Source organism: Bartonella sp. TT119HLJHH (assembly GCF_042193385.1).
Taxonomy (GTDB): Bacteria; Pseudomonadota; Alphaproteobacteria; order Rhizobiales; family Rhizobiaceae; genus Bartonella.
This window is the reverse complement of sequence record NZ_JBHILS010000002.1, coordinates 230687-282066: the sequence shown is the minus strand read 5'-3', so window position 1 is coordinate 282066 and position 51380 is coordinate 230687. Positions and strand designations below refer to the sequence as shown.

The following is a 51380-nucleotide window of genomic DNA, read 5'->3' as shown; positions in this document are numbered from 1 at the left end:
GAAGCGCGTATAAACGCAAAGATTGATGCGCAGTTTGCTGACTTTAGAGACCACACCATTGATGTTGCACGGGCTGCGGGGGGCGTTGCTGCCGCCATTGCCGGTGGCAATGTTGATGCCGGCGCTGATGCCGCTGGTAATGCCGCTGCAAATAACTTTTTGGGGAGTGCACAACGCGCTCAGATGAAGAAAGAGTTAGAAGAGTGCCCTGATGATCAGTGTCGAAGAGATGTTAACGAAAAATGGTTCGAGATTAGTGAAGAGCAAGATAGGATTTTTGAGATAGGTCTTGCGGAGGGTACGATTGTTGGTGCCGTAAAAGCAATAGGAAACGGAATATCTGAGACAGCTCATGACGTTAAAGAATTAGGTCTGGCAATAGGAAACAGTTCAGTTGATGAGATCTCTCAAAATATTCTTCAAGGCATTGGAACAGCAACATCTTGGGCCACGAGTGGGCATATGTTGGATGATGTCTGGGAAGGAGCTGGTCAATTCTGGGGAGGAGTTAAGGATTCCTTTTGGGGGCATATAGATCACATACATGAAACAATGGAGAAAGGAGGGGATGGCGCATTCAGTGCGGGTTTTGAATCTGGTGAAATGCTAGGTAAACCATTAGGAGATGTGGCTTATATAGTGGGTTCTACAGTGCTTACTGACGGTGCTGTTTCAGCAGCCAAGGGAGGCGTAAAGCTTGCGAACAAGCTTGTAGAAAAAGATATCATCAAATTTGCATCTAAAGCTGAAGAAGCGGCTATAACAGGAGCAACTAGTTCTGAAGTAAATACTGCGCATGTGGGGAAAGAAATTGCACAATCGCTAGAAAAAATGAGCGATGAAGCTATTGCAACTCAATATTTTGGACAGGAAAAAAAATTCTGGTCAAAACCTATTGAGGTTGGGCTTGAAATAACGAACAATGGAGAAAAAATCACTCAGACAAACAAAGTTTATCAGAGCGAAAAACTGTTTGATCCTAACCAGATTGTTAGTTGGACAGTCAACAAGAAAAAAGTGACAGGTACAAATATTGAAAGAATGAAAACAGGAAGAGAACCTATAGGTTTCGATAACGAGCCTATTGAATTACACCATATGCTACAAACACATGATGGTCCCATAGCAGAAGTTACAAATGCGTTTCATAATAAACATCATTCTGCTATTCACATTAATCCTAACACAATGGGATCAGCTATTGATAGGGATGCATTTGCTTTGTGGAGACAGAAATACTGGAAAGAACGTGCTAAAGGTTATGAAAATAAAGATATAGCAACTAGAAAATAACAATTTATGGAGAACAAATTATGAAAACTTATACTTTAGATGATGTTGTCATACTGGTTGATAAATATAGTGATAGTGTTGATTTTGGCTCTACAGATGAAGCCGTTGATGATGTACTAATTGAAAAAGCAGAGGGGATTCTTAAATTGCAATTCACAACCTCCTACAAAAGTTTTTTAAAAAACTATGGAAGAGCGGAGATCTGTGGTGAGGAAATATTAAGTGTTTATAATACAAATTTTGAAATTGCTCGTAGTGATGATATTGTTTATTATCATATAACGGATGTAGAAAATGGTTTAGCAAAACCACAGCAGCTTGTTGTGAGTAGAACTGATTTTGGTGAGACATTTTATTTTGATTACTCTCAGTTTCAGGATGGTGAATGTCCGCTCTATCTTAAGTTTCCACCTAGCGATCCCCAGTATTACGCAAGTAATTTTTATGAATTTCTCTGTAAAAGAATTAAAGAGCACGCAGGGGAAGATTTATGAAAACCTATACCTTAGATGATGTTGCAGTATTAATTGATAAAGTGAATAAATATGATGATGAGATTATTAATTTTGGTAGTGAAGATGATGAAGAGAATGAAACGGATGATCTACAGATTGAAAAGGCGGAGAAAACTCTCGGCGTACAATTCACATCCTCTTACAAAGTTTTTTTAAAAAAATATGGAGGAGGAGAAATTGGTGGTGAAGAAATTTATAGCCTTTATGGAGATTGTGGGGAAGGTATTCCTGCTGGTGATATTGTTTACCAAAACTTACTCGATAGAAAACATGGTTTTGCGACACCAGAACAGCTCGTTGTGAGTTATGATCTTGATGAAACCTTTTACTTTGATTATACGCAGTTTCGGGATGGTGAATGCCCACTCTATGTCATGTTTGCGGATGAGGAGTCCGAATATTACGCAAGTAATTTTTATGAATTCCTTTGCAAAAGAATTAAAGTACACGCGGGAGTTGAGATACCTGATGGTGACCAACCGATTGAAAAGACTGAGAACACTCCCACTCCGCAACCTATCCCTTTTTACAAGAGTTTTTGGAAAAAACTATGGAAGAGGTGAAATTGATAGTGATGAAATATATAGTCTTTCTAGAGAGCCTAAGTATTACACAAGTAATTTTTATGTAAAAGAATTACAGAGCATGCTGGGGGAATGATGATGCAAACCAAAGATGTCACAGAGATTTTAAAAAGACTGGGCTGGGAGCCTTATCGTGATAACGTGGGGGATATTTTTGCGCATTATCATCTTCCCGATCGCATTGTCGGTATTGGCTATGGTGTAAAAAATTATGGAGAGAGTGGCAAAGAGTTTTTGCTTTCGGCTGATCTCACCACCGCTGCTTATTGTCTTGCTCGGGAATATTCTAGAGGTGAAAAATCACAGCGTAAATATGGAGATGTGCTGTTTTACGCGAAGGAGGATTTTAATGTTAAAGCTCCGGATCTTTCCGAAAGCCATATCACAACCGCTTTAAACAAAGTGATTGCATGGGCGCAAGCACAGGATATTGAAAAAGAGTTGTGCGAGGAAGCTACTAATCATTCTGCCGTTGCACAAGCATTACTTGGTGATATGGAGGCTTTAAGGAGTGATAGATCTACTCCAAAACTATCTGTACCAGAATTTGCAGATTATAAAACAATGACATCGGATGATCGCCTGCTTTTTTTTGCGCAAGCCTATAAAAATGGGGAGTTGGATGATATTCTAACGCGCAAAAAAACCAAACAGCGCTCGATAAGCCTCACAGCAGCAATGCGCGTTCTCAAAACACAAGGGTGGTTTGCTACGGAGCCTGGAAAAATGTGGTTGATTTTGCCCGACCGCTTCATTCAATTTGATTTTGGTTTTATACGTCTCCATGACAATTACAATGTCCGTATTGAAGCTGAAATATCTAATGAAATGATTTCTGTCGCTTGCAATTGTATTCACTATAGTAAGGAATATTGGTGTGTTTCTCCTAAAAATATTTATAATTCTTTTAATACGATTGGGGGGGGGATTTTTAGTGGTTTTGGTAAAGGCATTGATATTTGTGTAGAGACATTAGATGAGCAAGAGCTTATCAAAATCTCTGAGCGGATAATACAGTGGGCACGTGCCCAAGATTTACAAGCATCAATAGAAAGCAAAACGCTTATCCAAAAATATAGCTACAATATAGATATAGTCTGGCATTTAGCTTGTTTAGCATTAACAGGTCAAATTGATGTCCTGAAATCTTATCAAAATTTTTTAGAAGCAGGTACGATTTCTGAAATTTTGGATGACCGTGAAGTAGAGAGATATATTAACCAGGCCGTTCAATTTGCTGAAGAATATCTGAAAATCCTTAATGAGCGAAAAGCTATAGATGATCGTCTTAGTTTACAAGATTTGTCTTTTCTTAATACAGTTTCTGAAGACTTAAAAAGGATGGACTGGACAGTCTATCGTGATAAAAATTACAATTGCAATGCTTATTTTATAAAGAAAGATCGTATCATTAATATAGTGTACGACCTTGATAAAAACGGAGAGACACCGCTTGTTACCTTCAAGGTTTCTCTTTCAACACTTGGTTTTTCTACAGCTTATCGATCTATTTTTATCGATACTCCCCAATATACCGTTCTTAAAGAATCAGAAGAAGTTTATGCAGTTTCTAGTACTGAATTGGATGAAGGTAAACTGAAGAAGATCTGTGCGGATATTTTGTGCTGGGCTGATCGACAAAATGTGAATCAAATCATCTATGATTATGCGGCTTTGTCCCCAGACAGTGAATATGATTTTGCGAAATTGCACCTTATTGCACTTATTCTTATTGGGGATGTTGAAAAACTCAAATTTTATAAGGAAAGTTTGAAGGATAAAAACTTTTCAGCTTTGATAAGGGAAAACATAGCACATATTATTGATAACGTCCTTACTCTTGCACGCCGTTATCGGACTGGTTTTCCTAAAAATGCTCCGATTTTAAGCTTGGATGCGCAAACAGCATCTGTTGCTTCTAAAACAACTTCTGTTGAAGTGGCAGAGGAAGTGGATGAAGCGGATGACACTGATGATCGTCTCACCATGGAAAGTGCTCATGCACTTTTAAAAAGCCTAGGCTGGTCAACCGAGAAAATCAATGAGAATGATTATATGGCAAGCTATCAATTGGCTGATCGTGAAGTAGGCATTCTTTATAACGACGAAATTGCCAAAGATTGTCCGCAATTTGATAGCGCTTTTATGATTAGTACTGGCATTCTTTCCACCGCTTGTAAATTCATTGATCCTACCTACACGGAAGATATTCCAGATTTACAGCTTAATTTTGAAGCAAAGGGTTTAGAAATCTTTGAACCAGAAGTTACTGCGGATCGCTTAAAGCAAGCACTTGATGATGCTTTAGAGTGGTCAGTCAAAGAGATTGACCTTTCTAAAAGACTTCGCAGTGATTATGGCACTGCTCCTTGGCAACGGGATGCAACGTCTAAAGCAGATGATACGGATTATGCTTTGCTTCATCTTGGCGCTCTTGCTTTATTGGGCAATATTGAGACCTTACAATCTTATCAGCAAAGCTTTACGGCAGGTGATCACCTAGGCTTTGACGAGAGCATCAACAAAACCCACCTTGAACGTGCATTAGCTTTAGCCAAAGAAGTAGCAATGGTGAAGCAAGTGAGTTACGCTTTGATTGAACGGGTAGCAAAAGATTTTGATGATCAACAAGAGGTTATCAGCAAGGAGCAATCCCGCTCGTGGAAAGAGAAAATAGTCAATTTTATCGGAAAAAAAGACAAGAAATAGCACCTAAAAAATATCAAAAAGATTTCAGAAATTTAGAAAATAAGACGCGCTCCAAAGCCTTGATCACTAGTTGAGAAACTCAACAGTGGTATGGCTCTGATCATGGTTTTGGTGCAAGATTTTAAGGAAATAACCTATAAAAAAAGATCTATAAAATTATTCCATAGATGATCAAAATCCCTTTTAATGGATTATTGTCTATTTTATCGGTTATGTCAGTTTATTTAACAGACGAATCTTATGATTTTAGTGAGTGATTAAAATGTGCTTTATGAAAAAAGCATGTGATCCTTTAAAGCCTTTCAAAAGAAAGGGATTATAATCATAAGAAATGCTATCAAGACCATTATGGTTATGAGTTTTGGGGGGGGGTGGAGGTGCTTTTTACACCCCCCCTTTACATATTTTTCAATAAAAAATAAAAGTCATTATATTTCAATATATTATTTTTTATCAATTTTTCAAAAAACAACCTATATCAATAATACAACCTATAAATTCAGCTAATGATGTATGTTTTGTAAGGGTTTTGGGGGGGGGTAGAAACCTTCAAAACCTATAAGTAATATAAGAAAATAAATATACATAACCCTCTTTAAACAAAGCTTTTGATAACAATAAAGCTATCATTTTAGATTACGGTATAACCTCTTAAAGGCAATGTAAAAGAAGCGTATTCATTTTAGATAGGGTTTCTTAAAGTCTTAAAGCAATCCAAATAAGAGTATTTAAAAGTGCAAATGATTTCTTTTTAGAATAACGCATACAAACACTCCTTTTAAAGATTGTATGTAATCAACTTAACAAGAGAGGTATAGATTATGGTTATAAGACTCTATACCCCTTGTGAGTTTAGCAAGCCAAGTCTATTCAATTTCTTTAATTTCTAGTTTTGGTAGGTTCTTAACGATTTTCATTGTCTCTAAACTTACGGTAATAACCCTCTGAAATAACTCTAGAGGGTAGGCAGGGTTACCAACGGTTTCAACAGCATAGCGATTGGCATCATTATTCAAGCGGGTGGCACTTTAAATAAGGCTGCATCCATGGTGTTGGAGCCGATATTATTGCCGGTACAAACCCGATGCAAAGCAATGATGAACAGAGCGGGAATATCACCTTGGGAGCAGGTAAAGATATCATTTTTGAAAGTGTACAAAACCAGCTCGTGGGTGTTGCTACAGCCCTTGGCTCTTAAGACTCTTCATAAGAATCATTTTTACTCCTTTCTTCTATAGTTTTTACCCACACATCAGCCCCGCTTATGATGTGCAAGCAAGTGATTTTGATTGATTCAAGATAAACAGATTTGAAATGAGAGAATTCTACGTTATTCGGGAGGCTAATTCAATATAAATAACGCTAGATTATTATTATAAATCAATATCTTGTTATATAAAAAACCTAATCCGTAGGAGATTGTTGGAAATGTTGGAACTATCCTTGGTATTTTTGCTGGGCTTAGCAACATCAGAGCGAAAGAAAATATCGTACGAGTAGGGCAGCGAGATGGATACAAACTCTATGAGTATAACTACAGGGGCTATCCAGAGCGTTATCGCGGGGTGATGGCACAAGATGTTTTGAAGTCAAAACCTGAAGCTGTTTTCTTGCATAAGGCGATAGGTTTTTTGCATGTAGATTATAGCAAGCGTGGCTGTGAGATGGACAGGATGCAGTGATGGAACAAGAAAACACAAATTCTCTTTTAAAGTTGTTTGATCCAAAATTTTTGCGTCCTTTAATGTATCAGGTTATACCGCAGTTACCTAGATATTTATTGCAACAACGCTCGATGCCTCCAAGCACGCCGTTGGAAGGACGATACAAGCCAAGTTTTTTAGAACGGGCTGCTTGTCGCACAGACCCTTTTGATGCGAGCAATGGGGATAATACTCCGCAAAAATTGAGTCCTACAGAGCTTATTCGCGGTTCTCAAGCAGGGACAGAACAAGCTGGGAAAAAACGCCAGCAGAATTGATTATGTCTATGGATGATTTAAAACGCCAAATGCCTCCATTGCCGGATGTTTCAAAGAATACTGTTAAGATACAAGAGGTGCCAGAGCAACAAAAACATGACTTCTCAGAGCAGGGAGGTGTTGCATCAATGATTCCTCAAGCTCCACTTGTTGGGAACATTGATCAGTCTAGTGGGGATGAAGCTGGGCGACAGCAAAAAGATGTGATGGATTATATTGCTCAACTTAATGAGAAATCTATAGCGGCAAACTCTTTGAAAAACGATTCTGGAAATGATGAGGAAAAGCTTTTTGATGCACCTATAGGAGAAGAAAAACATTTGAATGCACACTTACCAGAAGAGGAACATTTAAAAGCAAATGATATGCCAGAACAGGCAACAAATTATGTAAACGCCGTTGGGAACTTTATTCATAAAGACGCAAATCCAAGCAGCTTATGGGAGCGTTTTAGAAAATCAGAATTTTCCGAGCATTTAATGGATTTTTTTGCAGGGCTTGCGTTAGGAAAGACACCACAAGAAAGTTTTTCAAATGCATCTATCCTTATGCGGTAACAAGGGACGCGCACAACATAAACAAACTTTGCAATTTTTACGCTCTAAAGGATATAGCGATGAAGATGCGCAAACACTCACGCAATATCCAAATCTTGTCATGAAAATCATAGGCAGTACGTTAAGCCCTCAAGAAGGCTATAGAACACTACTTAAAAGGCTTAATCGGGGGATTATGAATCTGTACCAACCGAATTGCAGAAATGGACCAAAGCGGGAGGCAAACGTTTATAAGGTCTCGTACACCGGCGTGTAGCAGAGGCAGGGCTATGGGCGAAAGGGGCTTATGTTTCTTCCAATTATCAAACAGTAGAAACGCAAGCACCAACGGGGGTTTTCAAAGCAGAAGCATTGGCACCGATTATTGGTTCTTTCTCAGGTCTTGGTGGATTTTTAGTGGGCAATGGACCCATTCAATGGGCTTTAGCCGCCATTATGGTTTTAGCCGCATGTACTGGTATTTTCTTTGTTGCTAAACGCTTTCAGGAGCACCGCCTATGATCTTATGGATGAAAAGAAACTTGATGGTAACAGGTGCGGCTTTAGCCGCTTTTTTTATTGCCTTAGCAAGAGCTTTTACTATTGGGAAAAAAGCAGAGCAACAAAAGCAAACAGAAAAAGCTTTAAAAGCAGCCACAACACGTTTGGAGGTGGAAAGTGAAGTTAATCAAAAAAGTGATGCTGATGTGCGTGATGCTCTCTGATTGGTTGCGCAACAAATAAATATGCTTCTTCTTGTGTTTGTTGGTTACCTATTTATTTAAGCTGGCAAGATTTGAACACCATTAGCTCAAACTTAGTAAGAGAGATCTTAAAGCATAACAAGCAGGGTGAACGCTTGTGTGGGTGGAAACATGGTTAGAAAAAAACACAAGACGATATAGAGCTTACAGAAGCAGAAAAAGAAATCCTTCAAGAAATCATCATGACCTATCAACGCGTGAAAATGATGTCTCGCTTGATGAAGTGGATAGCATTTTTTCTTTTTTTGCTTATTCTTGATTTTGCACGCCTCATGGATGCGATAGACAACATCTTCGCTCATTTGAAGCAGTGGTTCTCAAAGAATTAGAAAAACTGTTATACAAGCAAAAACTTCGAAAAATTCTTTTTACTATAAATTGGAGATCCAATCATAAGCGTAGTTCAGAATGCAAACCAAGTCGTAAGAGCTTTAGTGTTTTAGTATTTGGCTTTCGATAGATCAAAACTAAATCTGGCTTGATATGACAATCACGACAATTGTGCCATTTATCTGTTAGTGCATGATTTCTCCAATGCACCTTTAGCGGTTCATTCTTCGCTAACGCTTGACCACAAGCAGCAAATCCTTCTCTAGTGTATTAGCATACCTATCTTTGCTTTCACTTTTAAGATTATGCCGGAATGAACGCGTATAAACAATTTCTAGCATAGCAAGCTTAGGTTTGCTTTTCAGATTTACGCATTTCGGTTCTATCTTCGCGTATCATGGTCCTTAAGCTGTCTAATGATGTATGTTCGACGCATCCCATTTCGGCATCCTCGAGAGCTCGTAATGTTTCCGGATTTGGTTGAAATAGATCCAAGTGGTAATGTTCGATCTCTAGCAATGCGGGTCATAAACATACGTACTGCATCTGATACAGTTAAACCCATAGACTTAATAACTGCACTTGCAATTTCTTGAACTTGATCAGGTATGGGGGCTTGAATTTTTCCCATTGCTAAATCCCCTATTCAATTGTGGTACAATGTACCGCACGTTAAGTTTATATCAAGAGTTTCAACAATAGCTTTTCACAAGAGAACTTAGCAAAATTCAAAAAACTATTAGAGAAAGTTAGCAGAATAAGATATGTTTTGTAGAAGAATATTGGAAAATCCTATTCACTAACCTTTATTTATGAACCCCATACTTAAAAAAATATATAAAATCAATGTGATATATGAACAAAGAAGAGCATAATATCACTAAAAGAGTGTTATAGAAATGATGTGTCATGACGATTCTACCACTCAATAGTGCTTCGATAAGAGAGGCAATAGCGCTTCTTGAACAAGGGAAGTTAGTAGCGTTACCAACGGAAACTGTTTATGGATTAGCGGGCGATGCAACCAATGGAAGGGCAATTTCTTCTATTTATTCTACAAAGGGTCGTCCGCAAATTAATCCTCTTATTGCGCATGTCAGCGGCATCGAAATGGCACAACGTTATGTTAAAATTGACTTTCTTTCACGCCAATTAATGGAGGAATTTTGGCCAGGGCCTTTGACATTGGTTTTGCCTTTAAAGGAACAGCATAATATCCATCCTTTAACAACCTCTGGTTTGAATACCTTGGCTGTTCGTTTTCCAGACAGTCGTTTTGCAGAAGTGGTACAACATTTTGGCCGCCCACTTGCTGCTCCTAGTGCAAATCAATCGGGGCGTCTTAGCCCTACTTCAGCTGAGGCTGTTTTTGCATCTTTGGGGGAATCTGTTCCTTTGATATTGGACGGAGGACCTGCTAAAATAGGTCTGGAATCAACGATTATTAAAATTTGTGGTGAAAATATTTATCTTTTGCGTCCAGGGGGGCTTGCGGCTGATGAAATTGAAGAAGTTGTGGGGAAGCCTTTAAAACGGATAGATCAAAGGGCGGCGATTGAAGCTCCTGGAATGTTAAAGTCGCATTATGCTCCCAATGCCACGGTTCGTTTGAATGTAGAAAAGGTGGAAAATGGTGAAGCGCTTTTAGCATTTGGTTCAAAGCGTGTTATGGGGGCTGAAAATGCCGTGTCTATTTTAAACCTTAGCGAAGATGGAAAGTTAGAAGAGGCAGCCTCTCATTTATTTCAATATATGAAGGAATTAGATTCATTTAAAGTGAGATGTATCGCAGTAGAACCTATTCCATTATACGGATTAGGGGAGGCTATCAATGATCGTCTTATACGGGCTGCAGCTCCAAAGGAGAAATGAACATGGAGCAGGAATTAATTGAGGGGTTTAGGGAAATTGTTGGTGTTAAGCATGCTATAACAGATCAAGCGTTGATTGCACCGTATTTGCTTGAAGAGCGTGGGCTTTTTCATGGAAAAACACCTTTACTTTTACGTCCATCTTCTTGCGCAGAGGTCTCATTGATTATGCAGTTAGCGAGCAAAACGCGCACACCGATTGTGCCACAGGGTGGAAATACAGGGCTTGTGGGGGGGCAACAACCAGATGAAAGAGGAGGGGGCGTTCTTTTATCCATGGAGCGATTAAATAAGATTAGAGCTATAAATCTTGAGGGAAACTTTGTTGTTGTAGAGGCTGGTGTTATTTTACAGGATTTACAGAAAAAAGTGGATGAATCAGGTCGTTTTTTCCCTCTTTCTTTGGCATCTGAAGGTTCTTGCCAAGTAGGAGGAAATCTTTCGTCGAATGCTGGAGGGACAGCTGTTTTAGCTTATGGCAATATGCGTGATCTTTGTCTTGGTTTAGAAGTTGTTTTACCGGATGGGCGTATTTTAGATGATTTGCGTTTTGTTAAAAAAGACAATAGCGGTTACGATTTAAAAGATCTTTTTATTGGTGCAGAAGGCACATTGGGTGTTATAACCGCAGCCGTTTTGAAGATGTTTCCAAAAATAAAAGGAAAAGCTGTTGCTTTGGTGGGATTATATAGTCCGGCGAAGGCTTTAGAGTTTTTATCTCTGGCTCAAGAATATGGAGGAGGGATGTTGACAGGTTTTGAGCTCATGGGAAATCTCAGTTTGCAAATGGCTTTAGATTATAAGATGTGTGAGAAGCTTCCTCTTCAGCGGAAACATGAATGGTATGTATTAATGAACATTTCATCGTTGCAAGGCAATGATGAGGCGTTATCGGTATTGAGTACTATTTTAGAAGAAGCTTTAAAGAATGCGGTGATAGAAGATGCAGTTGTTGCGCAATCTTTAAAACAGCAAGATTTTTTTTGGCAATTACGAGAAAGTATATCATCAGCACAAAAGTTAGCAGGAGGGTCCATTAAGCATGATATTGCTATCCCACTTGCTTCTATTCCTGATTTTATTGCTGAGGCAGCGCTTATTGTTGAAGATATTGCTCCAGGAGCACGGGTGATTTGTTTTGGACATATGGGCGATGGAAATTTACATTATAATATTACACAACCTGTAGGAGCTGATACGGCAGTGTTCTTGCAGTTATGGTCAACAATGAATCATCGCATTCATAGTTTAGTGGTGGACTATAGAGGTGCATTTTCTGCTGAGCATGGAATTGGTCAGCTTAAGCGCGAAGAACTTCGTTCTTTTAAATCGCCTGTCGCATTGGATATTATGCAAGGGATTAAAAAAACGCTCGATCCTTTAGGGATAATGAATCCTGGAAAAGTATTATAATTCAAGAATGGTGATCATGTATTTTTGTTTAGATTTTAATAACCAAAAAAGAAACCAGTTGTTTTTTATTCAAACTTTTAATAATCCAATGAGAAAAAGCTGCTAAAGGGTGTATGTTATTTAAGATAAATTGGGATAATGTATATGGCTAATCAATGCTTTAATCAGGCAAAAGCGGTGCTTGAATTTCGGTTAGATCCGTGCCATTTGCCACAAACGACGACATATTTTTCATCCAAAACGGGTAATCAGGTTATTTGTTCGTTAAATGAGCGTGGTGTTTCTTTTAAAACGGATATGCCTTCAAGTTTATCGCATTTAATACCCCCTTATCATTTCCAAGGAATTGCAGCACGTACCGTAAAAACGCGTTCAGGAGAAAGAGCTGTTGCATTAGAATTACTTCATGCCGATGAGGAAGCTTGTATACCGCTTTTGGTTTCCAGAGATTTGAATAATGTTCTTCTGGATTGGCGGTTATGGGCGGATACTTATGGCCTTCCCATGCTTATGATCAATGAAGATAATCGCATTCTGGTTGTAAAAGATCGTTCTGATTTACATCGATTTTTTGGTACAACAGCACATTCTAAACAAAAGCGTTTTTTACTTCGTTATAGCAATCCGTTAGGCTTGCGTTTGGTGATTGCGAATCGAATTGCACTCCAGTAATATTAACATGTATTCATTTTTGTACTACCGTCAGCATTTATCTTGTTGTGCTGTAAAACATCGTTGTTTGGAGCGGTAATATAAGGCGTGTAAACTTCACACATGAAGTGTTTTAGAAGATATGGCAAATATTCTTAAGTTTGCTTGTAGGTATTTGTGTAAGTGCAGCATATGAGTGGGAAGCAAGAGGAATCCGCTCAATGAAAATCCAGACCTTTACAGACGGAATTTGGTGTGACTTTTGGTTCTTGAAGACAAAGAGGAAGTCAATGATTGTAAATGAAGAGTTTTTTAACACCATACATTTGCAGCAGGAATCAATTACGTTAAACGCTTTTTTCGGAGAGGTAAAAACGGTTTTCATAACAATAGAAACTGTTTTTTTGCGGTATAATTTTGGGTTTTTGTCACATCATTAAAACACCAGAAGATTACTGGAAGTGTTTTTGAATTTTTTTCAGATTCAGAAAATTTTCCTATTTTATCATGAGTAGATATTCTATTTATAATATTTGATTGTTCAAAGGAAAGCACACTCATTTTTTCAAAATTATGGTCAACGTAAAACAGTGAGAAAATTTGTGTGTCATGCTCTTATATAAAATAATAAAATCGTAAATAAAGAATATTCAAAGGATTTTATTTTCTCGCGCAACGGCTCTCCATCCGATATCACGACGAACAAAACCTTCTGGCCAATCAATACAATCAACAGCTTCATAGGCACGTTTTTGTGCATGCGTAATCGTTTTTCCTGTTGCAGTTATATTGAGTACACGTCCACCATTTGCAATGAGTTCTCCATCACGCAACACTGTACCAGCTTGAAAAACTCTCACATCGGGAAGAGAGTTTACTTGATCAACGTTACGGATAACAGTACCTTTTTGGGGAGAGTCTGGATAACCATTAGCAGCCATAACAACGGTGAGAGCAGCTTTTTCAGACCACTGAAGAGGCTTATTTTCAAGTTTTCCTTGAGCAGCAGCAAGAAAAATTGGCAAAATGTCATCTTTGAGGCGCATCATTAAAACTTGACATTCAGGATCACCGAATCGTACGTTAAATTCAATTAATTCGGGTCCTTTTTGCGTTATCATTAATCCGACAAAGAGAATGCCTTTAAAGGGGGTTCCCATTTCGTTCATGCTTTTTAAAGCTGGTTCAACAATTTCTTTGAGAGTACGATTCACTATTTCTTTGGTCATGATGGGCGCTGGTGAATAAGCACCCATACCACCGGTGTTTGCTCCAATATCCCCATCACCTACACGTTTATGATCTTGAGCAGATCCAAAAGGAAGAGCAACTTTACCATCACAAAGGCAGAAGAAGCTTGCTTCTTCACCTTCAAGAAAAGATTCTACAACAATTTTGTTTCCTGCATCTCCAAATGTACTTTTGAAGCAGGCATCAACTGCGTTAAATGCTTCTTCCATAGTTGTTGCAACCACGACACCTTTACCGGCGGCTAAGCCATCAGCTTTAATGACAATAGGAACACCTTGTTGATGAATGTAAGCTTTGGCTTTAGCGGCATCATCAAAGCATTGGTAACTTGCTGTAGGAATGTTATTCTTATGACATAAATCTTTAGTAAAAGCTTTTGAACCTTCTAGTTGAGCAGCTTTTTGAGTAGGACCAAATACACAAATGTTAGCACTATTAAGAGAATCTGTTATACCCGCTACCAATGGTGCTTCTGGTCCTACAATTACAAGATCAATAGAATGTGCTTTACAAAAATCAATAACAAGGGGGTGATCATCAATGTTCAAATTAATATTTTCACCAAATTCTGTTGTTGCAGGATTTCCAGGAGCACAATATAACTTTGTTAGCAGTGGTGATGCTGCTATTTTCCATGCTAAAGCGTGTTCTCGTCCACCTGAGCCAATAAGAAGAATATTCATTGCTTGCTCCTCTCATAAAAGATGATTAATCTCATCCCCTTCTCATAAGAATGAAATGTCTCTATCGCAAGACCAAAGGTAAATCATTTGATGAAAAAAAATAAAAATATCGCGCATGTTCAGTCCTATGATAGCCAAGGACGGGTTATGGATGCATCTTCCAAACAATGGGTCTACAGCTTTCTTCCCCGTTCTTTATGGTTTTATGCGCAATTGGCGCGTTGGGATCGGCCTATTGGATGGCAATTGTTGATGTGGCCTTGTTTTTGGTCAACAACAATGGCTTTTTTCTCTTATAACATGCATTACGATACTCTTTTATCAATGTTTCTTCATTGGGTTTGGTATCTTTTTCTTTTTTTTCTGGGATCTATTGCTATGCGAGGGGCAGGATGTACTTGGAATGATCTTATTGACCATAAAATTGATGCTCAGGTAGAAAGAACACGTTCTCGCCCATTGCCGACAGGTCATGTGAGTCGGTTTCAAGCAAGAGTTTTTATACTTGTGCAATGTTTGGTTGGTTTAGTTGTTTTATCACAATTTAATAGGTTTAGTTTTTTTCTAGGTATTTCGTCATTGATAGCTGTTGCATTTTATCCTTTTATGAAACGCGTAACATATTGGCCGCAGTTTTTTTTAGGCGTTGCATTTAATTGGGGGGCATTAATGGGGTGGGCTGTTGTCTTTGGAAGTTTAAGCTGGGCACCAATCTTGCTTTATGTGGGATCAATCTTGTGGACCATAGGATACGATACAATCTACGCACATCAAGATAAAGAAGATGACGTTACTGTTGGTGTCCGTTCTACGGCGCTTCTCTTTGGTAAAGCAACCAAGCGTGCTTTAGTATTTTTGTATGGTGGTTTTGTGGTGTTCGTTAGTCTAGCATTTTATTTAGCTGGAGTCCCTGTTCTTAGTTTTTTGGGGATTTTTGTGGCAAGTATCCATATGTTTATTCAAATTAAAGTCATTGATATAGATGACAGTTCACAATGTCTCAGGCTTTTTAAATCTAATTCGCTTATTGGTTTTGTGATTTTTGCTGGTTTAGTATGTGGGGGTATATGGACGATATTTTATTCTGCGGTCTAAAAATAAGTTAGCTAAAATCATAGTATTCTACTGCATACAGTATGTCTTTTTTAATAAGCTTGTTGCTAAGCTATTTTTAAGCAATACAGTAGAAAATATTACCAATTAACCTTTACAGTGAAAATGAAATTCTTCTATTTAAATAAAATAAATCATCTTCTTTTAGAATTTTTCGAATAAAAAATATTTGTTTAATTGTTGGGAAGAAAAAATCTTCATAACGATGAAGTTTGAAGGATTAGGGATAAAGTTTTTGTCTTTTCCAATCGCTGTGTTCAACACAATCTCGTGTAAAAAGCAGACGATCATGTAAACGAAATGGGCGATCGCACCAGAACTCTATAGAAAGGGGTTTAACACGAAACCCAGACCAATAAGGTGGTCGTGGAATATTACCTAGAGCATAACGCGCAGTATATTGAGCAATTGCTTTTTCGAGCACAAAACGATTGTCTAAAGGTTGAGATTGTTTAGATGCCCATGCACCAATTCGACTACCACGTGGTCGCGATTGGAAATAGGCATCGGCTTCCTGTTGACTTACTTTTTCAACGATTCCTCTAATTCTGACTTGACGACGGAGCGATTTCCAATGAAAACCTAAGGATGCTTTCATTGATTTTAAAATTTCTTGTCCTTTACAGCTTTCATAATTGGTATAGAAGACGAATCCTTGGGGACTGTAGTCTTTGAGAAGAACTATACGAACATTAGGGAGTCCTGTTTCGTCAACTGTTGCTAATGCCATAGCATTCGGATCATTTATTTCACTTATCTTTGCCTCTTCAAACCACTTTGCGAAAAGTTCAAAAGGTTTTTGCATTTTCATAAAATGATCATCTGTTGGTATTTTGGTGCTCATAGTTTCTCCAAATATCAGTGAGCATGGGTGAGGCATTTTCTCATTTACTTTATCATCAAGAAGTTACAGTACCATTTTTTCTTATTTTCAAAAAGCCAATGCTATCATGTATTTTTATGGTAGTTTAATTATTTTTACTTTAGCATAGACTACAAGGAGCTATATTAAATAAATGTCTTATTTTATCTGGTATTTTAGTTTGTTGATAGACATATAAAGAGAAAAGAAGAAATTATTCTCTAGAATAGACTGATGAAGCTATAAGGGATATTGAACAACGTATCAGTTGATATTTTGAAAACGAAGAAATTGAAAAGAGGGCAATATGCGTGATCCCTACACGATTCTGGGTGTGGCACGTACCGCAAAATCGCAAGAGATTAAATCGGCATTTAGAAGATTAGCAAAGAAGTATCATCCAGACCACAATAAAGATGATACAAAGGCTAAAGAAAAGTTTGCTGAAATTAATCAAGCTTATGAAATTATAGGTGATAAAGATAAAAAAGCACAATTTGACCGCGGTGAAATTGATATGGAAGGAAAACCGCTTTATCAAGCCTATGGTGCTGGTGAAAATTTTAGCAATAAACAAAATCCCTTTTCAGGAAGAGCAAAGGGATTTGATTTTTCCTCTTCAAGTGGTGCAGGTTTTGATGCGAGTGATATTTTTCGCGATCTGTTTGGAGGAGGTGGTAGCTTTTCGAATTCCACACACTATAACCGTTCCCAACAAGGAGCACATGTTCGTGCTAATCTTATCATAACATTAGAGCAGATGGTTGGTGCAGAAAAGGTGGAGGCTGTTTTTCCAAATGGAAAAAAGTTAAAAATTAAACTTCCAGATTATATTGAAGACGGACAGATTATTCGTTTAAAAGGTCAGGGAGAAGCGATGCCTCACGGGCAAGCAGGAGATGCGTTAATAACCATTCAGATTCAAAAACATCCTCGTTTTCGGGTTGAAGGAAGAGCACTCCATCTTGATTTACCAGTTTCTCTTAAACATGCTGTTTTGGGAGCAAAAGAAGAAGTTGAGACGTTGGAGGGACGTGTGGTTTTAACGATTCCTGCGTGGTCAAGTTCTGATCGCGTGTTACGGTTGAAAGGGAAAGGGCTTCGTTTAAAAAATGGTACAAGGGATGATCTTTATGTGCATGTTCGTATTATGTTGCCGGGAAATGAAAATGCCGCGCTAGAACAGTTTTTGCAAATGCAACAAGATTAATTTTAAAATTATATATATATTAAGCGTAGTTTTTGTTTGATTTTAAACCAATTGCTTGAAGAAAAAGTTGACCTGTGTCATAGGCAGGTGAATAATATCAATTTTAAGTAACAATGGGGCAGAGCTGATGGCTAAGGGTAATGGTTTATTGTACGGTAAGCGTGGTTTAATTTTGGGGTTGGCCAATAATCGCTCCATCGCTTGGGGAATCGCTAAAGCGGCAAGTAACGCAGGGGCAGAGCTTGCTTTTACCTATCAGGGTGAAGCAATGAAAAAGCGTGTTGAGCCTTTGGCTGAAGAATTAAAGGGATTTGTTTGTGGACATTGTGATGTTTCTGACAGTGTCTCTATTGATACGGTTTTTAGAGAAATAGAGAAGAAATGGGGAAAACTCGATTTTTTAGTTCATGCTATTGGTTTTTCTGATAAAGATGAATTAAGCGGTCGTTATATTGATATCAGCGAATCAAATTTTATGATGACCATGAATATTTCCGTTTATTCCCTAACAGCTCTAACAAAGCGTGCAGAGAAATTAATGTCAGATGGTGGTTCAATCTTGACACTAACCTATTATGGTGCAGAAAAAGTTGTTCCCAATTATAATGTAATGGGGGTTGCCAAAGCAGCTCTTGAAGCGAGCGTGAAATATTTAGCGGTAGATTTAGGTCCCCAAAATATTCGTGTTAATGCTATATCTGCTGGACCAATTAAAACGTTAGCGGCTTCTGGTATTGGTGATTTTCGTTATATTTTAAAATGGAATGAATATAATGCTCCATTACGTCGTACGGTAACAATTGAAGAGGTTGGTGATTCTGCACTTTATTTTCTTTCAGATTTGTCTCGTTCTGTTACCGGTGAAGTCCATCATGTCGATTCGGGTTATAATATCATAGGTATGAAAGCAGTTGATGCACCAGACATTTCTGTCGTTAAAGAATAAAGTTTGGTTTATAAGATTTTATTAGACAGCAATAGTTTGACCAAATTTAAGGTGTCCAAGAGTATTTGGGAGAAAAGAGTTGTCTTGTGTATAGCACACAACATACGTTATCGTTGTATATATTTGACAGAGAAATGGATCTTTTTTCATGTCGCATAATACATTTGGTCATTTGTTTCGTGTAACAACATGGGGTGAAAGTCATGGTGCTGCTCTTGGTTGTGTCATTGATGGTTGTCCACCTGGAATTATTTTTACTCTTGCAGAAGTTCAAGCTTATCTTGATAAACGCAAACCAGGACAATCAAAATACACAACGCAGCGCCGAGAACCAGATAAAGTAGAGGTCCTTTCAGGAGTTGTTGTTCAAGACGATGGAACGACATTGGTGACAACAGGTACACCAATTTCTCTGTTGATTCGAAACACAGATCAGCGTTCGAAGGATTATAGCTCGATTGCCCATCAGTATCGTCCAGGACATGCGGATTATACTTATGATATTAAATATGGCATTCGTGATTTTCGAGGTGGGGGACGTGCTTCGGCACGAGAGACAGCAGCGCGTGTTGCAGCTGGTGCATTTGCTCGTAAAATCGTTCCTGGTTTGATTGTCCGAGGAGCAGTGATAGCAATTGGTCCTCATAATATTAATCGTGATCGTTGGGATTGGTCAGAGGTTAATAATAATCCTTTTTTTACAGCTGATGCAGAGATGGTTCACATTTTTAGTGATTATATCAGTGAACTCCGTAAAGAGGGAACATCTGTTGGTGCGGTTGTTGAGATCGTTGCAGAAAATGTTCCGGCAGGTTTAGGAGCCCCTATTTACGCAAAGCTTGATCAAGATATTGCCTCGTTACTTATGTCGATTAATGCGGTAAAAGGTGTGGAAATTGGTGATGGTTTTGCGGCAGCCCGCTTGAGGGGAGAAGAAAATGCCGATGAAATGCGAATGGGAAATGATGGAAAACCGCTTTTTTTATCCAATCATGCGGGAGGTATTTTAGGGGGAATATCGAGTGGACAGCCAATTGTTGCGCGTTTTGCTGTAAAGCCTACTTCATCAATTTTAACACCTCGTCGTTCCATTGATGTTGATGGTCATGATATAGACGTTATAACAAAGGGACGTCATGATCCATGTGTTGGGATTCGTGCTGTTCCTGTTGGTGAAGCGATGGTTGCTTGTGCTATTGCTGACCATTATCTAAGACATCGCGGTCAAGTTGGGTGAGTGAGAAGGTGAACAATGGCATATGATGAAAAAAAAATTGTTTCTGCACTTAAAGCTTTTGAACGCGGTGAAATTGTTGTGGTGACAGATGATGGTGACCGTGAAAATGAGGGAGATTTAACTGTTGCTGCAGCGCATTGTACAGAAGAAAAGATGGCGTTTATTCTTCGTCATACAACAGGTATTGTGTGTACACCTATGCCAAAAAAAGAAGCACAACGGTTTAATCTTTCTCCTATGGTACCAGATAATAACTCTGCACATGGGACGCAGTTTACAGTTACTGTTGATTTTAAACACGGCATAACAACAGGGATTTCAGCGCACGATCGTACATTAGCGGTGCGTAATCTTGCCAATTCAAATGCAAGTGCGGATGATTTTGTTCGTCCAGGGCATGTTTTTCCTTTGATTGCGCATGAAGGGGGAGTGCTCATGCGTTCAGGTCACACGGAGGCTGCTGTTGATTTATGTAAATTAGCTAATTTGCCGCCGGTTGGTGTTATCGGTGAGTTAGTTAATGATGATGGAAGCGTTAAACATGGTGATCAGATTATGAAATTTGCGCAAGAACATCGGTTGCATATTATAACGGTTGCAGATTTGATTGCTTATCGCCAACGTAAGGAAATATTGATCAAGCATGTTGGAGAAATGCCTATTGAAACATCTATAGGTTCCGCTATTGTTAAAAGTTACCAACTCCCTTGGGAATCCGTTCAGCATATTGCAATTATTTTTGGTGATATTTGTAAGGGTGAGGATATTCCCGTGCATTTACATCATGAAAACATTATAAGTGATGTTTTTTGTCAATCTTCAGATATTATGGTGATGATGCAGAGAATGATGAAAAAAGAGAAACGTGGCGTATTTATTTATTTGCGTGAAGGATCTGTTATACAATCAACTATTGGTATTCAAAACATGGCAAAAGACAGTTCAGAAAACCATGTGCAGGCGATTGAACGCGAAGCAGAATGGCGCAAAATTGGTTTAGGATCACAAATTTTAAAATATTTAGGAATAGGCTCTGTTATTGTTTATGCTTCTAAAGAGCATCATTATGTAGGTTTAGAAAATTTTGGAATTCGTATATCCAGAACAGATATTTTTTGAGGTTCATATGAAAAAAGAGATACAAGAGGGGGATATTACGACCTTAAGCTTCGAGCAAGCGCTTAAGCAACTTGAAGTTATTGTCGAAAATTTGGAACGTGGCGATGTGCCTTTGGAACAATCCATTGATATTTATGAACGCGGTGAAGCGCTTAAAAAGCATTGTGAAAAACTCTTAAGAGTTGCTGAAGCTAAAGTTGAAAAAATCCAGTTTTCAGAAGGAGGTTCTCCAGAAGGAGTAGAACCACTTGATGCTCAATAATATTAAATCTTTTTGGATATTTGTTGCTGGATTAAGCAGTGCAATAACCTTATTGTGTAGAATAACAAATTTTATTGATTTCTTTTTTATAAAATAAGTTACAAATGGGAAAAATCATAAATTATCTCGAATAGAGAAGAGTCTTTTTTAGTAAAAAAGATGCAAAGCTGTCAATAAAAGAGTAGAGAAGATGTATTTTTACCGTTGCGTTCTCTTGAGTTAAGGTAACAGGAGGGAGTTTTTTTGTCTCATGTTTTAACACCAGTGCTTGACCGTGTTTGTTTTCCGCAAGATTTGCGGGCATTGCCTGAGTCTGATTTGGTACAGTTGGCTGATGAGTTGCGGGCAGAAACAATTGATGCGGTTTCTGTAACAGGTGGTCATCTTGGGGCAGGACTTGGCGTTGTTGAGCTCACTGTTGCATTACATTATGTTTTTAATACACCAGAGGATAGGATTATTTGGGATGTTGGTCATCAAACCTATCCGCACAAGATTTTAACGGGGCGTAGAGAAAAAATTCGCACATTACGTCAAGAGGGCGGATTATCTGGTTTTACAAAACGTTCAGAAAGTGTGTATGATCCATTTGGAGCGGGGCATTCATCTACTTCTATTTCAGCGGGGCTTGGCATGGCGGTGGCAAGTGCTTTGAAAGCAGAGACAAGGCGCAATATCATAACTGTCATTGGTGATGGTGCAATGTCTGCGGGTATGGCTTATGAAGCCATGAACAACGCTGGTGCTTTGAATGCACGCTTGATTGTTGTTCTTAATGATAACGATATGTCTATAGCACCACCTACAGGTGCTATGAGTGCACATCTTGCACGGTTAGTATCTCGTCCTTCTTATCGTCATTTGCGTGAACGCGTAAAGATGTTAAGCGAAAAATTGCCAAAGTTTTTTGGGGATAAGGCCCGTCGTTCAGAGGAATTTGCGCGTGGACTTTTGGTTGGGGGAACTTTATTTGATGAGCTTGGCTTTTATTATGTTGGCCCCATAGATGGGCACAATTTGGGGCATTTATTACCTGTTTTTAAAAATGTTCGTGAATATCCTAATGGTCCTGTTTTGGTGCATGTTGTAACCCATAAGGGAAAAGGATATCCCCCTGCAGAAGCCTCGTCTGATAAATATCATGGTGTTAATCGTTTTGATGTCACGACAGGAAAACAGGTTAAAGCATCAAGCGATATTCTACCCTACACCAAGGTATTTTCTAAAGCTTTATCAGAAGAAGCGCGCCATGATGATAAGATTGTGGGCATAACAGCAGCGATGCCAACAGGGACAGGTCTTGATTCTTTTGCGGAAAAATTTCCAGAAAAAATGTTTGATGTTGGTATTGCAGAGCAACATGCCGTAACTTTTGCGGCAGGACTTGCTTGTGAAGGGTATAAGCCTTTTGTTGCAATTTATTCTACTTTTTTACAGCGTGCTTATGATCAAATTATTCATGATGTATCAATTCAAAAATTACCGGTACGTTTTGCTATTGACCGCGCAGGCTTTGTGGGGGCAGATGGTGCAACACATGCTGGAAGTTTTGATATTGTTTTTTTGTCCACTCTTCCTGACTTTGTTGTTATGGCACCTTCAGATGAACTTGAACTGATGCATATGGTGCGTACAGCTGCAGCCTATGATCAGGGTCCCATTTCTTTTCGTTATCCACGTGGTGAGGGGATTGGTATAGATTTACCGCAACGTGGTGAGTTATTAGAAATTGGAAAAGGGCGTGTTCTGCGTGAAGGAAATAGAATCGCTTTGGTTTGTTTTGGAACGCGGATGTCAGAAGTGTTGCAAGCTGCTGATGCGTTGGAGGCTGAAGGATTGTCTACAACGGTTGCAGATGCACGGTTTGCAAAACCTTTAGATAAAGATTTGATGCGTCGTTTGGCACGTGAGCATGAGGTATTGGTGACAATTGAAGAAGGTGCAATCGGTGGATTTGGAGCGCACATATTACAATTTTTAGCGCAAGAAGGGCTCTTAGAGCATGGTTTGAAAGTTCGTACACTAAAATTTCCTGATGAATATTTGAATCATGGTTCACCAGAAAAAGTTCTCTCAACTATCGGGCTTGACGCTATGGGCATTGTCAACACGGTTTTTGCTGTTTTGGGACGCGAGATTCGAACAGGATAGAAAATTCGAGTATGAGATGGCTTCCAGAAAAAGACTCGATATTCTTTTAGTTGAAAAAAACTTTTTTACGACACGTTCACGCGCACGTGATGCAATTATGCGCCAAACTGTTAAAGTTAACGGAGAAATCGTTTTTAAAGCTGGGCAAATCGTTTTTGATGATGCAGAGATTACCGTTTGTGATCCAGCGCAGAATTATGTTTCTCGGGCAGCGTTAAAATTGATTGCTGCACTTGATGCATTTCCAATTGTAACGGACAAAGTGACAGCCATTGATGTTGGTGCATCAACAGGTGGTTTTACGCAAGTTCTCTTAGAGCGTGGAGCAGATCATGTCATTGCGGTTGATGTTGGGCATCATCAATTTGATAAACGTTTATTGGGCAACAGTGCTATAACGTTATTAGAAGGCTTGAATGTTAGAGATTTTCAACAGGAACATTTAGGTGGGCGAGAAATTGATCTTATTGTTTCAGATGTTAGCTTTATTTCTCTCAAACTTGCATTGCCTCCCGTTTTGTCTTTAGCCAAGAAGGGCGCCCAAGCTGTTTTACTGGTAAAGCCTCAGTTTGAGGTTGGTCGTAAACACTTTAGTAAGGGAGGAATATTAAATCCATCAAGTGCTAAAGAAACTGCTGAGGAACTTTTTGTTTGGTTAAATACACAAACAGGGTGGAGTGCAAAAGGTTTAATTTCTTCCCCTATTACAGGTGGTGATGGCAACGTGGAATATTTACTATTCGGAGAAAAACAAGAGTGAATGACAATGTCATAATCGATCATATTGGAGCAAATGGTTATGGTATTGCTAAGACGTCTCACGGCTTCGTTTATGTTCCTTTTACTTTACCAGGAGAGTGTGCTAAAATTACGGTTCATGGAAAATATGCAACATATATAGCATTAAAAGAAAAATCATCAGAACGCATTGATGCTCTTTGTCAGCATTTTGGAGAATGTGGAGGATGTACTCTTCAGCATTGGCATATGGATGCTTATCGCGTATGGAAACAACAATTGGTTGTTGATGCGCTTAAAAAGTATGGACTTAATGATGTTGTTTCGCCTTTAATAGAATGTAAACCTTATAGCCGACGGCGGATTACTCTAACAGCATCCATGACCCCACAGGGGCAAAAAGTTGGTTTTAACCGTTATCTCTCTCATGAGATTGTGGCTTTTGAGGAATGTCCAATAAGCCATCCAGAGCTTATTTCTCAGTTGCATAATATCAGAGAGCTCTGTGCTTTTTTAAAGAGCTCTGTCAAACGGTTTCATATTACGATAACACGCGTTCAAAATGGTTTAGATGTTGCTTTAAATGGTTGCGTTATACACCATGAAACACTTCGTCAGAAAATGATTAGTGCAGCGCTTTCATATGGAATTACACGTTTATCTGTTGACGGTGAAGTTTTGGTTGAACGAGAAAAACCAGTGATTTACTTTGGAGATGTTCGTGTTGAATTTCCTTCTGGTGGTTTTCTTCAAGCAACCAGTGAAGCTGAAAATATAATGGGTAATATTATTTTAACGCATTTAAAAAAAGCAAAGAATGCTGTTGATTTGTTTTCAGGGGTAGGAACATTTACCTTGCGTATGGCAAAAAAGATGAATGTTCATGCAGTAGAAAATAATGAAGATGCATTAAGAAATCTAAATACAGCAGCACGTTTTGCGATTGGTTTAAAAACGGTCACTTGTGAAAAACGTGATCTTTTCCGACATCCCCTTTCTGTAAAGGAACTTGAGTGTTTTGAGAGTGTTGTTTTTGACCCTCCCCGTGCTGGAGCAGAGGAACAAGTACATGAATTGGCAAAGGCAACAATATCACGTGTTGTGGCAATTTCGTGTAATCCTACTACATTTGCTCGTGATTTATCTTTTCTTGTTGCAGGGGGATATACAGTAGAAAAAATCATACCAATTGATCAATTTTTATGGTCACCACATGTCGAAGTTGTTGCTGTTTTGAGCAAAAATAAAAAGAAGAAAGGTTGGAAGCTTTAGCCTGAAAGTTTTTTGACATAGTTCATTTGAGTATTATTATAAAATCTCTCTAAGATTTATCTACAATAATAATCTTTTTCTTTTCTTATTGAATGAAAGCACTGAATACAGGAAGTTTTTTTATTTTAAACTTTATTATGAAACATACAAGACAGTTACTCCACACAAAAAACGAATGTATCATGAAGAAGGTATGTCTAAGTCTGCCGGCACCATCGTAATATTCGCCAACTCCCAATGTTGTTACAGCCCTTGGCACTTAAGATGGTTCATTATGGCGTTTTTATCTTTTTTTGTACAGTTTCACTCCACACGGTTCTCCCTGCTTGTAACGTACAAACGAATAATTTTGATTAATTTAACAGACACAAATTTAAAATGAGAAAATCTTACGGTATTCAAGGTTTTAATTTAAATATGAATAACGCTCAATTATCTTTATAAATTAATGTTTGTAGCAAAAGCTCACTCTTCACAAGGACATCTTGATAAACGAGAAGGGGAAAATATTGAATATTGGGAAGGAATAAGCAAGCTTACTCCAGCGCAGTTCCACCGATTGTCATATTATTGATTCGAAGATGAGGTTGACCAACACCAACAGGGACATTTTGGCCAGCTTTTCCACACATACCGATACCATTATCAAGTTTACTATCATTACCAATCATTGTAATACGTTTCATAGCATCCGGTCCATTTCCAATAAGAGTTGCACCTTTGATTGGTGCACAAATTTTACCATTTTCTACTCGGTATGCTTCAGTACATTCAAAGACGAATTTTCCAGAAGTGATATCAACTTGTCCTCCACCGAATGAAACAGCATAGATACCACTTTTAAGTGAAGAAAGAATTTCTTCAGGTGTTTTATCTCCTCCTAGCATGATTGTATTGGTCATTCGTGGCATTGGGGCATAAGCATAGGATTCACGCCGTCCATTTCCAGTTGATTTACCTCCCATAAGCCGTGCATTAAGTCTGTCTTGCATAAAACCAACGAGTTTTCCATCTTCAATGAGAACGTTATATCCTGAAGGAGTCCCCTCATCATCGACAGTGAGAGAACCACGGCGTTGTGGAATTGTTCCATCATCAACAATTGTAACACCTTTTGCCGCAACTTGTTGTCCTAAAAGTCCAGCAAAAGCGGATGTTTTTTTACGGTTAAAGTCACCTTCTAAACCATGACCTACGGCTTCATGGAGCATAACACCAGGCCATCCGTTAGCTAAGACAACATCAAAAGATCCAGCAGGTGCTGCTTCTGCTTCTAAATTTGTTAAAGCCATACGTAAGGCTTCATCCGCAGCTTTTTTCCAATTGTCTTCATGAATAAATTGGTTAAATGTTTGTCGCCCTCCACACCCATAAAAACCATTTTCACGTCGATTGCCTTCAGCTACGACCACAGATATAGAAAGTCGCACAAGCGGACGAATATCACGAACCAAATAACCATCTGCACGTAAAATTTCAACATGTTGTAGCGAGCCAGAAAGAGAAACAGTCACTTGATGCAATTTATTATTTTTAGCACGTAAATAGGCATCAATTTTTTGCAAAAGAGCACTTTTTTCTTCAAATGATGGAGCATCAAGGGGATTATGCGGTAGATAAAGTCTTTTGTTTGTTTGTTGAGGTGCTATACTATAAGTTCCTGCATGATTATTATAGGTAACAGCTTTAGCAGCTTCACTGGCACGCTTGAGTGCTGCTGCTGATAATTCACTAGAATGTGCATATCCGGTAGCTTCTCCAGCAACGACACGCAGGCCAAACCCCATATCTTGATGAAATGAGCCGTTTTTAAGCTGTCCATTATCAAATAAAAGAGCTTCGCTTTCTGTATACTCGAGGTAAAGTTCTCCATCATCAGCATGATGAAGCGTTTCCTGTACAAGTGATTGCACTTTAGAAGAAGCAATATCAAAATGATCAATCAGCGATTTCATAAGAATTATCCTATTGCTATGGGGGCTTAGAAGATTTTTATTGATTTAAATTAAGAAGCTCTCAAAATATACGATGAGATTTTAATCATTCAATATGTATCGATTTCATTCATGTTGGTAAGGTTGCATAGGCATCGCCAAGACCATGAAGGTCAACGAGACCTCCAATTCCTTGCTCAGGAGTTGTGAAGATAAAATAGGTTGCCATTTTTCCTTTAAAAAAGAGTTGTAATATGTCTTCTTTAAGAAAGGCTTCAGCAACACAATTATCACCAAGACAACGACGATATTCCATTCTTCCCATATTTTTATCGTCAATTTTAATTCCAACGCCAGGACGTAATTCAACGCGAATCGGAACAAAAACACGCATCAAAGCACCTTGCTTTTGAGGAAGTTTATAAAATGTAACACGCAAGGTAATATCTTGACGCCCTTGTGTGTGAACGTTTTGTACAACTTCACACTGCATATTAGGGGTACCTGGTGGTAGAGCACAAACTTTTGTCCATGCACCATAGGTTTGTGGAGCAGGGACATTTTGCGCATAGGGTGTTTGTGCAAATGCATGACTGATAAAACTACTATAAAGTGTGTAAAGAACAGTGCCAATAAAAAAAGTTTTTTTGAGTAATTTATAAAGTATCACAGAAAATCCTATCCGACTCAACACTCACAACCATACATAGATTTACATAAAAAATGAATTCCCTATAAAAAACTATAACACAAAATCAGTATTTACCCAAATATATTAATCTATATGCAAGAAATAAAGGAAAATGAAAAAAATAGCATTTTATAGAAGATAAATTTTCAGTATGGTTTTATGATGTTCGGTAGGATACATTTGTAATGTTATAGAGAGAATGTTGATTGAAAAAATATTTTTGTTGCAAATGTTTCTATCTATTTTTAGGGGATACATACACAAGAGGGGTATCCCATATTTTTTCAAAAAGACGATTGGTTTTTATTTGTCATTCCCATACGCTCGATAATAGATCATATTTGTCAGATGATATTGGATTTGAGAATGACAAAAATGGAAAAGGGTTTTGAGTGGCATGTCAGTTTCAGGAGAGCTATCGATTGCGAATGGTAAGTCAACGCCACCAAAATCCACTATTAGTGATTATATCACATTATTGAAACCACGTGTTATGTCTCTTGTGGTCTTTACGGCTTTAGTTGGTTTGATGGTGTCTCCTGTTCCTATCAATCCGTGGTATGGTTTTTTAGCAATTTTATGTATTGCTGCTGGTGGCGGTGGTGCGGGGGCACTTAATATGTGGTATGATGCTGATATTGATGCCATGATGGAAAGGACTAAAAAGCGTCCCATTCCTATGGGTAAAATAAGCCCCCGAAAGGCATTTATTTTTGGTATGGTTCTTTCTATGCTTTCAGTATTGGTTATGGGGAGCTTCATTAATTGGTTTGCGGCATTTTTTCTTGCTTTTACGATTTTCTTTTATGTCGTTATCTATACAATTTGGTTAAAGCGTATCACACCACAAAATATTGTTATTGGTGGTGCTTCTGGAGCTTTTCCACCAATGATTGGATGGGCCGCGGCAACAGGGACAGTGAGTATTGATAGCTTTTTATTATTTTTAATCATTTTTATGTGGACCCCCCCTCATTTTTGGTCTCTTTCTTTATTTTCATCTCTTGATTATGAGGCTGCGGGGATTCCTATGATGCCTAATGTACGAGGTGAATATTCAACAAAAAAACAGATTTTATTTTATACTATTTTGATGGCATTATGTGCTGCTGCTCCTTGCTTTACTGGTCTTGGCGGAATTTTTTATGGTATTTTTTCAACAATTTTAAGCATTATCTTTATTTATTTTGCCTATCGTTTATGGAAAGCTGATACACATAATGGAACTATTTTGATGGCCAAAAAAACGTTTTTCTTTTCGTTACTCTATTTGGCAGGTATCTTTAGCATTCTTTTGATTGAATCTCTTGTTTGGTATTTTATCGCTCTTTAGGAAAATAAAATGAAAAAGCAAATTTAAAAAGAGCTTTTCTTCAAGAAAATACTGTAAGAAAACACGATAGAGTGTGTTCTTATGCAAAAGATGATATTGCACGTTTTTTTTACATTGCTTATTCATGTATAATAATAGGTTGTTTGAATATGATAAAGCTATAGAGATTAAGGATGATTTATGTCTGGACTTCCCCCTTTAACGATACGTCTTTGTGGTCCACGTGGATTTTGTGCAGGGGTTGATCGTGCTATCCAGATTGTTCTGCTTGCATTAAAAAAATATAGTGCTCCAGTATATGTTCGTCATGAAATTGTACACAACCGCTACGTGGTTGAGGGATTACAGCAACGGGGAGCTGTTTTTGTCGAAGAACTTGATGAGATCCCAGAAGAACATCGCAATCAACCGGTTGTTTTTTCTGCTCATGGTGTACCAAAATCTGTTTCAGAAGAAGCACGATGCTATAATTTGTTTTATCTTGATGCAACATGTCCGTTGGTCTCAAAAGTTCACAAACAAGCGATACGACATCAACGTCATGGTCGTCATGTTATATTGATTGGTCATGCTGGTCATCCTGAGGTGATAGGAACGATGGGACAGCTTGAAGAAGGGGCTGTGACGCTCATTGAAACGATAGAAGATGCTTTGCATTATCAACCCTATGATCCGGATAAATTAGGATTTGTGACACAAACAACGCTTTCTGTTGAAGATACAGCAGGAATTATCGATATATTACAACAACGTTTTCCTACATTAGCAGCCCCAGCGGCTGAGTCAATTTGTTATGCTACAACGAATCGGCAAGATGCGGTTAAAGCAGCGGCACAGGGGAGCGATTTGTTTTTGATTGTTGGAGCACCAAATTCCTCTAATTCACGACGTTTAGTAGAGGTTGCCGAAAAGTCTGGTGCGCGGCAAGCTATTTTAGTTCAGCGCGCTGATGAAATTAATTTTGAAAACCTAAAATCTCTTTCTATTGTCAGTCTTTCAGCGGGGGCTTCGGCTCCTGAAATTATTATTGATGAAATTATTTCAGCATTTCGTGAGCGTTATGATGTCACAATAGAATTAGCTGAAACAGCGGTAGAAACGGAAAAATTTTTAGTGAGTCGCGAATTACGTGATGTCATTTTAACGTCTCAAGATATGGCTTTTGTTAATGGTCAAGCAAGTAACGCAAAAAATGAACATCAAGATACCGCCATGTCTAAAACGAAAGCAGAATAATGGCCGTTTATACAGATATTCATCCAAATGATTTAAAAGCGTTCTTAACACGTTACGCAATAGGTTCACTTTTGTCTTATCAAGGTATAGAGGAGGGGATCGAAAATTCTAATTTTATGCTAGAGACAACACAAGGGCAGTTTATTTTAACACTTTATGAAAAGCGTATTTCAAAAGATGATTTACCTTTTTTTTGTCGCTTGATGCAGCATTTAGGACAGCGTGGAATTCCTTGTCCTCAACCCGTTATTCAAAATGATGGAATGATGATTAGTGAATTAGCAGGACGTCCTGCTGCTATTATTACTTTTTTGGAAGGAATGTGGGTCCGACAGCCCGATATGGGGCATTGTGGCGAAGTGGGTACGGGGTTAGCACAATTGCATTTAGCAGGACAGGATTTTACACTCAGTCGTAAAAATACTCTTTCTGTTATGGATTGGAAGGTCTTGTGGCAACGTTGTCAAACCAGAGAAGATGCATTGTTAAAGGAATTTGGACGAAAAATTGAGGGGGAATTGGCTTTTTTACAAGAAAATTGGCCATTAAATTTACCAACAGGTATTATTCATGCTGATCTATTTAATGATAACGTCTTTTTTGTGAATCATCGTCTTTCTGGGATGATAGATTTCTATTTTGCTTGTAATGACTTTTTTGCTTATGATTTAGCGATCTGTTTAAATGCTTGGTGCTTTGAGCCTGATCATTCCTACAATCTTACCAAAGCACGTAAGTTATTGGAAAGTTATCAAAAAATAAGACCATTGATCCCTTTAGAATTGGACAAGATGGTTTTATTAGCTCGTGGTGCGTCTCTACGTTTCTTACTCACACGTCTATATGATTGGTTTAATACACCGCCTAATAGCTTTGTTATTAAGAAAGATCCATGGGAGTATTGGCACAAGCTTTGTTTTTTCAGTAATGTAAATTCTCTGAGTGAATTAGGTTTTTAAATTTTATGGCAGCTCAACAAAAAGTCGTTGAAATTTATACAGATGGTGCTTGCTCTGGGAATCCTGGGGTTGGAGGCTGGGGGGCAATTTTACGCTGGAATGGTCATGAACGGGAGCTTTATGGCGGTAAGGTCCATACGACAAACAATCAAATGGAACTCATGGCGGCAATTTGTGCATTAAAGGCGCTTAAAGAGCCCTGTTTTGTCGATCTTTATACAGACTCAGTTTATGTACGTAACGGTATATCTAAGTGGATTGAAGATTGGAAAAAGAATAATTGGCGCACCGCATCAAAAAATCCTGTTAAAAATATGGAGCTATGGCAAGCTCTTGAGGATGCTAGTTTTTGTCATACAGTCAGATGGCACTGGGTAAAAGGGCATGCGGGACATCCAGAAAATGAACGCGCAGATGCCCTTGCTCGCAAAGCAATTACTCAATATCGTGAAAATGGACGTTTTCCAGCATAATTGCTGTTTGGGAGTTTTTTCTTTTATCACGGAGTCGCAAGAGGGGTTGGCTGCGTATGGAATATGAATGTTCCACTTAAGGCGTGATCTTTAAAAGAAATTGTATAAAAAATTTTTTGGTTTATTTCTTCTGGTGCGAAATAGAGTGGAGCACTGAAGAGTGTATATTCTGCGTTATCACTGACTTTTCTTGCTGCTCCAATTTGCATTTCTCCTCCATCTAAAAAGAGAGAGGAAGGTGTAGTTTTGTTGTTATTTTGTATTTTTATAAGAAGGGTACTGTTATTTTTTTCGGCACTTATTTTTAGTGCATTCTGCATCATGCGGGGCAAAGAATCTTGCGCCTTTTTTAAGAAGGAAGCAGGAAGATGTTTATTTTTAAGAGCAGATGGCGAAAAGTCAAAGTTAATAGTAAATGGAAGACAGATTTTGTTACATAATCCAAGAGTGAAAGCACCACTTAAATTTTTGCTTGAACCAGAAAGATTGAAGGGCAATATTACTTTATCTTTATAACCTAATGACCAATCATTTTCTGTTTCAAAAAGCTGTGGAGTAGGATAAAAGATTTCATAAGAAATCTGTTGGTTGAAATTAAAAAATGGTGCCATGCCAGAATTACCTGGATTACGCCAGTAAGTTTTCCATCCTGGTTTAAGCTCAATTTCAATAATGCCTTCTCTTATTCCAGAAAGAGAAGGTTCAGTGATTGCTAATCGGATACGACCACCATCTGATTCATACCAAGATGTTGCGAAAAGCTGGAGTTTTTGTTCTGTTTGAGCATTTACAGGAATGTTAAGTAATTCTAAAACTATGAATGTTAAGCTTAAAGTAACGAAAAGCTTTTTATAAAAGAAAGTTGCGATATTTTGTAAATTTGTAAATATACGACTTTTTTTCATTGGAGTTTTATTTTCCTAGTGTGCTAAATGAACAAACTTTTATCATGTAAATTATGGAGAATAACAGATTAATGAAGCGGTGTAATGGCTTTTTAGGTGGACAATTACTCATAGCAATGCCTGGGATGAATGACAAACGCTTTATTCGTTCTGTTATTTATATTTGTGCGCATTCTGATGCCGGTGCGATGGGCATCATTCTCAATCAATTGCATCATATTGGTTTTCCAGAGCTTTTGCTTCACTTGGGAGTCATAGACAGTGGCCAAAAAAAAAGTCTTTCTGAACCAATAAAACAGTTTCCAGTTCGCTATGGTGGTCCTGTTGATCCTTCGCGTGGTTTTGTCCTTCACTCAGATGATTATGCTTGTGAAGAAACTGTTTTTATTGCAGATAAGGTCTGCTTTACTGCGACAATTGATATATTAAAAGCGATCAGTTGCGAACAAGGTCCGCAACATGCCCTAGTAGCATTAGGCTATGCTGGATGGAAAGCGGGGCAACTTGAGGCAGAAATTTCTACAAATGGTTGGCTAATCAGTTCTACATCACCCAGTTTTCTTTTTGAAAGCGATTTAAGCTGCAAATATGATAAAAGTTTAACACGCATGGGTATCGATCCAACTTATCTTGCTTCTGAAATGGGACACGCGTAGAGTTTTTTCTAAGCTTTTTAACTTTACACGTTATTTTATCCATTATGTTTTTATTTTATAAGGGAAATGGCTCTGAACGAGTGTAATTAATTCTTCTATGGCAATCGGTTTCGTCACAAGTGTACTTTGAACATATTTACAGCCTTCTTGACGAAGGAAGATTGCTTCTTTTTCATTTTCAACACCCTCTGCGATAATTTGCAAATTAAGATCTGTTGCCATATTAATGATAGACTTTAGAACAATTTTCTTCTTAAGAGAGTCGATTGAGATAAGTGAACGATCAAGTTTAACCATATCAAATGGATAACGTACGAGATAGGTCAGAGACGAATAACCTGTTCCAAAATTATCGAGTGCGAGATTCATTCCAAGTGTTTTAATTTGTTCGAGAAAGTGCGCTGATTGTTCAGGATTATTTCTTAAGACAAATTCAGATATTTCAATCATCAAGCGCCCTTTGTGAAGAGGATGGCGAAGCAAAGCGGCACGCAATTGACTGATAAAACGCGGATGAATCATTTCTGCGCTTGGTAAATTAATTGAAATAAAGAAAGATTGTTGGGAAAACTTTTCTTGTACATTTATAAGATCAATAATGGCATTATCGATGATAAATTGTGACAAATCCATAACAATTTGTTCATTTTCTACGATTTTTATGAAATCAGAAACATTTAAATTTCCATAAGTGGGATGATGCCATTCTACAATTGTTTCAAAACCAATAATATGTCCGTCTGATAAATTAAGAATAGGATGGTAGAGGATTTTCATCTCATTACGTTTTATAGCATAATGAACATCTTTCTCCAGAGTATTATGTTCGAGACCCAAAGTGCGAAAATTAGGACGAAAAGGTTCAATATGGTTTCCACCCATTTGTTTTGCACGAATCATCGCTAATTCACTATCATTAAAAATATCTTTAGCTGTCGATCGGCTTTCACTCCATGTAACCAATCCAATAGAGGTTGAAAGGATTATTTTGTTTTCTGGAAGTGAAATAGGTGCTGAAATTGTTTTGTGCAAATGATCTGCAAATGCTGCAATTTTTTGTGGTTCAGTTTCGCTGAGTAAAATAATTGCAAAGCGGTCTGCTGAAAGACGCGATAAGGTGTCTTGAAAGTTAATGAGACGATTTAAACGACGTGCGACTATAAGGAGTACAGTATCCCCAACAGCGATGCCTAATTTGCGATTAATTTGGCGAAAATTGTCAAAATCAATCATAAAGACGGTTGGTCTAATTTTGATATTTGCTTTCGCTAAAGAGGTATAATTTTGTAGTCTATCAAAGAAAATTTGTTGATTAGGAAGTCCGGTTAAGCTGTCGTGGATTGCATCATGCAATAAACGTTCTTCAGATTTTTTGTGGTTAGTAATATTGACAATGGTTCCAATGACACGTGTGATTTTTCCATCTTTTTGCATCGCCGGACGTGCACGAAGAGAAAACCAATGATAGTAACCACCCCCGGAAGAAAGCCGAAAAATTTGATCAATGCGCCCTTTTTTATTTTTAAGAATGATATCCAATACGGCTTGAAAGCGTTCACGATCATCATGGTGCAAAGCTGAAATCCAGTTGCGCATAGGTCCATTGAGGTTATGAATTTCAGTACCCAAAAGGGTTGCCATGTTTGGATGTACAACAATACGGTCACGCTCAATATTCCAATCCCAAATAATATTTCCAGCTCCCTTTGCTGCGAGTACTTGTTGTTCAAGGTCGGAAAATATTCCTTCATGGAAAGCATCATTAGAAAAAGTTTGTTGCAGGACAGTAAAGCTTATGAGAAGAACAATGAGCACTAATCCCCCTGCTAATGCTGGCTGTATAATATCATTGTTTAAATGTCCAGCTATACAGGCATAGGCTCCAACACACCAAAAGCTAATGAGCAACCATGTTGGAATAAGCATAATGGCACGGTCATAGCTTCTGATTGAGAAATAGATGATTAATATTATACCAAGCACAGCGGTAAGGCCAAAAGACAAACGCGCAATTCCAGCGGCTCTGATTGGATCATAAATAGCAAAGGCTCCTAGACTGCAAAAGGCAATGGTCCAAGCGATAGCACCATAACTAAAATGATAATGCCAGCGATTAAGGTTGAGGTAAGTAAAAAGAAAAATGAAGAGTGTAGCAGCAAGCGCTACTTCTGTCCCAGCGCGCCAGATTGGCTGTGTTGTGAGTGTAACTGCAAAGAATTTATTTAAAAAATTGAAGTCAATACCAATATAAAAAAGCACTGCCCAAGCGACAGCCGCTGTTGCAGGAAACAGTCCTGTCCCACGGACAACGAAGAGAACAGTTAACAAAAGTGCTAAGAGACCTGATATACCAAGAAGAATACCATGATAAAGCGTATAAGAATTAATTGCATCCTTATAAGCTTCAGGTTGCCATAAATAGATTTGCGGTAGAGTGGCAGAGTTAAGTTCGGCCACCAATGTAACAACAGCACCAGGGTTAAGGGTAATACGAAAGATATCAGAGTTTGCACTAAGTTGACGATCGAGGGAAAAACCTTCGCTTGGCGTTATGGATTGAATCCTTGCTGATCCAAGGTCTGGCCAAAAAAATCCAGAATGTGCCATGCGGTAATGGGGGGCAACGATGAGACGGTCAACTTGTTCATCTGTTGGATTTGCAAGAGAAAAAACTGCCCAGTTTCCGGAAAATTTTTCATTTTTTGCCTGCACTTCAATACGCCATACAATACCATCTGGTCCTGGCGCTGTACTTGTTTGAAAAATAGAGTTGTTTGTATGGTGAATTTCAATTGCTTTTGAGAGATCAAGAGCAGCATCTTGAGAAGAAATTTTAACTGGCTCAATTGCTTGTGCTGATGTAAGATGGACAAAAGAACTAACGACTACAATGAAAATGATGTCAATTATTTTACGCAAACTCTTCACAATGTCCCACTCTCAATATTTTAGGATGTTTAATTTTCATTTCGATTTTTGAGAAAAAACGTCCACCTTTTATAATTTATTTATATAATAAATTGTAATCACTTTTTCTTAAGTTATGTGATTTTATATACAAATAGACCACACACCCATTTGCTCCAATGGAAATTGAAGCGAATGAAGTTTTATATTTTAAAAGGGCAAAGTTAAACCATGAATTTCCAGATATTCACGGATATACCTTCACTCATTAGAATCTTTATCACATGAAGTATGAATTGGGTAGTTTTGTACGCCTCTTTGCCCAATATTTCCAAAACTTATTTAATGAGAAGAGCTTTTGTAGTAAATTTTATGATAAAATATGTGATGTTATTGTGATGCTGCTTTGAAAAGAATTTTTTACTTTAGCTTGTATGAAAGAGTTGATGTTAAATCATCAAAATTCATGAGGGGGCCGACAGGTCCGACAGCAGTTAGTGTTGGAGTGGAATTTGTAAAAAGACGATGCGCTAAATCAGTTAATCTTTTAGGAGTGATGAGATTGAGGCGTTCAATTGTTTCCGATATTGGAATTGGTCGACCGTAAAGGAGTATTTGGCGAGCAATGAGATGTGCCTGACTAGAAGGATTTTCTTGTGACATTATGAGATTAGCACGATATTGTGTTTGCGCTCGTTGAAGTTCATTGGCATGAATACTTTTGCTGACCTTGGAAAGTTCATCAAGAATCACAGGAATAAGTTCTTTGAGCCCTTCTTGTCCAGTAGCAGCATGAACACCAAAAAGTCCAGTATCTGAAAATCCCCAATGAAAAGCATAAATAGAATAGCATAATCCACGTTTTTCTCTTACCTCTTGAAAAAGACGTGAAGACATACCACCACCAAGAATGATTGAAAGAATTTGGGCCGCATAAAAATCACGCGCGTGATAAGCACGCCCTTCAAATCCTAGAACAACTTGTGTATCCATTAAATCGCGATATTCACGAAAGTCGCCTCCGACATAATTTGCAAGATTAGTAAGGGGGGTAGTTGAATGGGGGCGAAAAGTACCAAGGCGACTTTCAACTTCTCGCAAGAAATTTTCGTGCTTTACAGCTCCTGCTGCAACGACAATCATACGATCTGCACTATATTGTTTATTAATGAAATCATGGAGATCAGCGGATGTAAATGATTGAATAGTTTTAGCTGTTCCTAAAATAGAGCGACCAAGGGATTGATGACGAAAGGCTGTTTCTGTAAAGTGATCAAAAACAATATCATCAGGCGTGTCATGGGCGGCACCAATTTCCTGAAAAATTACTTGTTTTTCTCGTTCTAGTTCATCTTCGTCAAATTTTGAATGCATCAAAATATCGGCTAAAATGTCGATAGCAAGCGGGATATCGCTTTTAAGTACACGTGCAAAATAAGCCGTTGTTTCAATACTGGTGGTGGCATTGATTTCACCGCCAACATCTTCAATATCAGTTGCAATTTTAAGAGCTGTACGATTGGCGGTTCCTTTGAAAGCCATATGCTCAAGGAGATGGGCGATGCCATGTTGTGTAAAGGTTTCATTGCGTGCGCCCACTTTAACCCATATTCCGAGCGCTACACTATCAATTTGTTGCATTGTCTGTGTGGCGATAGTCAAACCGTTACTCAGGCGACTGATATCTACACCCATGTGTTTACGACTCCATTAAACAAGCCAAATACCTCTATAAGGGCATTGGAATATTTGTGATTTTAATTACAATGCAGCTGAACTTAGTAAGATGCATTTGATTTTAAAGAAATATAATCTTTTACTATTTTTTCATTATTAGCAAGACTTGTAAAGCACTCTTTGGATTCCATCAATCCATCTAGGCAAGATGTCCGTGGTGGATTAATACCACAGGCATTTTGGATTGCATCAGGAAATTTAGCAGGATGAGCTGTGGCAAGAGTGATCATTGGAATATGTGGCTTTTTGTGTTCGCGCGCTACCTTGAGTGCAACGGCTGTATGTGGATCAATAAGATAGCCGCTTTCTTTATAAACACTATTAATTGTTTGTGCTGTTTCAGCCATGCTACTTTTCCCAGCACAAAACAGGGAGCGAATATTTTGAAGCTGTTTTTCATCAAGAGTAAAACGTCCTGATTGTTTCAAGTTCTCCATGGCATTGCGAATCCATACTGGATCACGATTACCACTTTCAAACAACAAGCGCTCAAAATTAGAAGAGACTTGAATGTCCATAGAAGGCGATGTTGTATGGGTTATAGGTCGTATTTCGTAAGTGCCACTGGTTAATGTGCGTGGAAGGATGTCATTATCATTTGTTGCAATAACCAGTTGTGCGATAGGTAATCCCATACGGGCAGCGACATACCCTGCAAAAATATCACCGAAATTTCCAGTAGGAACAGTAAATGAGACGGCTCTATCAGGAGCACCTAGGGAAAGGGCAGATGAAAAATAATAAACAATTTGCGCCATGATACGCGCCCAGTTTATAGAGTTAACCCCTGAAAGCGCTCTTTTTTGACGAAAGTTATGGTCATTAAACATTGCTTTGACGAGTGCTTGGCAATCATCAAAATTTCCTTCGATAGCTATGGCGTGAACATTATCACTTTGATTGGTGGTCATTTGCCGTTGTTGAATGGATGATACACGTCCTTTGGGAAATAAAATAAAAACATCTGAATTTTTTCTTCCAGCAAAGGCTTGTATTGCAGCACCACCTGTATCACCCGATGTTGCAGCAACAATCGTTGCCCATTTATTTTGTTTAGTTAAAATATAATCCATCAATCTAGAAAGAAACTGCATTGCAACATCTTTAAATGCCAAGGTAGGACCGTAAAAAAGTTCAAGGATAAATTCATCTGGACCAATTTGCAGTAACGGGCAGGTTGCTGGGTGACGAAAGGTATTGTACGATTCGGTAATCATATTCTCAAAAGATACATATTCGATTTCGTTATTCATAAAGGGCCAAAGAATAGTTTTAGCAATGGTCATATAGGATTGCCCACGCAGTGCTCGTAATGCATCGGGTGATAATTGAGGAAATTTTTCTGGAAGGTACAGACCGCCATCATTAGCGAGACCCGTCATAACCGTTTCGGTAAAGCCTAGAGCAGGGGCCACGCCTCTTGTGCTGATATATTTCATGAATTTTTTCTTTCATTTATTTATTATCGATAAACTGATGCAGTAGTGTGTCTCACATTTTTAATAATATTTGAATTGTGAAATGAATGGAAGTTTGTTTGCTTATACTTATCAATAATGATGAAACAGTGGTATTGTCCTTTAGAAATTTTGATATAACATATTGATATTAAAAATTTATCTTCAAAAGACTTTGTTCTGTTATTTGTTAATCTATTTTATAATTTATATTGCTTTCTACATATTGCGGTATTTCTCAAAGAGTTTTCTTGCAAAGATTCATTTATTTTACCTATTTTTGCTTAGACTTTTTAGAATCAAAATGCATATTACAATTAGCTTCTGGAAAGTGGTATTTATAACTTGTGTTGGAGGATTTATGAGATAATTTCCTAGTTTTATGTGCCTAAATTGTGCATCTTGAGAGGTTTTTATTCAGTTTAAATTATCAGTTTTTATGCTAATAGGTGTTATATTGAAGCTACACAGGTATGATTCATAATGAACAAATTTATCCATAGAAAGCACAAAAAAACTGCCCCAATTACTGAGGCAGTCCGCCATTTAAGGCATTGCTTTTAATTTCAGATTATTTAGATTTTTTTATTTTTACTTTAAACTTCTAGCTATTCCTCCTCCGAGCATCGCACTGAATACGGACATAACGAGTCCAGTAAGTCCACCGAAAATATAAGCTCCTATTGTAGTAAAAGCTCCTAACGTAATGGGCTCAAATACCTTTACAAATTTTCCTTCAATGCCATCTTCATTTCCTACTCCATAATTTAAATTTGAAATATAAAGAGTAGCCATATTGGTTGCTTTTTCTATTACGGAAACAGAAACATTCTCTTTTTGAAAGCTACTGTTCAAATGATTTGCATTAGCATTTACAATTTGTGAGAGAAGAAAAGCAATCGCTATAAAAGTACTTAACACATGATTTTTAAACACTTTTGTCATAATTTCACCTCAAATACTTTCTAATCTTGTTATTTGTGAGGGGAAAGCTATTTATGTGTCTTAGTTTAATAACAATGAGCAGATAATGTAGCCATGCCTCACGTTCAGATTTTTATTCTTATATTTCAAATGTTTAAGTATAAGGTCGTCGGTATCACTGTTAATTAGCGAGAACTTATGAGTTTTTGTATCTGCCCTACGGGCCACGCTAAAATTATACCTATTGTCCCTATTCCATACCCAGCTAATATTGAAATACCAAAAGCTCCTAACGTAATGGGCTCAAGAACTTTCTCGACTTTTCCTTCAACAGTAGCTTCATTTCCTACTCCATAATTTAAATTTGAAATATAAAGAGTAGCCATATTGGTTGCTTTTTCTATTACAGAAACAGAAACATTCTCTTTTTGAAAGCTATTGTTCAAATGATTTGCATTAGCATTTACAATTTGTGAGAAAAGAAAAGCAATAGCTATAAAAATATTTAGTATATAATTTTTAAATACTTTTGTCATAATTTCACCTCAAATACTTTAAATATTTATATCATAAATATATTAATAAATACGTATAATTTGTAAATATATATTTTAGATATACTTATAATAATTATTTATTATTAATGAATATTATTTTAATTATTTAATTTATTATTATATTGTTCATAACAAAACAGTAATTATTTTATAATTTATTTAAAGATTGCAACTATTTGTGTTATCCAGTTTAGCAATGTAGTTATTATAAATCCACCTAACAACACTCCTGCCCCTATTGTAAAAGCAGCAACTTTTTCTACTTTTCCTTCAAGAGCTGATTCATTTACTGTTCCATAACTTAAAGTTGGTACATAAATAGAAGCTGTATGGATTGTTTTATTTTCCACGTGTTTTATTATAGATGGAGAAGAATCTTCTTTTAGAGAGCTATTTTTTAAATAATTTGCATTAACATTTGCAACTTGCAAAAGAAAAAAAACAGCCACCGTAAAGATACATAATGTATAATTTGCAACTAATTTTACCATAAATTACCTCAAATATTTTTATATTAATACGAACCTATATACACAAATAATGATAATAAACAAATTTTAAAACACTAAATATGTTTACTCATTATGTTACACGATAATACATTATGTTCTTATTGTCAACAACAAAAATACTTTTTGTTTATATAAAATATATAATACAGTTGTATTATTTTTATATTATAAAATTTTTATATTATAAAATTTTAAATAAGAATATTTTATTGGAATAATATGATTGCTTATTATAAGACATAATAAATATTTTTCTAATCATTGAGTTACTTTTTTAGTTTTTTGTGGTTTATATATTTGTATATAAATAGGAAATAATCAACATAATGATAGTTTTATTTTAAGCATTAATAAATAAAATGTAATCATAAAAACTTAATTATAAAAATAATAAGAACATTTTTGGTATTTATATATTTTATTAGGTGTGATGTGATGTTATTGTATTTTATGCATTTTTTATATATTAATATGTAAATAATTTTATAACTTATATTTAAAATAGTAGTGTAAATAAATGAATTTATTCGATATTTTTATTTAGTATGAATCATAAGTAATATAAAAGTTGTTTTGGATTAATAGATGTTCTTTTAATGTTTTTTAAATACGCTATTAATTTTTTATAATAACGTTTATTGTAAGGTATATATTGTAAAGTTATCAGCTTAATGATCGTTAGTTATAATATTTATCTGTACCATCATTATAAGAAGAAGCATAATAGTGGGAATTTGGTTATATTCATTTCAGATTGTAAAATAAAATCTATAGCTTTTTACAATAATTTACAATCAGAAGAGCTTAAATTATTAGAGAGTTCCACTGACTATAATATATAGTGCGTAAGTATATACGAGTTATTTATCATCGTGGAGCCATTTTAGTTATGTTTAAGCTTTTGTACGTATGCTTTAAGCAAGAGAAGACGCCATACTAAGAATGTTACTAAGAGATTTCATGTGCTGATAAATATATTGAATGAAGTTTTTTATACGAAATCTTGCCATACTGCCATTGCTTCTAGGACTTCTCCTAAATGAGCGTGTTTTGCAATAACCGTCTCAGCACCAGCTTCTGCAAGTATATTAGAGTGGCCAAGATAGCTATGCGATCCTCCCGTAAAGCCGATGACACGCATGCCTGCTGCTTTGGCTGCGTGTACACCATGAAGTGAATCTTCTATAACGATAGTGTTTTGGGGTTCTACTTGTAATTGTTTTGCAGCAAAAAGGAAAACATCAGGGGCAGGTTTGGTTTTTTTTGTTCCAACTTCAGGTGCAGAAAATATTTTACCTTCAAAAAGGTCATAGAGTTCAACAGTGGTAAGCATCTCTTTTATATCGATGCTCTTTGCATTAGAGCAGATACAGTAGGGATAGCGTGTTTGAATAATTTCTATGGCTTCTCTTACATCATCAATAGCACGTAATTCAGTTTTTATTTGTGTACGAAAAATATTAGTCATTTGATCTATGAGATGAGCAGAAATTGGTTTTTCTGTTTCCTGTTCAACGTGTTTAAGAATATCGCGAAAGATTAGCCCTGCAAAACGCTCACTCAATTCTTCGGGTGATATTTCATATCCTGTTTGTTTGAGCAATTGAGATCCAATTTTTGCTGCAAGATATTCAGAGTCAACGAGAACTCCGTCACAATCAAAAATAATAAGATCTATCTGAGGCATAAGACATTCCTTTATATGTTGCGAGATGGACAACTTTTATGAAAACGATATTGAGAGGACATTATTTCATAAAAATACGCTTTGAAAATGATTCTTAATTCTTTTACGAAATAAAAGATATGGGAACAGTACATTGAAAAAAAGAAAATTAAGATTTCATTCATATAAAAATTTTTTTACTTAAAAAACAAAAACGAATATCAATTTTGCGGAATTTTAACGATACGTTTACGCTATTTTGTAAATATGGATTGGTAATGCGGGCCTATAAACTATTTTGGTTGATTATAGGGCAAATTTAGTTAATTTTGTTGGGTTTTTCATGACAGTTATTCAGCTTCAAAAAGATTTCCTTCGTACTCCCTCACAAATGCCATGGCGCAATAAAATTTTTAAGGGAGATTGTGTTTCCGTTCTAGAAAAACTTCCAAAACATTCCGTTGATATGATTTTTGCGGATCCACCCTATAATTTGCAATTGGATGGAGCTTTATACCGTCCAGATCATTCGCTTGTTGATGCGGTTGATGATGCATGGGATCAGTTTGAGAGCTTTGCTGCTTATGATGCTTTTACCCGTGCATGGTTGCTTGCTTGTCGTCGTGTATTAAAACCAAACGGAACACTTTGGGTTATCGGATCTTACCATAATATTTTTCGGGTTGGGACGGCATTACAAGATTTAGGTTTTTGGATGCTTAATGATATTATTTGGCGCAAAAATAATCCGATGCCTAATTTTCGAGGGCGCCGTTTTCAAAATGCTCATGAGACGCTTATTTGGGCCGTGCGAGATCAAAAAGATAAAAAGTACACATTTAATTATGATGCCTTAAAAGCAGCAAATGAAGATTTACAAATGCGTTCAGATTGGCTTTTCCCTCTCTGCACTGGAGCTGAACGTTTAAAGGATGATTCAGGGCGTAAATTACATCCAACACAAAAACCGCAAGCGTTATTAGCGCGTATTATTATGGCTTCTAGTAAACCTGGTGATGTTATTCTCGATCCGTTTTTTGGTTCGGGAACAACAGGTGCTGTTGCCAAGCTTTTAGGGCGTGATTTTGTTGGGATTGAACGCGAGCAAGATTACATCGATGCTGCATGTGAGAGAATTGCGGCGGTTAAACCTTTAGCGCAACCAGAACTAGCGATTTTGGATAGAAAAAAAGCAGAACCGCGCGTAGCATTCAACAGTTTGCTTGAAGCAGGTTTACTCTATCCTGGAGAAGTTCTTTACGATCGTAAGAAGCAAGTATCTGCTATTGTAAGAGCTGATGGTACGATTATGCATGGTGGTGAAGCGGGTTCAATTCACGCAATGGGAAGAAAGGCTCAAGATTCGCAGAGTTGTAATGGTTGGACCTTTTGGTATTATGAGGAAAATGGACGGTTGAAGTCCATAGATCATTTAAGAATGATCATACGTTCACAAATGTTAAAAACGGGTGTTTTATGAACTAAGCTGATCACTTTATTCTATTGACCACCAATGTACCTGATCTTGATTGAGATGGACGTGAGAGCGTTTTATGCCTTTCTTAGATGTTTTTTATTGACACACTAATCTCGCTTGTGAGTGGCAAGCGAGTATTTTTACGCTTCTTGTAGAAGAAATAAAAATGAGAAATTTGCACTCTATGTCTTAATTTTAGTTCCAAAACAGTATCAATATAAGCTTATAAAAACGAAATATCGGAATTAAAAGGTTCATTCAGAAGTTCAAAATCAAGTGTTTTTTTTAGGTAACACGTATACCTATCTGAGCGAACAAAGGGCAGATCCTGAAATTTAAATCTAAGGCTTCTAAGTTTTTCTATTCCTTCTTAATTCTTATCTGTAGAAAAAAATTGGTCATTTCACGTGTTTAAATTTTTCTTTTAAAGATTAAAAAATGGTCGCTAGAGATACAAAAGTCTCCGTTAGAAAACATTTTTATGAATAGGGAAGGCTATTTAAATCTGAAAGAATTGGGAAGAGCTATGGAAATGGCTTTTTTCATAACAGTAGGTAATGCTTCTTCGGCAAGATGTTGAATGTTACACCACCAACCATTTTCACAATTCATTTCATGAACATCTTCGGTATAGTAAACATCGAGTTTTAGAGAAAAGTGAGTAAAAACATGCGTAATTTGTCCTTTGAATTGCCAATTGGCAGTAAAGGGAGCGTTTTTGAGCCCATTTTCGTTATCGATGCCAATATTGTTAGGAATTTGGGTCATTCCACCAAGGAGTTTTTGCGTCTGTCGTTTTTCTAAATAAATTTGTTTATTTTGATTAAGGACCACAAAAGCAATCCCTGTTTTTGAAGGGCGTTCTTTTTTAGGGGCTTTGACTGGAAAAGATTCCGTTTGTTGCATCTTTGCCGCTTTGCATAAACATTGAAGAGGGCAGATATAACAAGATGGTTTACGTGGAGTGCAAATTATTGCTCCCAGATCCATCATTGCTTGAGCAAAGTCACCAGGACGATTTAAAGCAGTAATTTTTTGTGTTTTTTCTTTAATTTCAACTTTTGCTTTTTGTAATATTGAAGTGATAGCAAAAAGTCGCGCTACCACACGTTCGACATTACCATCAACCACTGCTACAGGGTGGTTAAAAGCAATCGCAGCAATGGCTGCGGCAGTATAATCTCCAATACCGGCTAGAGTTCGCAATTCTTTTACAGATTGTGGAAATTGTCCCGCGTAGTTTTCAACAAGCTGTCGCGCACATTTTTTAAGATTACGCGCGCGTGAATAATAACCAAGTCCAGCCCATGCTTTCATGATATCATCTTGTGAGGCTTTTGCTAAAGAGAAAAGATCTGGCCATAGTTTTAGAAACTTTTTAAAATAAGGCTTAACTGCTTCAACGGTTGTTTGTTGAAGCATGATTTCAGAAAGCCAAACTTGATAAGGATCAGGGCGGATACCTTGTTTTTGCTCTTCGGGGGTAATCCGCCATGGAAGATGTCTGTGATTTTTATCGTACCAAGCAAGGAGGTGCGAAGAAATTTCATACATGATTGCTTTCAAGCATAGGGAGATATAAAATGCAAAAGAAAAAATTATTTATTTTGTAATTCATGTTTTTTGCTCTTTTATTGTCAAAGCTTTGGTGAGAAAAGGCTTTTTATTTTGTTGATATTTCATAAATTGAGGAGGCAACAATTTTTAGATGAAACAAATGATTTTAATTTAGCAAGCGGTTGAACAATGATCTAAAAATGAGAAAACAACTTAAAAAACGTATCTTTTATTCTCTTTCTGAGACGGTATACAAAATACTTGATCCAGTTTTACGCAAACGGACAGGGCTTAATGTAGCGCTTCTAGAACATTGGCCACAAATTGCGGGCTATGATATCAGTGAATATACAATGCCGCTTAAAATTATTTGGAAACGTCGTGCAGATCAAGATGAAGTTTTTCAGCCAGCAACACTTGTTATCGCATGTGAAGGATTTGCTGCGTTAAAATTAATGCATGAAACAGAGGAATTACTTCATAGAATTAACGGATTTTTTGGCTATATTGCTATTGATCGCATCAAGATTGAGCAAAGGAGTATATCGGTTTTTATGAATCACTTGCCTCTAAAACCGCCTTTGAGTGAACAAGACAAAAAATGCGTGGAAAAAATGCTTGAAGGAATTGAAGATACAAGCTTGCAGCAAGCACTTTATAAACTTGGCTGTTGCATTTTCTTGGAAAAAAATAATAAATAGCAATATATTTTATATATTTTTCTTTAATATATGAGAAAGCATTGGATTCCTATTCGTTAATAACAACAGAAAAGTATTATTTATGGTAAAATATCGTTCTTTTTTATCTTTCGGGATAATTTTTCTCTTCATAACGATTGTACAAAACAGTGTAACAGTTGCTTTAGCGCGTGATCCCAAATCAGTGGCAACTGTTGATATGGCAGAGCTTCTCCAATCGGGTAAAGTAAAGGATCGTTTTGAGGGAGAGGCGGATGCACCAGTCGTCATTGTTGAGTATGCTTCGTTGACATGTACTCATTGTGCGCATTTTTATAATGATATACTTCCCCAAATTCGTCAAAAGTATATCAAAACAGGAAAAGTAAAACTTATTTTCCGAGAATATGCTTTTGATCCTCGGGCAACAGCAGGTTTTATGTTGGCACGGTGTGCACCAGAAGATCGCTATTTTCCTTTGATAGAAGTTTTATTTCAAAAACAAAATGAATGGGCTTTCGGAAAAAATGCTCTAACACCATTGAAAAAAATTGGCTTAATGGCTGGTTTTACAGATGAAAGTTTTACTGCGTGTTTGAAAAATCAGTCCATTTTAGATGAAGTAAATGCATCTTTTGAACGCGGTAAAGAGCTTGGTGTCACAGCAACACCTACTTTCTTTATTAATGGTAGTAAATATGAAGGTGCCATGAAAGTAGAAGATTTTTTTTCGGTGATTGATAGTTTTCTTAAAAACTGAATCTTAATCTTCCAGAAGATGGAGAATGATACTTTTGGTCATTATCTCTTTTGGAAGGATTAATATTATGCATTTATGAAGCGATATTTTTTGGAGCCGATTTTGAATCAAATCATTGCTTTTAAGTGAGCCTAGGTTGAATAATGTTTTGATGCTGATATGGGAGGATTTGTACAGTGAAAAAATGGGTTTATAGTTTTGGAGATGGAAAGGCGGAAGGAAGTGCAAGTGAGCGTAACCTTCTCGGAGGTAAAGGGGCTAATTTGGCAGAAATGAGTAATCTTGGTTTGCCCGTACCACCCGGATTTACGCTGACAACAGAAGTTTGTAATTTTTATTATGCCCATGACAAATCATATCCAGAAGAGCTCCAGGAATCTGTTAAGCAAGCACTAAGACGCGTTGCTGAACAAACAGGACGTGAATTTGGGAATAAACAAAGACCACTTTTACTGTCTGTTCGTTCAGGGGCTAGGGCTTCTATGCCAGGGATGATGGATACAGTGCTGAACCTTGGCATGAATGATGAAACTGTAAAAGCAATTGCTTTACAAGCCAATAATGAACGTTTTGCTTATGATAGTTATCGGCGTTTTATCCAAATGTATTCTAACGTTGTTTTGGGGCTAGACCATTCGTATTTTGAAGAGCTTCTTGATGAAGCAAAAGCATGCAATGGTTACACTATTGATACAGAAATGACAGCAGATGATTGGAAAAATGTTATTACTTCTTATAAAGCCTATGTTGAAGAAAAATTAGGAACCCCTTTTCCACAAGATCCTGAACAACAGTTATGGGGGGCGATTGGAGCCGTTTTTTCAAGTTGGATGACGGCACGCGCAGTTACTTATCGCCGTTTACATAGCATTCCTGAAAGTTGGGGAACGGCAGTTAATGTGCAAGCTATGGTTTTTGGTAACATGGGAGAAGATTCGGCAACAGGTGTTGCTTTTACACGCAATCCATCGACAGGGAAAAAAGAACTTTATGGTGAATTTTTAGTTAATGCGCAAGGGGAAGATGTTGTGGCGGGCATTCGAACGCCTCAAAATATTACAGAAAATGCGCGTATTGTTGCTGGTTCAAATAAGCCGTCTTTGGAAAAAATCATGCCTGAGGCTTTTTTGAAATTATGTCAGATTGCGCAGAAGCTTGAGCAGCATTATCGGGATATGCAAGATCTCGAATTTACTATTGAAAAAGGTAAATTATGGATGCTGCAGACTCGTTCAGGGAAACGCACGGCTCGTGCAGCTCTCAAGATGGCAATTGAAATGGTTGAGGAGGGGTTAATAAGCCGTGAAGAGGCTGTAATGCGTGTTGATGCAAAATCACTTGACCAACTTTTACATCCAACACTTGATCCCAAAGCAGAACGTTTTGTTATAGGACGTGGTTTACCGGCTTCTCCTGGAGCAGCAACGGGTGAAATTGTTTTTACTTCAGAAGAGGCAGAAACTGCGTCAGCAGAAGGTCGCAAAGTTATTTTGGTCCGTGTAGAAACAAGCCCAGAAGACATTCATGGTATGCATGCAGCAGAAGGAATTTTAACAACGCGTGGAGGTATGACAAGCCACGCTGCTGTTGTTGCGCGGGGGATGGGAAAGCCATGTATTTCTGGTGCTGGCAGTATGCGGATTGATTATAACACAAATACGCTGTTTGCTTCAGGAGAAAGCTTTAAAAAAGGCGAGGTTATCACGATTGATGGTGGAAGTGGAGAAATTTTAAAGGGAAAAGTTGCAATGTTGCAGCCTAAGCTTTGCGGAGACTTTGCAAAATTAATGGAATGGGCTGATGAGATGCGGCGTATAAGAGTTCGCGCCAATGCTGAGACACCATCTGATGCTCGTATGGGGCGTTCTTTGGGGGCTGAAGGTATTGGTCTTTGCCGTACAGAGCATATGTTTTTTTCTGGTGAACGTATTATAGCCATGCGTGAAATGATTTTAAGTCATGATGAAAGTGGTCGTCGTAAAGCATTAGATAAGCTTTTGCCAATGCAGCGTTCAGACTTTGCTGAATTATTTGAAATTATGTGTGGTTTGCCTGTTACCATTCGCTTGTTAGATCCTCCACTCCATGAATTTCTACCAAAAACTGATGCAGAAATTCTTGATGTTGCAACAGCTATGGGAGTTTCTGCTGAAATGCTTGTTGAACGTGCGCAACAGTTGCACGAATTTAATCCTATGCTTGGATTACGAGGATGCCGTTTAGCTATTACTTATCCTGAAATTGCTGAAATGCAAGCGCGGGCAATTTTTGAAGCAGCAGCAGAAGCGGCTCAAAAATCTGGCTCTCCTGTTATGCTTGAAATTATGGTACCACTTATTGCACTTAAATCTGAACTCGATTTTATAAAAACGCGTATTGATCAGGTAGCTGAGGAAGTGATGAAAGAAAAGGGAACCATCATTCAATATATGGTTGGAACAATGATTGAGCTTCCAAGGGCAGCGCTTCGAGCAGATGAAATTGCTGAAACTGCGGAATTTTTTTCATTTGGAACAAACGATTTGACACAAACAACTTTTGGAATTTCCCGTGATGATGCTGCTCCTTTTTTGGCAACCTATTTTCAAAAAGGACTTTTAGAGCTAGATCCTTTCGTATCTATTGATCGTGATGGGGTAGGAGAACTTATTACCATTGCAGCACAGCGTGGACGCTCAAAGCGCGCAAAAATAAAATTGGGCATTTGTGGTGAACATGGAGGCGATCCTGCCTCTATTGCTTTTTGTGAAGAAAATAACCTAGATTATGTTTCATGTTCTCCTTTTCGGGTACCAATTGCTCGTTTAGCAGCAGCTCAGTCCGCAATAGCAAAAAGGATGTAATGGGTTAATATTTTTTTGTTGTATAGTTATTACTGAAATAAATTTTTATATATTCTTTTATTTCCTTCATGAAAGAAAATAAAAGCCCTTCTAGGGATGCTCTATAAGTTATATCACGCGAGAAAGTATATTTTTGAAAGGTTTATGAGAGAAAATATAAAGCAAGATAGAACAAAGTGTATTATTAATATATTTTCAGTATTGAAGGGACTCTTAAATTAGAAAGCAGCGTGCTGTTGTGCAGTTAATTCACGCGTTTTTTTAATAGGGGTATGGATTTCTCACGAAAAACAGAACACCCCAAACAAATGCATTTGTTTTGCACATTTATGCGCTGTTTTGAAGAAACATTTTTCAGTGCAAAACCCATTTCACGTCGGTATTTGTGTAATGGAATTATGTAAAACGCTCCGTAAATTTATAAAATCTGTCCTTCAGAGTTTATAAAATTCACTGTGCGCTACCATCTTTACACTTATGAAGGAATATCATAATTATGCAACATATTGATTTATAATGATAAATTTAAATTATTATCTTGAATGAGAGCCTGAATATCATAAGATTCTCTCATTTCAAATTTATTCCATGTTGAATCAGTCAAATTCATTTATTTTCACATAAG

General features: G+C 37.4%; 39 protein-coding genes and 5 pseudogenes. 29 read left to right on the top strand and 15 right to left on the bottom strand.

Features of this window, described 5'->3' with window-relative positions:
* The 8 genes and pseudogenes from ACFIJL_RS02385 to ACFIJL_RS02350 form a co-directional block, all read left to right on the top strand.
* A partial coding sequence (locus ACFIJL_RS02385; RefSeq protein ID WP_375622326.1) for an HNH/ENDO VII family nuclease occupies positions 1-1293 on the top strand: 1293 nt, incomplete at its 5' end.
* Between the two features lie 20 nt (positions 1294-1313).
* Positions 1314-1787 (top strand): SMI1/KNR4 family protein, encoded by a 474-nt coding sequence (locus ACFIJL_RS02380; protein WP_375622325.1) that lies wholly within the window; start codon positions 1314-1316, stop codon positions 1785-1787.
* Complete coding sequence (locus ACFIJL_RS02375; protein ID WP_375622324.1) at positions 1784-2371, top strand: SMI1/KNR4 family protein; 588 nt, start codon at positions 1784-1786, stop codon at positions 2369-2371. The genes ACFIJL_RS02380 and ACFIJL_RS02375 overlap by 4 nt, the downstream gene beginning before the upstream one ends.
* Before the next feature lie 99 nt (positions 2372-2470).
* Positions 2471-5101 (top strand): DUF6990 domain-containing protein, encoded by a 2631-nt coding sequence (locus ACFIJL_RS02370; RefSeq protein ID WP_375622323.1) that lies wholly within the window; start codon positions 2471-2473, stop codon positions 5099-5101.
* A gap of 1681 nt (positions 5102-6782) precedes the next feature.
* Positions 6783-7790: pseudogene (locus tag ACFIJL_RS02365) on the top strand (hypothetical protein); the annotation flags it as partial.
* Positions 7785-8140: pseudogene (locus tag ACFIJL_RS02360) on the top strand (glycoside hydrolase family protein); the annotation flags it as partial. The pseudogenes ACFIJL_RS02365 and ACFIJL_RS02360, both read left to right, overlap by 6 nt.
* A pseudogene (locus ACFIJL_RS02355) lies at positions 8137-8362 on the top strand (hypothetical protein). The pseudogenes ACFIJL_RS02360 and ACFIJL_RS02355, both read left to right, overlap by 4 nt.
* A 157-nt stretch (positions 8363-8519) precedes the next feature.
* Positions 8520-8711: a hypothetical protein gene (locus ACFIJL_RS02350; protein WP_375622337.1), complete on the top strand. Its 192-nt coding sequence runs from the start codon at positions 8520-8522 to the stop codon at positions 8709-8711.
* 61 nt (positions 8712-8772) lie between these two features.
* Here ACFIJL_RS02350 and ACFIJL_RS02345 read toward each other — a convergent pair.
* Both ACFIJL_RS02345 and ACFIJL_RS02340 read right to left on the bottom strand, forming a co-directional pair.
* A pseudogene (locus tag ACFIJL_RS02345) lies at positions 8773-9053 on the bottom strand (type II toxin-antitoxin system YafQ family toxin).
* 7 nt (positions 9054-9060) lie between these two features.
* Positions 9061-9343 (bottom strand): annotated as a pseudogene (locus ACFIJL_RS02340) (type II toxin-antitoxin system RelB/DinJ family antitoxin).
* 278 nt (positions 9344-9621) lie between these two features.
* On the opposite strand from ACFIJL_RS02340, the gene ACFIJL_RS02335 reads away from it, so the two are divergent.
* The 3 genes from ACFIJL_RS02335 to ACFIJL_RS02325 all read left to right on the top strand — a co-directional run bounded on the left by ACFIJL_RS02335 (position 9622) and on the right by ACFIJL_RS02325 (position 12668).
* Positions 9622-10584 carry an L-threonylcarbamoyladenylate synthase gene (locus ACFIJL_RS02335; protein ID WP_375622322.1) on the top strand — a complete coding sequence of 321 codons (963 nt, stop codon included), beginning with the start codon at positions 9622-9624 and terminating at the stop codon, positions 10582-10584.
* A gap of 2 nt (positions 10585-10586) precedes the next feature.
* Entirely contained in the window at positions 10587-11996 is a 1410-nt protein-coding gene (locus tag ACFIJL_RS02330; protein ID WP_375622321.1) for an FAD-binding oxidoreductase, read from the top strand.
* Between the two features lie 144 nt (positions 11997-12140).
* Complete coding sequence (locus ACFIJL_RS02325; protein WP_012754813.1) at positions 12141-12668, top strand: DUF6101 family protein; 528 nt, start codon at positions 12141-12143, stop codon at positions 12666-12668.
* 629 nt (positions 12669-13297) lie between these two features.
* Here ACFIJL_RS02325 and purD read toward each other — a convergent pair.
* Positions 13298-14581: a phosphoribosylamine--glycine ligase gene (gene purD / locus ACFIJL_RS02320; RefSeq protein WP_375622320.1), complete on the bottom strand. Its 1284-nt coding sequence runs from the start codon at positions 14579-14581 to the stop codon at positions 13298-13300.
* Between the two features lie 90 nt (positions 14582-14671).
* Here purD and ubiA point away from each other — a divergent pair, with 90 nt between their 5' ends.
* A complete protein-coding gene (gene ubiA, locus ACFIJL_RS02315) occupies positions 14672-15676 on the top strand; it encodes a 4-hydroxybenzoate octaprenyltransferase (protein WP_375622319.1) in 1005 nt (334 codons plus the stop codon).
* Positions 15677-15914: 238 nt separating this feature from the next.
* Here the strand turns inward: ubiA and pdxH are convergent, their stop codons facing one another.
* Positions 15915-16538, bottom strand: coding sequence for a pyridoxamine 5'-phosphate oxidase (gene pdxH / locus ACFIJL_RS02310; protein WP_375622318.1), 624 nt, complete (start codon positions 16536-16538; stop codon positions 15915-15917).
* A 325-nt stretch (positions 16539-16863) separates the two neighbouring features.
* Between pdxH and ACFIJL_RS02305 the strand changes: the two genes are divergently transcribed.
* From ACFIJL_RS02305 to ACFIJL_RS02270, 8 genes are all read left to right on the top strand, one after another.
* The gene (locus ACFIJL_RS02305; RefSeq protein ID WP_375622317.1) at positions 16864-17766 is read left to right on the top strand and encodes a DnaJ C-terminal domain-containing protein; all 903 of its coding nucleotides are present in this window, start codon (positions 16864-16866) and stop codon (positions 17764-17766) included.
* 127 nt (positions 17767-17893) lie between these two features.
* Positions 17894-18712, top strand: a complete 819-nt coding sequence (gene fabI, locus ACFIJL_RS02300) for an enoyl-ACP reductase FabI (protein WP_375622316.1) — start codon at positions 17894-17896, stop codon at positions 18710-18712.
* Positions 18713-18860: 148 nt separating this feature from the next.
* Positions 18861-19949 (top strand): chorismate synthase, encoded by a 1089-nt coding sequence (aroC, locus tag ACFIJL_RS02295; protein ID WP_375622315.1) that lies wholly within the window; start codon positions 18861-18863, stop codon positions 19947-19949.
* A gap of 15 nt (positions 19950-19964) precedes the next feature.
* Positions 19965-21068, top strand: a complete 1104-nt coding sequence (gene ribB, locus ACFIJL_RS02290; RefSeq protein WP_375622314.1) for a 3,4-dihydroxy-2-butanone-4-phosphate synthase — start codon at positions 19965-19967, stop codon at positions 21066-21068.
* A gap of 7 nt (positions 21069-21075) precedes the next feature.
* The gene (locus tag ACFIJL_RS02285) at positions 21076-21330 is read left to right on the top strand and encodes an exodeoxyribonuclease VII small subunit (protein ID WP_375622313.1); all 255 of its coding nucleotides are present in this window, start codon (positions 21076-21078) and stop codon (positions 21328-21330) included.
* Between the two features lie 243 nt (positions 21331-21573).
* Positions 21574-23481: a 1-deoxy-D-xylulose-5-phosphate synthase gene (dxs, locus tag ACFIJL_RS02280; protein WP_375622312.1), complete on the top strand. Its 1908-nt coding sequence runs from the start codon at positions 21574-21576 to the stop codon at positions 23479-23481.
* Positions 23482-23497: 16 nt separating this feature from the next.
* The gene (locus tag ACFIJL_RS02275) at positions 23498-24241 is read left to right on the top strand and encodes a TlyA family RNA methyltransferase (RefSeq protein WP_375622311.1); all 744 of its coding nucleotides are present in this window, start codon (positions 23498-23500) and stop codon (positions 24239-24241) included.
* Positions 24238-25491: a class I SAM-dependent RNA methyltransferase gene (locus ACFIJL_RS02270; RefSeq protein ID WP_375622310.1), complete on the top strand. Its 1254-nt coding sequence runs from the start codon at positions 24238-24240 to the stop codon at positions 25489-25491. The genes ACFIJL_RS02275 and ACFIJL_RS02270 overlap by 4 nt, the downstream gene beginning before the upstream one ends.
* A 536-nt stretch (positions 25492-26027) precedes the next feature.
* On the opposite strand, the gene tldD is transcribed toward ACFIJL_RS02270, so the two are convergent.
* Complete coding sequence (gene tldD, locus ACFIJL_RS02265) at positions 26028-27446, bottom strand: metalloprotease TldD (protein ID WP_375622309.1); 1419 nt, start codon at positions 27444-27446, stop codon at positions 26028-26030.
* Positions 27447-27555: 109 nt separating this feature from the next.
* Positions 27556-28095: an invasion associated locus B family protein gene (locus tag ACFIJL_RS02260; RefSeq protein ID WP_375622308.1), complete on the bottom strand. Its 540-nt coding sequence runs from the start codon at positions 28093-28095 to the stop codon at positions 27556-27558.
* A gap of 418 nt (positions 28096-28513) precedes the next feature.
* Between ACFIJL_RS02260 and cyoE the strand changes: the two genes are divergently transcribed.
* From cyoE to rnhA, 4 genes are all read left to right on the top strand, one after another.
* Positions 28514-29449, top strand: coding sequence for a heme o synthase (gene cyoE / locus ACFIJL_RS02255; protein ID WP_375622307.1), 936 nt, complete (start codon positions 28514-28516; stop codon positions 29447-29449).
* Positions 29450-29629: 180 nt separating this feature from the next.
* Positions 29630-30685 (top strand): 4-hydroxy-3-methylbut-2-enyl diphosphate reductase, encoded by a 1056-nt coding sequence (ispH, locus tag ACFIJL_RS02250; protein ID WP_375622306.1) that lies wholly within the window; start codon positions 29630-29632, stop codon positions 30683-30685.
* A complete protein-coding gene (locus tag ACFIJL_RS02245) occupies positions 30685-31644 on the top strand; it encodes a homoserine kinase (RefSeq protein ID WP_375622305.1) in 960 nt (319 codons plus the stop codon). The genes ispH and ACFIJL_RS02245 overlap by 1 nt, the downstream gene beginning before the upstream one ends.
* A gap of 5 nt (positions 31645-31649) precedes the next feature.
* The gene (gene rnhA / locus ACFIJL_RS02240) at positions 31650-32117 is read left to right on the top strand and encodes a ribonuclease HI (RefSeq protein ID WP_375622304.1); all 468 of its coding nucleotides are present in this window, start codon (positions 31650-31652) and stop codon (positions 32115-32117) included.
* Between the two features lie 26 nt (positions 32118-32143).
* On the opposite strand, the gene ACFIJL_RS02235 is transcribed toward rnhA, so the two are convergent.
* Positions 32144-33022: a protein-disulfide reductase DsbD domain-containing protein gene (locus tag ACFIJL_RS02235; protein WP_375622303.1), complete on the bottom strand. Its 879-nt coding sequence runs from the start codon at positions 33020-33022 to the stop codon at positions 32144-32146.
* Positions 33023-33093: 71 nt separating this feature from the next.
* Between ACFIJL_RS02235 and ACFIJL_RS02230 the strand changes: the two genes are divergently transcribed.
* Positions 33094-33678 (top strand): YqgE/AlgH family protein, encoded by a 585-nt coding sequence (locus ACFIJL_RS02230; protein WP_375622302.1) that lies wholly within the window; start codon positions 33094-33096, stop codon positions 33676-33678.
* 42 nt (positions 33679-33720) lie between these two features.
* Here ACFIJL_RS02230 and ACFIJL_RS02225 read toward each other — a convergent pair whose 3' ends face one another.
* From ACFIJL_RS02225 to ACFIJL_RS02195, 7 genes are all read right to left on the bottom strand, one after another.
* Entirely contained in the window at positions 33721-36606 is a 2886-nt protein-coding gene (locus ACFIJL_RS02225) for an EAL domain-containing protein (RefSeq protein ID WP_375622301.1), read from the bottom strand.
* Positions 36607-37005: 399 nt separating this feature from the next.
* Complete coding sequence (locus ACFIJL_RS02220) at positions 37006-38280, bottom strand: M16 family metallopeptidase (RefSeq protein WP_375622300.1); 1275 nt, start codon at positions 38278-38280, stop codon at positions 37006-37008.
* An 83-nt stretch (positions 38281-38363) separates the two neighbouring features.
* Positions 38364-39761, bottom strand: a complete 1398-nt coding sequence (gene thrC, locus ACFIJL_RS02215) for a threonine synthase (protein WP_375622299.1) — start codon at positions 39759-39761, stop codon at positions 38364-38366.
* A 609-nt stretch (positions 39762-40370) separates the two neighbouring features.
* A complete protein-coding gene (locus ACFIJL_RS02210) occupies positions 40371-40724 on the bottom strand; it encodes a hypothetical protein (protein ID WP_375622298.1) in 354 nt (117 codons plus the stop codon).
* A gap of 164 nt (positions 40725-40888) precedes the next feature.
* On the bottom strand, positions 40889-41239 hold the full coding sequence (locus ACFIJL_RS02205) for a hypothetical protein (protein WP_375622297.1): 351 nt from the start codon (positions 41237-41239) through the stop codon (positions 40889-40891).
* A 176-nt stretch (positions 41240-41415) separates the two neighbouring features.
* Positions 41416-41751 (bottom strand): hypothetical protein, encoded by a 336-nt coding sequence (locus ACFIJL_RS02200; protein WP_375622296.1) that lies wholly within the window; start codon positions 41749-41751, stop codon positions 41416-41418.
* A 1012-nt stretch (positions 41752-42763) separates the two neighbouring features.
* A complete protein-coding gene (locus tag ACFIJL_RS02195) occupies positions 42764-43459 on the bottom strand; it encodes an HAD family hydrolase (protein WP_375622295.1) in 696 nt (231 codons plus the stop codon).
* Positions 43460-43829: 370 nt separating this feature from the next.
* Here ACFIJL_RS02195 and ACFIJL_RS02190 point away from each other — a divergent pair, with 370 nt between their 5' ends.
* Positions 43830-44918 (top strand): site-specific DNA-methyltransferase, encoded by a 1089-nt coding sequence (locus tag ACFIJL_RS02190; protein WP_372440009.1) that lies wholly within the window; start codon positions 43830-43832, stop codon positions 44916-44918.
* 492 nt (positions 44919-45410) lie between these two features.
* Here the strand turns inward: ACFIJL_RS02190 and mutY are convergent, their stop codons facing one another.
* Complete coding sequence (gene mutY, locus ACFIJL_RS02185) at positions 45411-46469, bottom strand: A/G-specific adenine glycosylase (RefSeq protein WP_375622294.1); 1059 nt, start codon at positions 46467-46469, stop codon at positions 45411-45413.
* A 203-nt stretch (positions 46470-46672) separates the two neighbouring features.
* On the opposite strand from mutY, the gene ACFIJL_RS02180 reads away from it, so the two are divergent.
* The 3 genes from ACFIJL_RS02180 to ppdK all read left to right on the top strand — a co-directional run bounded on the left by ACFIJL_RS02180 (position 46673) and on the right by ppdK (position 50755).
* Positions 46673-47173 carry a DUF721 domain-containing protein gene (locus tag ACFIJL_RS02180; RefSeq protein ID WP_375622293.1) on the top strand — a complete coding sequence of 167 codons (501 nt, stop codon included), beginning with the start codon at positions 46673-46675 and terminating at the stop codon, positions 47171-47173.
* Between the two features lie 82 nt (positions 47174-47255).
* A complete protein-coding gene (locus ACFIJL_RS02175; protein ID WP_375622292.1) occupies positions 47256-47912 on the top strand; it encodes a DsbA family protein in 657 nt (218 codons plus the stop codon).
* A 176-nt stretch (positions 47913-48088) separates the two neighbouring features.
* Positions 48089-50755 carry a pyruvate, phosphate dikinase gene (gene ppdK / locus ACFIJL_RS02170; RefSeq protein ID WP_375622291.1) on the top strand — a complete coding sequence of 889 codons (2667 nt, stop codon included), beginning with the start codon at positions 48089-48091 and terminating at the stop codon, positions 50753-50755.
* Positions 50756-51380 lie beyond the last annotated feature (625 nt).

Bases quoted from the DNA above. Each gene is read 5' to 3' on its own strand.
- ACFIJL_RS02380 (WP_375622325.1), top strand. From the start codon at position 1,314: ATGAAAACTTATACTTTAGATGATGTTGTCATACTGGTTGATAAATAT.
- ACFIJL_RS02375 (WP_375622324.1), top strand. From the start codon at position 1,784: ATGAAAACCTATACCTTAGATGATGTTGCAGTATTAATTGATAAAGTG.
- ACFIJL_RS02370 (WP_375622323.1), top strand. From the start codon at position 2,471: ATGCAAACCAAAGATGTCACAGAGATTTTAAAAAGACTGGGCTGGGAG.
- ACFIJL_RS02335 (WP_375622322.1), top strand. From the start codon at position 9,622: ATGACGATTCTACCACTCAATAGTGCTTCGATAAGAGAGGCAATAGCG.
- ACFIJL_RS02330 (WP_375622321.1), top strand. From the start codon at position 10,587: ATGGAGCAGGAATTAATTGAGGGGTTTAGGGAAATTGTTGGTGTTAAG.
- ACFIJL_RS02325 (WP_012754813.1), top strand. From the start codon at position 12,141: ATGGCTAATCAATGCTTTAATCAGGCAAAAGCGGTGCTTGAATTTCGG.
- purD (WP_375622320.1), bottom strand. From the start codon at position 14,581: ATGAATATTCTTCTTATTGGCTCAGGTGGACGAGAACACGCTTTAGCA.
- ubiA (WP_375622319.1), top strand. From the start codon at position 14,672: ATGAAAAAAAATAAAAATATCGCGCATGTTCAGTCCTATGATAGCCAA.
- pdxH (WP_375622318.1), bottom strand. From the start codon at position 16,538: ATGAGCACCAAAATACCAACAGATGATCATTTTATGAAAATGCAAAAA.
- ACFIJL_RS02305 (WP_375622317.1), top strand. From the start codon at position 16,864: ATGCGTGATCCCTACACGATTCTGGGTGTGGCACGTACCGCAAAATCG.
- fabI (WP_375622316.1), top strand. From the start codon at position 17,894: ATGGCTAAGGGTAATGGTTTATTGTACGGTAAGCGTGGTTTAATTTTG.
- aroC (WP_375622315.1), top strand. From the start codon at position 18,861: ATGTCGCATAATACATTTGGTCATTTGTTTCGTGTAACAACATGGGGT.
- ribB (WP_375622314.1), top strand. From the start codon at position 19,965: ATGGCATATGATGAAAAAAAAATTGTTTCTGCACTTAAAGCTTTTGAA.
- ACFIJL_RS02285 (WP_375622313.1), top strand. From the start codon at position 21,076: ATGAAAAAAGAGATACAAGAGGGGGATATTACGACCTTAAGCTTCGAG.
- ACFIJL_RS02275 (WP_375622311.1), top strand. From the start codon at position 23,498: ATGGCTTCCAGAAAAAGACTCGATATTCTTTTAGTTGAAAAAAACTTT.
- tldD (WP_375622309.1), bottom strand. From the start codon at position 27,446: ATGAAATCGCTGATTGATCATTTTGATATTGCTTCTTCTAAAGTGCAA.
- cyoE (WP_375622307.1), top strand. From the start codon at position 28,514: ATGTCAGTTTCAGGAGAGCTATCGATTGCGAATGGTAAGTCAACGCCA.
- ispH (WP_375622306.1), top strand. From the start codon at position 29,630: ATGTCTGGACTTCCCCCTTTAACGATACGTCTTTGTGGTCCACGTGGA.
- ACFIJL_RS02245 (WP_375622305.1), top strand. From the start codon at position 30,685: ATGGCCGTTTATACAGATATTCATCCAAATGATTTAAAAGCGTTCTTA.
- rnhA (WP_375622304.1), top strand. From the start codon at position 31,650: ATGGCAGCTCAACAAAAAGTCGTTGAAATTTATACAGATGGTGCTTGC.
- ACFIJL_RS02235 (WP_375622303.1), bottom strand. From the start codon at position 33,022: ATGAAAAAAAGTCGTATATTTACAAATTTACAAAATATCGCAACTTTC.
- ACFIJL_RS02230 (WP_375622302.1), top strand. From the start codon at position 33,094: ATGAAGCGGTGTAATGGCTTTTTAGGTGGACAATTACTCATAGCAATG.
- ACFIJL_RS02220 (WP_375622300.1), bottom strand. From the start codon at position 38,280: ATGGGTGTAGATATCAGTCGCCTGAGTAACGGTTTGACTATCGCCACA.
- thrC (WP_375622299.1), bottom strand. From the start codon at position 39,761: ATGAAATATATCAGCACAAGAGGCGTGGCCCCTGCTCTAGGCTTTACC.
- ACFIJL_RS02210 (WP_375622298.1), bottom strand. From the start codon at position 40,724: ATGACAAAAGTGTTTAAAAATCATGTGTTAAGTACTTTTATAGCGATT.
- ACFIJL_RS02205 (WP_375622297.1), bottom strand. From the start codon at position 41,239: ATGACAAAAGTATTTAAAAATTATATACTAAATATTTTTATAGCTATT.
- ACFIJL_RS02200 (WP_375622296.1), bottom strand. From the start codon at position 41,751: ATGGTAAAATTAGTTGCAAATTATACATTATGTATCTTTACGGTGGCT.
- ACFIJL_RS02195 (WP_375622295.1), bottom strand. From the start codon at position 43,459: ATGCCTCAGATAGATCTTATTATTTTTGATTGTGACGGAGTTCTCGTT.
- ACFIJL_RS02190 (WP_372440009.1), top strand. From the start codon at position 43,830: ATGCCATGGCGCAATAAAATTTTTAAGGGAGATTGTGTTTCCGTTCTA.
- mutY (WP_375622294.1), bottom strand. From the start codon at position 46,469: ATGTATGAAATTTCTTCGCACCTCCTTGCTTGGTACGATAAAAATCAC.
- ACFIJL_RS02180 (WP_375622293.1), top strand. From the start codon at position 46,673: ATGAGAAAACAACTTAAAAAACGTATCTTTTATTCTCTTTCTGAGACG.
- ACFIJL_RS02175 (WP_375622292.1), top strand. From the start codon at position 47,256: ATGGTAAAATATCGTTCTTTTTTATCTTTCGGGATAATTTTTCTCTTC.